46 protein-coding genes (1 of these 46 only partly in view) are annotated in these 55,469 nt (G+C 48.4%); 33 read left to right on the plus strand and 13 right to left on the minus strand.

Annotated features, from left to right (window positions below; all coding sequences use genetic code 11):
- Together lacZ and ACAN55_RS16080 are read left to right on the plus strand one after the other, a co-directional pair.
- Nucleotides 1–2,895: the 3' portion of a beta-galactosidase, LacZ type gene (lacZ, locus tag ACAN55_RS16075; RefSeq protein WP_379134797.1), read on the plus strand. Its footprint begins 162 nt before the window's first position; 2,895 of the gene's 3,057 nt are visible here — the last part of the coding sequence; its start codon lies beyond the left edge, outside the window; its stop codon occupies nt 2,893–2,895.
- 277 nt (nt 2,896–3,172) lie between these two features.
- Nucleotides 3,173–3,661 carry a DinB family protein gene (locus ACAN55_RS16080; protein WP_379134800.1) on the plus strand — a complete coding sequence of 163 codons (489 nt, stop codon included), beginning with the start codon at nt 3,173–3,175 and terminating at the stop codon, nt 3,659–3,661.
- Nucleotides 3,662–3,788: 127 nt separating this feature from the next.
- On the opposite strand, the gene ACAN55_RS16085 is transcribed toward ACAN55_RS16080, so the two are convergent.
- Complete coding sequence (locus ACAN55_RS16085; protein ID WP_379134802.1) at nt 3,789–5,474, minus strand: ABC transporter substrate-binding protein; 1,686 nt, start codon at nt 5,472–5,474, stop codon at nt 3,789–3,791.
- 119 nt (nt 5,475–5,593) lie between these two features.
- Between ACAN55_RS16085 and ACAN55_RS16090 the strand changes: the two genes are divergently transcribed.
- From ACAN55_RS16090 to ACAN55_RS16145, 12 genes are all read left to right on the plus strand, one after another.
- Nucleotides 5,594–7,093, plus strand: a complete 1,500-nt coding sequence (locus ACAN55_RS16090) for a DUF4153 domain-containing protein (RefSeq protein ID WP_379134804.1) — start codon at nt 5,594–5,596, stop codon at nt 7,091–7,093.
- A 170-nt stretch (nt 7,094–7,263) separates the two neighbouring features.
- Nucleotides 7,264–7,962, plus strand: a complete 699-nt coding sequence (locus ACAN55_RS16095) for a Crp/Fnr family transcriptional regulator (RefSeq protein ID WP_379134808.1) — start codon at nt 7,264–7,266, stop codon at nt 7,960–7,962.
- 36 nt (nt 7,963–7,998) lie between these two features.
- The gene (locus tag ACAN55_RS16100; RefSeq protein ID WP_379134810.1) at nt 7,999–8,427 is read left to right on the plus strand and encodes a DMT family transporter; all 429 of its coding nucleotides are present in this window, start codon (nt 7,999–8,001) and stop codon (nt 8,425–8,427) included.
- A 217-nt stretch (nt 8,428–8,644) separates the two neighbouring features.
- The gene (locus ACAN55_RS16105) at nt 8,645–9,196 is read left to right on the plus strand and encodes a hypothetical protein (protein ID WP_379134814.1); all 552 of its coding nucleotides are present in this window, start codon (nt 8,645–8,647) and stop codon (nt 9,194–9,196) included.
- A gap of 200 nt (nt 9,197–9,396) precedes the next feature.
- The gene (locus ACAN55_RS16110; protein WP_379134817.1) at nt 9,397–11,118 is read left to right on the plus strand and encodes a methyl-accepting chemotaxis protein; all 1,722 of its coding nucleotides are present in this window, start codon (nt 9,397–9,399) and stop codon (nt 11,116–11,118) included.
- Nucleotides 11,119–11,879: 761 nt separating this feature from the next.
- Entirely contained in the window at nt 11,880–15,734 is a 3,855-nt protein-coding gene (locus ACAN55_RS16115; RefSeq protein ID WP_379134924.1) for a discoidin domain-containing protein, read from the plus strand.
- A gap of 259 nt (nt 15,735–15,993) precedes the next feature.
- Nucleotides 15,994–16,914, plus strand: coding sequence for a cysteine synthase A (gene cysK / locus ACAN55_RS16120; RefSeq protein ID WP_379134820.1), 921 nt, complete (start codon nt 15,994–15,996; stop codon nt 16,912–16,914).
- A 23-nt stretch (nt 16,915–16,937) separates the two neighbouring features.
- Nucleotides 16,938–17,885, plus strand: a complete 948-nt coding sequence (locus tag ACAN55_RS16125; RefSeq protein ID WP_379134822.1) for a hypothetical protein — start codon at nt 16,938–16,940, stop codon at nt 17,883–17,885.
- 320 nt (nt 17,886–18,205) lie between these two features.
- A complete protein-coding gene (locus ACAN55_RS16130) occupies nt 18,206–19,441 on the plus strand; it encodes a collagen-like protein (protein WP_379134824.1) in 1,236 nt (411 codons plus the stop codon).
- A 116-nt stretch (nt 19,442–19,557) separates the two neighbouring features.
- Nucleotides 19,558–20,796, plus strand: coding sequence for a purple acid phosphatase family protein (locus tag ACAN55_RS16135; protein ID WP_379134827.1), 1,239 nt, complete (start codon nt 19,558–19,560; stop codon nt 20,794–20,796).
- Nucleotides 20,797–21,471: 675 nt separating this feature from the next.
- On the plus strand, nt 21,472–22,008 hold the full coding sequence (locus ACAN55_RS16140; RefSeq protein ID WP_379134830.1) for a hypothetical protein: 537 nt from the start codon (nt 21,472–21,474) through the stop codon (nt 22,006–22,008).
- Nucleotides 22,009–22,061: 53 nt separating this feature from the next.
- The gene (locus ACAN55_RS16145) at nt 22,062–24,260 is read left to right on the plus strand and encodes an alpha-galactosidase (protein WP_379134833.1); all 2,199 of its coding nucleotides are present in this window, start codon (nt 22,062–22,064) and stop codon (nt 24,258–24,260) included.
- Between the two features lie 84 nt (nt 24,261–24,344).
- Here ACAN55_RS16145 and ACAN55_RS16150 read toward each other — a convergent pair whose 3' ends face one another.
- Entirely contained in the window at nt 24,345–24,968 is a 624-nt protein-coding gene (locus ACAN55_RS16150; RefSeq protein WP_379134836.1) for a nitroreductase family protein, read from the minus strand.
- 218 nt (nt 24,969–25,186) lie between these two features.
- Between ACAN55_RS16150 and ACAN55_RS16155 the strand changes: the two genes are divergently transcribed.
- Nucleotides 25,187–25,816, plus strand: a complete 630-nt coding sequence (locus ACAN55_RS16155) for an SGNH/GDSL hydrolase family protein (RefSeq protein ID WP_379134839.1) — start codon at nt 25,187–25,189, stop codon at nt 25,814–25,816.
- Between the two features lie 66 nt (nt 25,817–25,882).
- On the opposite strand, the gene ACAN55_RS16160 is transcribed toward ACAN55_RS16155, so the two are convergent.
- Nucleotides 25,883–30,106, minus strand: coding sequence for a sulfite reductase subunit alpha (locus ACAN55_RS16160; protein ID WP_379134842.1), 4,224 nt, complete (start codon nt 30,104–30,106; stop codon nt 25,883–25,885).
- Between the two features lie 45 nt (nt 30,107–30,151).
- A complete protein-coding gene (locus ACAN55_RS16165) occupies nt 30,152–31,384 on the minus strand; it encodes a nitrate/nitrite transporter (protein WP_379134845.1) in 1,233 nt (410 codons plus the stop codon).
- A 515-nt stretch (nt 31,385–31,899) separates the two neighbouring features.
- Between ACAN55_RS16165 and ACAN55_RS16170 the strand changes: the two genes are divergently transcribed.
- The 11 genes from ACAN55_RS16170 (at nt 31,900) to ACAN55_RS16220 (ending at nt 40,131) form a co-directional block, all read left to right on the plus strand.
- Nucleotides 31,900–32,892 (plus strand): YhfM domain-containing protein, encoded by a 993-nt coding sequence (locus ACAN55_RS16170; RefSeq protein ID WP_379134848.1) that lies wholly within the window; start codon nt 31,900–31,902, stop codon nt 32,890–32,892.
- A 37-nt stretch (nt 32,893–32,929) separates the two neighbouring features.
- On the plus strand, nt 32,930–33,685 hold the full coding sequence (locus ACAN55_RS16175; protein ID WP_379134850.1) for a metallophosphoesterase family protein: 756 nt from the start codon (nt 32,930–32,932) through the stop codon (nt 33,683–33,685).
- Between the two features lie 41 nt (nt 33,686–33,726).
- The gene (gene map / locus ACAN55_RS16180) at nt 33,727–34,473 is read left to right on the plus strand and encodes a type I methionyl aminopeptidase (RefSeq protein WP_379134853.1); all 747 of its coding nucleotides are present in this window, start codon (nt 33,727–33,729) and stop codon (nt 34,471–34,473) included.
- 25 nt (nt 34,474–34,498) lie between these two features.
- On the plus strand, nt 34,499–35,023 hold the full coding sequence (locus ACAN55_RS16185) for a hypothetical protein (RefSeq protein WP_379134856.1): 525 nt from the start codon (nt 34,499–34,501) through the stop codon (nt 35,021–35,023).
- Nucleotides 35,014–35,829, plus strand: coding sequence for a HEAT repeat domain-containing protein (locus ACAN55_RS16190; protein ID WP_379134858.1), 816 nt, complete (start codon nt 35,014–35,016; stop codon nt 35,827–35,829). The genes ACAN55_RS16185 and ACAN55_RS16190 overlap by 10 nt, the downstream gene beginning before the upstream one ends.
- 56 nt (nt 35,830–35,885) lie before the next feature.
- Nucleotides 35,886–36,308: an Rrf2 family transcriptional regulator gene (locus tag ACAN55_RS16195; protein ID WP_379134861.1), complete on the plus strand. Its 423-nt coding sequence runs from the start codon at nt 35,886–35,888 to the stop codon at nt 36,306–36,308.
- A 148-nt stretch (nt 36,309–36,456) separates the two neighbouring features.
- Nucleotides 36,457–36,774, plus strand: a complete 318-nt coding sequence (locus ACAN55_RS16200) for a hypothetical protein (protein ID WP_379134863.1) — start codon at nt 36,457–36,459, stop codon at nt 36,772–36,774.
- A 28-nt stretch (nt 36,775–36,802) separates the two neighbouring features.
- Nucleotides 36,803–37,441 carry an NUDIX hydrolase gene (locus ACAN55_RS16205; RefSeq protein ID WP_379134865.1) on the plus strand — a complete coding sequence of 213 codons (639 nt, stop codon included), beginning with the start codon at nt 36,803–36,805 and terminating at the stop codon, nt 37,439–37,441.
- Nucleotides 37,442–37,462: 21 nt separating this feature from the next.
- Nucleotides 37,463–38,272 (plus strand): class I SAM-dependent methyltransferase, encoded by an 810-nt coding sequence (locus tag ACAN55_RS16210; RefSeq protein WP_379134868.1) that lies wholly within the window; start codon nt 37,463–37,465, stop codon nt 38,270–38,272.
- Nucleotides 38,273–38,293: 21 nt separating this feature from the next.
- Nucleotides 38,294–39,031 (plus strand): Type 1 glutamine amidotransferase-like domain-containing protein, encoded by a 738-nt coding sequence (locus tag ACAN55_RS16215; protein ID WP_379134871.1) that lies wholly within the window; start codon nt 38,294–38,296, stop codon nt 39,029–39,031.
- 236 nt (nt 39,032–39,267) lie between these two features.
- Nucleotides 39,268–40,131 (plus strand): VOC family protein, encoded by an 864-nt coding sequence (locus ACAN55_RS16220; RefSeq protein WP_379134875.1) that lies wholly within the window; start codon nt 39,268–39,270, stop codon nt 40,129–40,131.
- A 97-nt stretch (nt 40,132–40,228) separates the two neighbouring features.
- Here ACAN55_RS16220 and ACAN55_RS16225 read toward each other — a convergent pair whose 3' ends face one another.
- Nucleotides 40,229–40,984: an MBL fold metallo-hydrolase gene (locus ACAN55_RS16225; protein ID WP_379134879.1), complete on the minus strand. Its 756-nt coding sequence runs from the start codon at nt 40,982–40,984 to the stop codon at nt 40,229–40,231.
- 241 nt (nt 40,985–41,225) lie between these two features.
- Between ACAN55_RS16225 and ACAN55_RS16230 the strand changes: the two genes are divergently transcribed.
- Together ACAN55_RS16230 and ACAN55_RS16235 are read left to right on the plus strand one after the other, a co-directional pair.
- Nucleotides 41,226–41,747, plus strand: a complete 522-nt coding sequence (locus ACAN55_RS16230; protein ID WP_379134883.1) for a GNAT family N-acetyltransferase — start codon at nt 41,226–41,228, stop codon at nt 41,745–41,747.
- Between the two features lie 209 nt (nt 41,748–41,956).
- Nucleotides 41,957–42,835, plus strand: coding sequence for a DegV family protein (locus ACAN55_RS16235; RefSeq protein ID WP_379134886.1), 879 nt, complete (start codon nt 41,957–41,959; stop codon nt 42,833–42,835).
- 89 nt (nt 42,836–42,924) lie between these two features.
- Here ACAN55_RS16235 and ACAN55_RS16240 read toward each other — a convergent pair whose 3' ends face one another.
- From ACAN55_RS16240 to ACAN55_RS16265, 6 genes are all read right to left on the minus strand, one after another.
- Nucleotides 42,925–43,347 carry a threonine/serine exporter family protein gene (locus ACAN55_RS16240; RefSeq protein ID WP_379134889.1) on the minus strand — a complete coding sequence of 141 codons (423 nt, stop codon included), beginning with the start codon at nt 43,345–43,347 and terminating at the stop codon, nt 42,925–42,927.
- Nucleotides 43,348–43,375: 28 nt separating this feature from the next.
- Complete coding sequence (locus ACAN55_RS16245) at nt 43,376–44,143, minus strand: threonine/serine exporter family protein (protein WP_379134927.1); 768 nt, start codon at nt 44,141–44,143, stop codon at nt 43,376–43,378.
- Nucleotides 44,144–44,219: 76 nt separating this feature from the next.
- The gene (locus ACAN55_RS16250) at nt 44,220–45,482 is read right to left on the minus strand and encodes a DNA polymerase IV (RefSeq protein WP_379134892.1); all 1,263 of its coding nucleotides are present in this window, start codon (nt 45,480–45,482) and stop codon (nt 44,220–44,222) included.
- Between the two features lie 89 nt (nt 45,483–45,571).
- Entirely contained in the window at nt 45,572–46,153 is a 582-nt protein-coding gene (locus ACAN55_RS16255) for a YitT family protein (RefSeq protein WP_379134895.1), read from the minus strand.
- 138 nt (nt 46,154–46,291) lie between these two features.
- A complete protein-coding gene (locus ACAN55_RS16260) occupies nt 46,292–48,727 on the minus strand; it encodes a glycoside hydrolase family 94 protein (RefSeq protein ID WP_379134897.1) in 2,436 nt (811 codons plus the stop codon).
- A 174-nt stretch (nt 48,728–48,901) separates the two neighbouring features.
- Nucleotides 48,902–49,969 (minus strand): LacI family DNA-binding transcriptional regulator, encoded by a 1,068-nt coding sequence (locus ACAN55_RS16265; protein WP_379134899.1) that lies wholly within the window; start codon nt 49,967–49,969, stop codon nt 48,902–48,904.
- A 174-nt stretch (nt 49,970–50,143) separates the two neighbouring features.
- On the opposite strand from ACAN55_RS16265, the gene ACAN55_RS16270 reads away from it, so the two are divergent.
- The gene (locus tag ACAN55_RS16270) at nt 50,144–50,680 is read left to right on the plus strand and encodes a GNAT family N-acetyltransferase (RefSeq protein ID WP_379134901.1); all 537 of its coding nucleotides are present in this window, start codon (nt 50,144–50,146) and stop codon (nt 50,678–50,680) included.
- Between the two features lie 90 nt (nt 50,681–50,770).
- Complete coding sequence (locus tag ACAN55_RS16275) at nt 50,771–50,884, plus strand: YjcZ family sporulation protein (RefSeq protein ID WP_379134904.1); 114 nt, start codon at nt 50,771–50,773, stop codon at nt 50,882–50,884.
- Nucleotides 50,885–50,947: 63 nt separating this feature from the next.
- On the opposite strand, the gene ACAN55_RS16280 is transcribed toward ACAN55_RS16275, so the two are convergent.
- Nucleotides 50,948–51,172 carry a DUF6199 family natural product biosynthesis protein gene (locus tag ACAN55_RS16280; protein WP_379134907.1) on the minus strand — a complete coding sequence of 75 codons (225 nt, stop codon included), beginning with the start codon at nt 51,170–51,172 and terminating at the stop codon, nt 50,948–50,950.
- A gap of 141 nt (nt 51,173–51,313) precedes the next feature.
- Here ACAN55_RS16280 and ACAN55_RS16285 point away from each other — a divergent pair, with 141 nt between their 5' ends.
- Both ACAN55_RS16285 and ACAN55_RS16290 read left to right on the plus strand, forming a co-directional pair.
- Nucleotides 51,314–51,793 (plus strand): ferritin-like domain-containing protein, encoded by a 480-nt coding sequence (locus tag ACAN55_RS16285; protein WP_379134910.1) that lies wholly within the window; start codon nt 51,314–51,316, stop codon nt 51,791–51,793.
- Between the two features lie 185 nt (nt 51,794–51,978).
- Nucleotides 51,979–52,977, plus strand: coding sequence for a WG repeat-containing protein (locus ACAN55_RS16290; protein ID WP_379134913.1), 999 nt, complete (start codon nt 51,979–51,981; stop codon nt 52,975–52,977).
- A gap of 78 nt (nt 52,978–53,055) precedes the next feature.
- On the opposite strand, the gene ACAN55_RS16295 is transcribed toward ACAN55_RS16290, so the two are convergent.
- On the minus strand, nt 53,056–54,495 hold the full coding sequence (locus tag ACAN55_RS16295; RefSeq protein WP_379134915.1) for an MDR family MFS transporter: 1,440 nt from the start codon (nt 54,493–54,495) through the stop codon (nt 53,056–53,058).
- 160 nt (nt 54,496–54,655) lie between these two features.
- On the opposite strand from ACAN55_RS16295, the gene ACAN55_RS16300 reads away from it, so the two are divergent.
- Nucleotides 54,656–55,264, plus strand: coding sequence for a TetR/AcrR family transcriptional regulator (locus ACAN55_RS16300; RefSeq protein WP_379134918.1), 609 nt, complete (start codon nt 54,656–54,658; stop codon nt 55,262–55,264).
- The last annotated feature ends 205 nt before the right edge of the window (nt 55,265–55,469 follow it).

A 55,469-nucleotide genomic window follows, 5' to 3' on the forward strand; every position in this document is an offset into this window, starting at 1 on the left:
TTCAGCTACGCGGTGAATCCGGCTGGCCGGGCGGCTGATTTCTATAAGGAATCTTATTCGGTCGAGGGCTGGGGGCATATTCAGGTTCCTGGTCATATCCAATTGCAGGGCTACGGACAAATGCAGTATGTGAACACGATGTATCCCTGGGATGGACATGAATATCTCCGGCCGCCAGAGGTTTCGAAGGATCATAATCCGGTAGGCAGCTATGTGAAGACGTTTACCGTTCCAAGCCGGATGAAGGATCGTCCGCTGTACATTTCTTTTCAGGGTGTTGAATCAGCTTTTTATGTCTGGCTTAACGGCGAATTTGTGGGCTACAGCGAGGACAGCTTTACTCCAGCCGAGTTCGATCTGTCCCCTTATGTGAAGCCTGAGGGCGAGAACAAGCTGGCGGTGGAAGTGTATCAGCGGAGTACCGGCGGCTGGCTGGAGGATCAGGATTTCTGGAGGTTCTCCGGTATTTTCCGCGAAGTGTATCTCTACACGGTTCCTGCCCTTCATGTCAGTGACTTGTTTCTGCGTACGGAGCTGGATGATGCGTACCAGAACGGTGTGCTGGCGGTGGATATGATGCTGGAAGGCAAGGGTGCCGGACAGGTGAAGCTGGATCTGCGCAGCCCTTCTGGGCAATCCATTGCTGCAGCCGAGGCAGAAATTCATGGCGAAACGCTGGCTTTGTCCCTGTCGGTGAAGGATGCGGAGTTGTGGAGCGCAGAAATTCCTAACCTGTATACGCTGTGGATCACTGTATACGACGAGCAGGGTAATCTCATCGAAGTCATTCCTCAGCGCACGGGCTTCCGCAAGTTCGAAATGCGGGATAAGATCATGCACCTTAACGGTAAGCGTATCGTATTCAAAGGCGTTAACCGGCATGAATTCAACTGTCGTAGAGGCCGCGCGGTTACGCGGGAGGATATGCTTTGGGATATTATGACGCTGAAACAGAACAATATCAATGCTGTGCGGACCTCGCATTACCCGAACCAAAGTGAATGGTATGAACTGTGTGATGAATACGGGGTTTACGTGATTGATGAGATGAATCTGGAGACACACGGTTCCTGGCAGAAGATGGGGGCGGTTGAGCCGTCATGGGTCATTCCCGGCGACCGTGCGGAGTGGCTTGATATTGTGATGGACCGTGCCATTTCAATGGTGGAGCGCGACAAAAACCATCCATCGATTCTTATCTGGTCCTGCGGCAATGAATCACATGGCGGTGAAGTAATCTATAAGGTATCTCAATACTTCAAGGAGAAGGATCCTGGCAGACTGGTGCATTATGAAGGTGTGTTTCATGACCGCCGATTTGATGCTACAAGCGATATGGAGAGCCGGATGTATGCGAAGGTCGCGGATATTGAGGACTATTTGCGCAACGATCCGCAGAAACCGTTCATCAGCTGTGAATATATGCATGCCATGGGCAACTCTCTCGGAGGAATGAGCAAGTACAGTGAGCTGGAGCGGAAATATCCCCTCTATCAGGGAGGATTCATCTGGGATTACATTGATCAGGCCGTTATGAAAAAAGACCGCTTCGGCAAGGAATATCTTGCGTACGGCGGTGACTTTGGCGACCGGCCGACTGATTACAGCTTCTGTACGGACGGTATTGTGTATGCGGACCGGAAGCTGTCGCCGAAGATGCAGGAAGTGAAATTTCTTTATCAGGATATCAAGCTGGTGCCGCAGGAGACTGGAGTACTGATTCGGAACGAAGGTCTGTTCCAGGGAACAGATCATTGTGAACTGCATTACAGCTTGGAGAATGCTGATGGCGTGTTGTACAGTGGCAGCACGGAAGTACAAGTGACAGCGCAGTCCGAACAGCTTGCAGCGCTAGACTTCGCAGGCATCCATTCTCCTAGTGGCAGTGAATACTGGATTAATGTCTCCCTGCGCCTTAAGAAGGCTACACTTTGGGCAGAAGCGGGCCATGAGGTTGCTTTTGGACAAACGGTCTTTGCTGCTGCAGCCAAACATGAATCTGTTCCATCAATGGATGCTGTTGTTCCTGAGCGGGCACTGCGGATTATTCACGGCGATGTGAATATCGGGGTAAAAGGCGAGAATTTCAGTATTCTCTTCTCCAAAGCAGCAGGAAGCTTGGTATCGCTGAATTACTCCGGCAAAGAGCTGATCTCCTATCCGCCTGCGCCGCTCTTCTGGAGGGCCGCCACGGATAATGACAAGGGTACATCTCAAGGCTTCCACGCCGGTGCCTGGTATGCTGCCAGCCTTATGCCTAAGTGCACGGGGGTACAGACAACGGAAGAGAACGGGCTGATCAAGGTCACCTTCGATTACCGCCTCAATATCAGCCAGGATGTGAAGGTAACCGCAAGCTATAAGGTCTATCCGGACGGAAGTGTGGCGGTTGTCTCACGTTATGAAGGTGCCGCAGGACTACCTGAGCTCCCGATCTTTGCACTCACCTTTAAAATCCCTGCGGAGTACAGCCATCTGGACTGGCTTGCGCTTGGACCGGAAGAGAATTATTCGGACCGCAGTCATGGCGCAAGACTCGGCTTCTTCAGTACGGAAGCTGCTGACAGCCTGTCCGGTTATGTCGTACCGCAGGAGTCCGGTAACCGTACCGGAGTTCGCAGGGTCAGCGTAACAAATGACGAAGGTGCTGGTATTCAGATCAGTGCTCCTGCCGCTCAGCCATTGCAATGCCGGATATCCCCGTACACGGCATTTGAGCTGGAGAACGCCAATCACCACTTTGAGCTGCCATCGGTTCATTATACCGTTGTGACCGTTGCCGGCGAGCAGATGGGTGTAGGCGGAGACGACAGCTGGGGAGCCCCGGTTCTTCCGGAATACCGTATTGCTTCTGACGGTGATCTGGAGTTCAGCTTTGTAATTTCGAGAGTCTAGCGATTACTTTTTGGTAATTAGAACTATAGAATGTTACAGGGCCGGGCCTGCAAGTAAATCTTGCATCCCGGCCTTTTTTATTTACTGTACAGTTCAGGACTCATGGTGCTCGAAATAACCGGGATTCTGCCTGGAATTTATGGAGAATTCATCTCTCCACAGTCGCGAAATAGTGAACGGGCATCAATTATTTTAACCGATCCTTCACTTAACGGTAAGAGGTGCGTGTATGGTACACTATTTGAATATTACTAGAGTCATGACAGGAGGGTATTAAATGCAGACCATGTTTCGTTACAACTGGATCGTACGTGAGCAGTGGTATGAGTGGTGCGAGAACGTTAGTGAAGAGGAACTGCTGAAGACACGGACTGGCGGGGTGGGAAGCATCCTGAAGACGCTTTTTCACATTGCTGATGTGGAGTGGAGCTGGATTCAGTCGATTCAGGGCTTGCCGGATTTCCAGGAGGATTTCGCCCAATACCGCAGTCTGGCACAGGTGCGTGCATTGGATGCCCGTTTCCGTCCGGAAGTGGAACAATTTGTGCTCTCTTGGAATGAAGGATTGGAGCATCGGATTTTTGAAGATCACCGGCCGGACGGCAGCATCGTAACCGATGCCTGGGGAGAAGTGCTGCGGCATGTCATTGCCCACGAAATTCACCATATCGGCCAGTTATCGGTATGGGCAAGAGAGCTTGGATTGCAGCCTGTGTCAGCCAATCTGATAGGCAAAAACCTGGATAAAACATTACCGGGCAGATAGTTATTCCAAAGTACTCAGGCATGCACTGTAGTCCGTTATTCCCGGTGAAAGCAGCAGAGAGGACGGTACGATGGGGAGAAGTGGAAGTTGTAATCCTACTCCGAGCGGAGAGCGCCTCCTTTCGATTCTAAATAATTGGTGGAAACCACACATGACGGAGGTCTACCCAACCTTGACTGTTAAAGGTTACACCTCGGACCGATGGAAGATACGCTGTCTGTGTAGGTTTTTCGTACAAAATATACAGGTGATGGCCTTCAATCAGTCGGCTCTCGATTCGTTTGAAGCCCTCTGCCCGGGCTGCAGAGTCAGGCTCCCGGGAGATGAGATCCAGCCAGCTTTCAATATCTACGCGGATGTAAGGGTCCAGATGCTGTGACAGGGTTAGATAAAGATCGAACAAGCGGAGCTGCTCATCCTGATCACGGAACAGGGAGAATACGATCAGATCGGACTCTAGCCGAATGGGTCCCTTGAACTCTTCAGGTGAGACGCAGACGACATTACACTTATAGCCGCTGCGAACCAGCCTTTCTTCAATATAATGCGCATCGGCGGCATACTGCGGAATTGTGGCAATTTGCAGGGGTACAGAATTTCCTGTCGTTTCAGCGGTCCGTCCACCAGAAGCGGAAGCAAGTAAACAGGACATCATTTGAGCACGAAAAAGAGGATCGCTGAGCGGTCCCTTTTTTTTCGTATTGCAGGTGACGAATTTTCGGACGGAGGATTCAGACTGAATCCGGCTCCAGGATAAAGGATCTGACGGATCATCAGTGGCAGGGTTCTGAATGACATGAAAGGCAGAGCCGGTGTCGGCGGATGAGTTAGCTGTATTCCACGGGACATAGATAATCTCAACCCGGTCCAAGTGGGCACGTCCCTGAAAATAATACGGAAATACCTCCAGCTCACAGGAATCCTCATTCATTCCGGACACCTTAAAAGGGCCTGTACCAATAGGTCTCCAGCCAGTACTTCCGTCACCTGAACCCTCCAGATCACGGGGTACGATGGCAGCGCGGCTGGTGCACAGGAATGGAAGGAAGAGTTCGTTGGGCTGCTTCAGCTGGATGCGGACTACCCGGGGATTCATTGCTTTAACTTCTTGAATTCCTTTATAAATATAGCTGTAAAGCGTCCGCTGCGAGGTCTGCATGAGGCGTTGAAACGAATGCACCACGTCCTCAGCGGTTAATACTTTTCCATGATGGAAGAGAACCTCTTTGCGGAGAAAAAAAGTCCATACCGTGCGGCTCTTGTCCACTTCCCAGGCATGGGCTAGTCCTGAAACTATTTTATTGGGTTCTCCGCTGCGCCTTACTAATCCGTCAAACACATGGCTGGACACAAAGGATTCCGCGAGCAGATTCATATACAGAGGATCAAGCGTGTGAAGCTTTTGTGTAACGGGAAGCCGGAGGGTATCAATCTGCTTGTCGCTGCGGATTTCCGCATGATGCCCGAAGTAGGTCAGCAGCCATCCCTGCAGGGTATCCTGCAGCGAAGAGGACCGGGCATGCGTACGGATCCCTTCAATGGCGTGATGGACATCCTTGCGGCTGATGGCCTGCATCATGGACTCCAGCGCGACCTCTTCGGAGCGTACAAGAAATTGAAGCTGTGAACGGCGTCCCCGCCCCCGGCTTGGCGTCCAGGCGATCCATTCGAGCTTGGCCATTTTATTGATAATATGCAGCGCATTCCGGTGGGTACAGTCGAGTACCGCCGCCAGCTCGTCCAGCGTGACCGAAATTTCTTCAGCACCTCCATAATGCGAATGCAGCTTCAGAAATTGGTTATGCAGCTTCATGGATTAACGCCCTTCCTCCTGATAGAATATAGGAAATAAATAAAAATTTATTTCTCTTTTTCTTCGTATTTTATCATCTACAATAAAGGATAGAAAGTCATTATATGGAGGGATTTACCATGCCTGAGGAAACATTGCCCGCGAAGGAGCGCTCCCTTGCCGCTTTAATTACTGCATTTCTGCTGGCTGCCGTTCATCAGTATCTGTTCTTCGACAAAATCCCGGGGGTGTCATACCCGATATTTGTCTGCCTCTTCTATGGATATGCGCTCTATTTTGCCAAAGCCCGTCTGAGGCCGTTCAATTGGTTCAGCTATACGTGGCTTGGAGCAATCGCATTGCTTTCTTTAACATATGCCCTATTTTTTAATAAGTTTTTCTTCGGGTTAAATTTTATCTTGATTCCGGGGCTTGTTTTACTACATATGACTTATATGCTCAGCGTCAAGCGGCCTTCCTGGAGCAGTTTCGGACTGATTGGTAACGCCTTGGAGCATTTCTTTCCCCAAAATCTTAGACACTGGGTAACTGCACTGAGGATCGTCAAGAAAAGCGGAGGGGGCAGCATTAAAGACGAACGCAAGCAGGTGCTGGTGAAGGTGCTCATCGGGCTGGCGATTTCTTTTCCGCTGCTGCTGATTGTCATTTCGCTGCTGTCCTCGGCGGACGGTGTATTCCAGAATATGCTGTCTGAGCTGCCAAAGCTGCTGGACAAGATTTCGTTTGGAGAAGGGGTTGCACGGTTCCTCTGGATCTTTCTGCTGGGGCTTGGCTGTTTCGGTTTCATTTGGGGGTTTTTGGATACGAAGATCTATCAGCATAAAGTAGAGATTAAGGATGAATTATTGAGTCCACAGCCTGTATCCTTGAAAATAGATCCTGTTATTCTGACGACTATCCTCGTTGCGATTAACCTGGTGTATGTGCTGTTCGTTGTTGTTCAGTTCAGTTATTTGTTCGGTGCATGGGAAGGTGCCCTGCCTGAAGGTACATCTTATGCTGAATATGCCCGGAGCGGATTCTTTGAACTGATTCTGGTAACCTCGATTAATTTCGTGATTCTGCTGTTGTCTCTTCTGGGTGCTGAAAAGGGGAAGGCTGCTCTGCAAAAAATCATTAATATCCTGCTCTATGTTCTGGTTGGCTGTTCAACAGTTATGCTGTATTCCGCTTACACCAGACTGGCGCTGTACGAAGAAGTGTATGGATACACCTATATCCGTTTCCTGGTGCACGCCTTCATGATCTTTCTTGGTCTGCTGCTTATTATTGCGGCTCTGAGGATTGCAATTGAAAGGGTTCCGCTTGCGAAGTGTTATATCGTTCTCGGTCTCGTATCCTACGTTCTGATGAATTACATCGGGATGGACAGAATTATCGTGAATCAGAATTTAGATCGTTATGCCGACAGCGGCAAGCTGGACACCGCCTATATCGTCTCACTAGCCCCTGAGATCATACCTACATTAATTGATTTCAGCCGGGATGAGAAGGGGATGCTGGATGAAGAACTGCGGAATCAGTGGTGGGACAATGCACAGGAGACGTGGAAGTGGCAGTCCTTTAATGTGTCCCGACATAGGGCGCAGAAAGCCTTGGAAGACTATTTTACTCATTAGATAACATGATAGAGCAAGAGCCAAGTGACTCGGAACCGCAACCTGTGGTTTGGAACACTTGGCTTTTTGCGCTTGATATGGGAGGGTAAATATGCTCTGATAAAAAGGACATATGTCCTGTTTGATGAATATTGGTTTCGTCTACACTGGGACAAGCGGGGGGGAAGGGAATGCAGATGATATACGACCGTAAATCGGCCGGACGATTGGCGGAGAAGAACGGTCTTTACGGAATATTCAGCCCGGATGTTCTTGAAAGTATGGAGCTGCGGCGTTATGGAGACCGGGAGGCAATCTGCTCTGTAGGGGATGAACTGGACGGCTTGTTCATACTGGTGGAAGGCAAGCTCAAAATTCATACCTTGCTGCCAAACGGTAAATCCATGCTGGTCAGATTCGCGAGACCAACCTCAATTATTGGGGATGTCGAGCTGCTCCGGAAGTATCCGGTCAAGAATCAGGTGGAATCCGTAGGTCCAAGCGTGCTGCTTGTGGCAGGAAATAAGCTGCTGGAACGGGAGCTGCGGGAGAACGTGAATTTTCTGCGTTTTCTGGTCGGCGAGCTGAGTCATAAGTTATATACACTCGGGCAGACCTCTGCACTGAATTTGCTGTATCCGGTGGAGAACCGGTTCGCCAGCTATTTGCTGTCTCTTCGAGAGGATACGGGAGAGGGACAATATGCCGAGGAGATCCGTACTTCAACTTTAACGGAAACAGCGGAACTACTGGGGACCAGCTATCGCCATTTGAACCGGATTGTCCGCCAATTTATAGAGTCCGGTATTATAGAGCGGAAGCGGGGACGCCTGATTGTTCTTGACGAACACAAGCTGGCAGAGCTGGCAAGCGGTAATTTATACGAATAGAACCGGCGGAATAAGCCGTAGAAATTGGGGGATCTGATGGCTGGTATTTTTTATTCTCTGCTTGCGGGGATCGTAATTGCTATACAAGGGGCGATAAACACACGTGTTGGTGAGAAGGTTGGTTTCTGGCTGACCAATTCATTTGTGCACGGTTCCGGGTTTATTGTGTCGTTTATCATTTATCTGTTCATCCGGGATGGTCACATGGGCCAGTTCCAGGCGGTTAACAAAGGTTATCTAATCGGGGGAGGATTAGGTGTATTAATCGTCTTCTCGGTGATGCAGGGGATGGGGCGGCTCGGTACGGCTTACTCGGTAGCTTTCACGCTTGTGGCACAACTGGTATTTGCGTTGATTATCGACAGCCTGGGACTTTTTGGAGTAGAAAAGACTCCGCTGCATTGGAATAAAGTAGCTGGTATCGGAGTGATGATTGCCGGGATTCTAGTATTTAAAGGGAAATAAAGTTTCGTGGTTGGAGTGCCATTAAGAAACGCAAAATAGCAGTATTACTTCAGGAGTCGTCAAACAATGGCTCTTTTTCATGGGGAATCTACCAGAAGTCCGAATATATGGCGCAGATTTACATTATTTTAGTAACATTTGTAACTGACGCGGATGCTATTTTTTTGATAAATATAGTATGTAAGCGTTTAATATACTATGAAGCGGGGGATTATTTGTGAAAAAAGTAACAAAATTAATGCTTGTAGCTGGTATTTCGTTAGCACTGGTAGGGGTAGGAAACAGCAGTCTGCTGAATAACGTTTCTTCTGCAGCAAGCGCACCTCTTAAAGTAGGACGGGTAGAAGCTGCGGCTCATGGCACGAAATGCTTCACAGTAGCAGTTGCAGTCGTACAAAACGGCGTAATCGTTGCTGCATCGGTAGACGATTACCAATTCCTTGGTTCTGACGTGGCAAAGGGAGTACCTAACTCCGATAAAGACTTCGGACAAAACTATAAAGATCCTGCTGTAGTTCTGGCTTCGAAGAAAGCCAATGCTGCATATTACAGCGAGCATATGAAAGAAGCAGCCGGTTCTACTGTAGCTTATGACAAAAACCTGGCTCTTATCGAGAAATTTGCAACTGGAAAAACCATCAAATCTCTTGAAATGTCCCTCCAATACAAATCTAAAGAGCAAATGGTTGATGCTGTCAGCGGTGCTACTCTGGTGGATACCGAAGGCTATCTGCAAGCCATTCTTGATGCGGCTAAGGCTGCGAAATAATCAATCAAACCTCTTTAATAGAACGTATGAATGACACCTTTACAGCTTCGGCTGTGAGGGTGTTTTTTTGTGCTGAATATTAGATTCAGTCAATCTTCAGTTCGATTTCAGATCCATTTAAGCTTTGAGGAGTAGGATGAACACACATAAGAGTTTTGTAGACAATAAACATAATACATAGGGCTACGGAGGGACTTGAAATGTTTAGAAAGTTTATCTCGTTAAAAAGATTTAAGAGTATACGTTCCAAAATTCTATTGGGATTCGCAGCGGTGATTCTGGTGTTTCTTGTCGCGATCGCCGGTAACACCCTATTTCAGGGTAAAGCCAGCATGCTGACGGATCAGGTCAACCGTAATTTGGACAAGCTGGCCCAGGTTCAGTCATTGACAGATCAAATCCGTACCGCTGACGAATTGGGTGCGCGTTATATTATGAGCAACACCGATGCAGAACAAACAAATTACAAGACGCAATATGAGGCGATGCTGCCGGCTATTGAGAAGTCTATCGAAGATCTTACCAATTCCGGATTAAGTGAGGATGAATTAAAGGGTCTAACAGACTTGCAGGGAAGATGGGATGAGTATCTTGTTGTGCTGAAAGAGGCTTTTGCCTTGGCGGATGCAGGAAATTTCCCCGAAGCGCATAAGAAATTCACAAATTTGTCGCTGAATTCAATGATTGAATCACAGGTGTATTTTCAAAAAATGTTGAGCGAAGAAATCAGCACCGAACAAGCTAAAGCGAATGAACACCGGAACATCGCAATGGTTACAAGTCTGGGAGTCACGGGTTTGTCGGTTCTGCTGGCTGCATTTATTGCGCTGCTTCTTTCATCCAGAATCATTAAACCTCTGCGTGATGTGAACGAGCAGCTAAAGGAAATAACCGAAGGCGATGCCGACCTGACCCGAAAGCTGAATGTGCGCAGCAAGGACGAGATAGGCATTCTTGCCATGAATTTTAATACAATGACAGGAAATCTGGCGGAGATGATCGGACAAGTGAATCAGTCGGCCAAAGGCTTGGCGGCTTCCTCTGCCAAGCTGAAATCGGATAGTCATTTAACCGCCCAGGCGACCGAGCAAATTGCCGAAATCATGGGTGAGGTGGCTAACGGTACAGGCCAGCAAATGAACGATCTGCAGACTAATATGATGACTGTTCAGGAAATGTCGATGGGCATCGGTCAGATAGCTGCAAGTGTCCAGGATATTTCGGAGGCATCGCAGCGGAGTGCCGAATTTGCGATTAACGGTGATAAGTCGCTCCAAGCGGCTGGACAGCAGATGGCTTCCATCAACGCATCCATTCAGTCCTTATCTACACAGGTACAAGGTTTTGTGAACCGCTCGCAGGAAATTGGAAGCATTGTAGATGTCATTAAAGGAATAGCGTCACAGACGAACATGCTGGCACTGAATGCTACCATTGAGGCGGCTCGGGCTGGTGAACAAGGCAGGGGATTTGCCGTTGTCGCCGATGAGGTCCGTAAGCTGGCCGAACAATCAGCTGAGTCTGCTCATTCAATCGCTGAAATGGCCCTTGCCATCCAGAACGAAGCAGACGATGCCATGAAGGTCATGAAGAACAGTAGAAATGAAGTGCAGGAAGGTACAGAAATTCTTGAGGAAGCAGGACGCTCTTTCAATGAAATTCGCCGATCCATAGATTCACTGGCTGGGCAGGTACAGGAGGTGTCCGGTGCGGTGGAGGAGATTACTGCCGCAGCCGATGAAATGGTAGAATCCATCCGTACCGTAACACAAATCTCTGAGACTACCGCTTCTAACACCCAAAGTGTCTCTGCTGCTTCACAAGAGCAAATGGCTTCAGTTGAGCAGATTGCCTCCTCGGCGAATGCACTTAGCTCACTGGCACAAGGATTACAGGGAATGGTTGCCCGATTCAATGTCTAATTAATATATAAATTGAACATAAGATTGTGCCTTTTTGGCAAGTCTTAAGTTCAGCTTATATAGTTGGCCTGTCAGCAGTTGCTGGCAGGATTTTTCTATTATTTGGAACATGATACACTCTAGAAGTGTGCAAAAGACACTGGAGAATGGAATTAAAACTACAGGGTGGTAGTTCATGTTTCTCTTCGGGAGCAGGCTATCATAAAGGAGATGGGTAAATTGATGTTTATGGGTGGATTAGAAGTGTTCTGCGTGTAGCATTGGATTTATACATATATAGTAAAAATCGTGAAGTCCGTGAACGCTTTGAAACAGGAATGTCCAGAGATCCTGGTCAGAATAATTAGCTGAAAAATGCTCCTGAAGACATGGATGTGACTAGAGGAGCGTTTTTACTTTTTTATGGATTAAACGTAATATTTCACACATTAAGCATAGAAACCGCCATCGACTACAACTTAACTATATCTTATATTATTACCATTATTAGTTAGTTTATCGATGGTCTCCTATTGAGTTCGGTCATGGCAACTTGCGGTTGAGATGTGCATACTTACGCGAGGAGCAGATCGTTCTTTTTGCTGTGACATCTTAATAGTGAGTAAAAAGGATATAAACTTTGAACTAATAATATGGCTGGTCGGCTTGAACTGCTAGAACACTTCGACTTAGGAGGCGGTTGTCCATAAGGTGATCAATTATGAAAGCGCATACCATCAGCATAGCTCCACAACAATTTGGAGGAGGTTGTTAGTGTGTCAATAAGTAAATCAATCACGAAAAAGTCTATTCTAGTTTATCTGTTAATTACAGTACTATTTATCGGGCAGTTAACGTTGTTCCCAGCCGTCAGCTTGGCAGCGACCAATCTGGCCCAAGGTAAAGCCATTACAGCAAGTTCCGTTGGCGATGTATATGTAGCGGCAAATGCAAATGATAATAATCAGAATACGTATTGGGAGAGTTCGAGCAACGCTTTTCCACAGTGGATCAGGGTTGATCTGGGTGGAACAAGTTCGGTAAATCAGGTAGTGCTAAAGCTTCCGGCAGGATGGGGAGCCCGAACACAGACCTTATCCGTACAAGGCAGTACCAATGACTCAACCTACAGTAATTTAGCGGCATCAGCCAGCTACACCTTTGATCCTTCGAACGGCTCGAATACCGTCACTATTAATTTCACAACGCAAAGCGTCCGGTATGTGAAGCTTAACTTCACAGCCAATACAGGCTGGCCGGCCGCACAGCTTTCGGAATTTGAAGTCTATGGTACAGCATCAACTCCTACAGGAACTTATGAGGCTGAAGCTGCAGCTCTTTCAGGAGGCGCCAAAGTTAATACGGATCATTCAGGTTATACGGGTGCCGGATTCGTAGATGGATATCTTGCTTCCGGAGCGGTTACAATCTTCAGTGTTACGGCTACAGCCGCAGGCAGTTATGATGTCACTCTGAGATATGCCAATGCTTCCGGCAGTACCAAAACACTCAGCATTTACGTCAATGGAAGCAAAATCAAACAAACTTCACTTGCGAACCTGTCCAACTGGGATACATGGTCCACGAAAGCAGAAACACTGGCTCTAAACGCAGGTGTTAACACGATTGCTTACAAATATGACTCTACCGACACCGGAAATGTGAATCTAGACAATGTAAATATTACGGCCAGCACTACTCCAACACCTACTCCAACACCTACTCCAACACCTACTCCAACAGCTACGCCAACCGCGACTCCAACACCTACGCCAACCGCGACTCCAACACCTACACCAACAGCCACACCAACTCCAACAGCAACCCCAACATCCGGACCTGGCTCTAACCTGGCATTAAACAAACCGGTTAGTGCATCCTCTTCCGTATTCACTTTCGTCGCAACTAACGCGAATGACGGCGATGTCAATACCTACTGGGAAGGGGCGGGCGGAAGTTACCCGAATACACTCAGTGTGAATTTAGGCGCGAATGCGAACGTCACATCCATCGTTCTGAAGCTGAACCCGGCCTCGGCCTGGGCGACACGGACACAGACGATTCAGGTTCTGGGACATAACCAGTCGACATCTGCGTTCACCAGCCTTGTTCCAGCAACTGTCTATACATTTAATCCTGCCAGTGGCAACACCGTTACCATCCCGGTAACGACTACTGCCAGTGAGGTGCAATTGAAAATCACGACCAACTCCGGTTCAAGTGCCGGACAGATCGCTGAATTCCAAATTATCGGGACACCGGCTGCGAACCCGGATCTTACCGTAACGGGGATGTCCTGGTCACCAGCAGTTCCAGTAGAGACGGATAACATTACTTTGACTTCTACAGTCAAGAATGCCGGAACGGCTTCATCCGGAGCAACAAATGTCAGCTTCTATCTGGGAACAACACTGGTTGGAACCTCATCGGTGGGAGCACTTGCCGCAGGTACTTCAACGAATGTTTCATTAAGTATCGGTGCCAAAGATGCTGGATCCTATGCATTAAGTGCAAAAGTGGATGAAAGCGACGCCGTTATCGAGCTTAACGATGGCAACAACAGCTATACTCATCCATCTTCACTTTTGGTGGCTCCGGTATCCAGCTCTGACCTGATCGCTTCCTCTGTCAGCTGGACACCTGGCAATCCGGCTGCCGGCAATACGGTCAGCTTCTCCGTAGCGATCAAGAACCAAGGTACAACAGCATCTGCCAGCGGAGCCCATGCCATCACGCTAACCTTGACGGACGCCACGACCAATGCCGTTATTAAGACGCTCACCGGTTCCTATTCCGGTACTATTGCTAGTGGTGCAACGACAGCTCCATTAAGTCTGGGTACTTGGACGGCAGCGAACGGCAAATACAATGTCAAAACCGAAATTGCCGTTGATGCCAACGAGCTGCCTGTTAAGCGGGCGAATAATATTGTGACTCAGCCGCTCTTTGTAGGCCGCGGAGCGAATATGCCTTACGATATGTATGAAGCAGAAGAAGGCGTAACTGGTGGCGGAGCTGTTAAACTTTCGGCTAACCGCAACATTGGTGATCTGGCCGGCGAAGCTTCCGGCAGAAGAGCTGTAACACTGAATACAACTGGCAGTTATGTGGAATTCACCACCAAAGCTAACACAAATACTTTGGTTACCCGCTTCTCGATCCCGGACTCTTCTAGCGGCAGCGGAACCGACGCTACGCTGAATATTTATGTCAATGGCGTGTATACCAAAGCAATCAATCTGACTTCCAAATTCGCGTGGCTGTACGGCTCTGAGACTAGCCCGGGTAACACTCCAGGCTCCGGTTCTCCGCGTCATATCTATGATGAAGCTAATATTATGTTCGACAATACAATTCCTGCCGGAAGCACAATCCGGCTGCAGAAGGATGCCGCCAATACTTCACAATATGCGATTGACTTCATCAGCTTGGAGCAGGTAACGCCAATTGCGAACCCTGATCCGGCTAAGTATACAGTGCCTACTGGCTTCACTCATCAGGATGTGCAGAATGCACTGGATAAAGTTCGCATGGATACTACGGGCAATCTGGTAGGGGTATACCTGCCTGCGGGTAATTATCAGACCTCGAATAAATTCCAGGTCTACGGCAAAGCGGTAAAAGTGATCGGTGCGGGTCCTTGGTACACAAGGTTCTACGCGCCATCCACTCAGGAGAATACCGACGTTGGCTTCCGTGCTGAAGCCACGGCTAATGGCTCGACTTTTGCAAATTTTGCTTACTTCGGCAACTACACTTCGCGGATTGACGGTCCAGGCAAGGTGTTTGACTTCTCCAATGTGTCGAATATTACGATTGATAACATTTGGACCGAGCATCAGGTCTGTATGTATTGGGGTGCCAATACGGATTATATGAAGATTACGAATTCCCGTATCCGCAATACATTCGCTGACGGTATCAATATGACCAACGGCAGCACGAACAATCTCGTATCGAATGTGGAAGCCCGGGCTACGGGTGACGACAGCTTCGCGCTTTTCTCGGCTATTGATTCAGGCGGAGCTGATATGCGGGATAATCTGTATGAAAATCTCACCTCGATTCTGACCTGGCGCGCAGCTGGCGTAGCAGTGTACGGCGGATATGCCAACACCTTCCGCAATATCTATATTGCCGATACGCTCTGCTATTCAGGAATTACCATCAGTTCACTGGACTTTGGTTATCCGATGAATGGTTTTGGAGCAACACCAACCACCAACCTCCAGAATATAAGCATTGTACGCGCAGGCGGACACTTCTGGGGTTCGCAGACCTTCCCGGCAATCTGGGTCTTCTCGGCGTCCAAGGTGTTCCAGGGCATCCGGGTCATTGACGTGGATATCATCGATCCTACGTATCACGGAATCATGTTCCAAACTAATTATTCAGGCGGGCAGCCGCAAAATCCGGTAACCGATACGATATTCACGAATATCACGATTTCCGGCGCCCAAAAGAGCGGGGATGCATTCGACGCGAAGTCCGGGGTTGGGATTTGGGCAAATGAGATGCCTGAGCAGGGCCAAGGAGCGGCGGTAGGCTCTGTAATCTTCAATAATCTGAAGATTTCGAATACCGTAACCCCGATCAAGAACACAACATCTACTTTTACAATTACCGTAAACCCATGACCTTGTGCTCCGGCGGGTACACAGCCTGAGTGAGCTTTGGAGCTGTAAGATTCAAGTGAAAGCCGTCCCTTCCTTAAAAGGGGCGGCTTTTTGCGGTTTATCAGTATAAGTCACTAACAAGGGGTATCTACACAAGTGTTCCTTATTTCAGGTTATCTGCCCCGGCCTTTTCCAGTGTTTCTTGTGGCCGAATCGACAGTGTTCCTTTCAAAGGGTACAATGGGGGGAAACTGACCATCCTTAGATGAGGGAGGCACCTATGTCGACTAAAATAGTGAACTCTATTACAGAGCTGATCGGCAATACCCCAGTCGTCCGTTTGAAGCGCTTGACGGGACCTGGAGATGCCGAGTTGTATGTGAAACTGGAGAGCTTCAATCCCAGCGGCAGTGTTAAGGACCGCGCTGCATATAATCTGATCCTGAAAGCGGAGGAAGACGGCCTCCTGCACCCGGGGGGAACGATCATTGAACCGACCAGCGGAAATACCGGAATCGGACTTGCAATGAATGCGGCTGCGAAAGGCTACAAGGCGATTCTAGTCATGCCGGATAATATGACAAAGGAACGGATCAATATATTGAAGGCATATGGTGCGGAAGTGGTGCTGACGCCTGCAGCAGAACGAATGCCGGGTGCCATTGCAAAAGCCCTGGAGCTTGGTAAAGGTATCGCAGGCAGCTTTATTCCGCAGCAGTTCGAGAATAAGGCTAATCCTGACATCCACCGGACAACTACGGCTGTTGAAATTCTGCAGCAGATGGATGGGAAGCTGGACGTGTTCGTAGCAACATCCGGTACCGGCGGTACGATCACCGGGACCGGAGAAGTGTTGCGTAAGCAATTACCGGATATTCGTATACTGGTTGTCGAGCCGCAGGGATCACCGGTATTGTCAGGCGGTAACCCCGGACCGCATAAGCTGGTGGGTACAAGTCCCGGATTTGTACCGGCCATACTGAACACCAGTGTGTATGATGAGATAGTTCAAGTGTCTGATGAAGACGCTCTGGAGACTGTTCGGGCTATGGCCGCCCGGGAAGGAATACTGATCGGCCCTTCGGGAGGTGCCGCAGTATGGACGGCTCTTCGTGAAGCCCGGAGATTGGGAAGCGGCAGAAAAGTGCTCTGTATTGCCCCGGACACCGGCGAACGTTACCTGAGCATGGGGATATTTTAAAATCACACTGAGGAGGTACGGAAATGCGAATATGTATTGGGATCGTGCTGATTGCTCTCTTGCTTACGGGATGTGCAACCGGGAACAAGGATGCCTTTTTAAATACGACTCCGCTGCCGACTGAGAGTTCCACGACACCGCCTACCGCACAGGCTGAAGCCAGTCCCTCACCGTCACCTGAAGGAACTGCTCAGCCGGAACAGGCTGTCCCGGATATTGGGAAACTGAAGGCTAATTTCGGCTTTGCAGATGATGCTGGCAAGCATATTCTAGTCACGCGTGATAACCAGGATGAATTGGCTGAGATGAAATTAATCAACACAGCCGTTGGTGACAAAGGCAAAGTACTCGCTGTGAAATTCGAGAAATGGCAGGATGGGAACGATAACAATAACGGCAGGGAAACGGCGCAGAATTTCGCGAATCTTCCAGGATATCTTTTTACACTGGTTGATGGTGTGGCGTCAGGAGATCAGAGCTACTACCTGACAGATCGTGCCGAGTTCATTCTGGAGTCATTGGTTCCTGTAGAGTTGCCGTCAGCTGATCCGGAATCGGCTGTGGAAGAGAGCGTGCGGAGTAGCATTGGTGCCGCCAAGAAGCGTGAGATCCAACAAATATGGAAGCTCGCCGATTTGTCCGAAGACCGTCAGCTGTATATCGTGCAATTTGTTAGAGAAGATAATGATATGTTGTTCAGCATCGTGCTTAATACGGGAACCAGCCTATCTTTCATGGACTATCCTGCTGTAATTCAGGAGGATCAATCTTCGGTATGGCGTGTGGATGATGGCGGAGAAGTAATACCGGATATGTTCTCTGTGCTGTTCGCCGCGGATACAAAAGAGGGGCTGCTGGTTGGCCTCAACTGGTGGGGCGCGGAAGGGGTTAACACCTTTTTCCTGAATCAGGAGGGAGACTCTTTTAAGGAACTGGATATCCGGTACGGTCGCTACACATCGCCGATATAAGAGGCTGCTTTTGGCAAGATTTCACTCTCTCGGGCTGCGGCTCAGAAAAAGATTTTACGGCGAAATCAAGGCTAAGCTTCGTTGTTATATTAACATGTTGTTTGTGTGGCATCCTTCATGATGATTTGATCTAACAGAAGAATTTCAAATAGCAGGCTGTTCACCTTGTGCTAGATCTGGGTGAATGGCCTTTTTGCATGGGCCTGTATTTATAAGCTTAGTGATTTGCCAATAAAAAAATACTTTGATCACGGCAGCTGTCCATGCCGACAGTAGGTAAATGGAGTAATATACCAAAGGTCTAGATGGAGGTGCTGAGAATGGGCTATTCTAAACACAAGTTAAAAAGGAAAGTCAAAAAAGTCGAGTTTTGTGAGAAGAAAAAAAGAAGACATGTGAAAGGCAAATGTTCACTGGAGAAAGGTTGCTGTTGCAAGGAGATTAATGTCAAAAAACAAATTGTGCGTGTCATTATTCCACAAGGTACATTAGCAGGTGCATTAGGCGCTGCAGGCGCATTGGGCGCGGCGGGAGCGGTAGGAGCACTCGGGGCGACCGGTGCCTTGGGTGCCGCTGGGGCCGCTGGAGCATTAGGAGCCGCAGGCGCATTGGGCGCGGCAGGAGCGGTTGGAGCCTTAGGTGCAACCGGAGCTTTGGGAGCAGCGGGAGCTGCCGGTGCCTTAGGAGCAGCCGGAGCATTAGGAGCCGCAGGAGCCCTGGGAGCAACTGGGGCAGCCGGGGCAGCAGGTGCATTGGGCGCGGCAGGCGCGCTAGGTGCAGTAGGAGCCGCAGGGGCAGTTGGAGCCTTAGGAGCAGCCGGAGCAGCGGGATTAGCCGGAGCAGCGGGGTTAGCTGGAGCATTAGGAGCCATTGGTCCCACAGGGCCGGCCGGTCCTATCGGACTTCCGGGAGCCATTGGTCCGGCCGGACCAGCGGGAGCAGCAGGACCAGCAGGACCAGCCGGACCAGTAGGACCAGCAGGACCTGCGGGCTTTGCTGGAGCTGTAGGACCTGTGGGACCAGGTGGAGCTGCAGGGGCAATCGGCCCAACCGGAGCGGCGGGACCGGCAGGTGCAACCGGTGCCACTGGAACAGCGGGGCCAGCCGGGGCAACTGGTGCTACCGGAGCGACTGGAGCACCAGGCGGGATCGCGCAATTTGCATATATTTATAATGTGGGCGCACGAGTAGTTCCAATTGAAGCTGATGTTATTTTCGATACCAATGGTATTACTACACCGGGGATAACACATGCTCCAGGTACGGCATTAATCTCAATTACAACTGCGGGGATATATGAAGTGACCTTCTCGGTATCGGGTGTTGAGCCCAATCAATTTGCACTCTTTTTAAATGGAGCATTGGTGCCCGGTTCTGTCTATGGATCAGGAGCAGGAACTCAGCAAAACAATGGGCAGGTTATACTCGCGCTCGCCTCCGGCGATGCTTTGACTTTGCGGAATCATAGTTCCTCGGCTGCAGTAACACTACAGACCTTAGCTGGGGGAACGCAAACCAACGTTAATGCTTCTGTGCTTATCAAACAGTTGGCATAGGAATATCTAAATCAGAAACAGTTCAGAAAGCATTACATTCTGGACTGTTTTTTCTCCATAGCCGTTTATGTAGTTGTCCGAACAGAAATACTTGGGTGTAGAAGGAGGCGGCACGGTTGAAGGATTATAGAGAAGTCATTATTATCATCGAAATCATAATGTTGCTGGCTCTGCTAATTATGGGAGTGGAACGGCTGAAATCAAGAAAAGCCTTAAACTCTCCCGGGAGAACGCTCCCCTTCAATCTGGTTACAACTTTTAAGGGGAATCCCGGAACAAGCCGTGCTTTTACATGGCATACTCTTGGATCTGAAAAGACCGGCTGGCTGGAACTGGTGCAAGGACACAAGGCTACTTTCTCTAGTGCAGAGGTTCTCCGGCTTCAGGCTAGAAGTATCACTATTGATACCTATAAACACAACAGAACCGTCCATAAAGTTGAGGTTACGGGTCTTAAGCCCGGGACGGAGTATACTTATAGAGTCGGAAGCGGAGTTGCGGAAGAATGGAGCACGCCCTCGCAATTCAGTACGGAGGCTACAGAAGGTGATCAGGTGGTTTTTCTAAATGTGACGGATTCACAAGGGACGTCGGAGGCTGATTTTAAGTTGTGGGGAAGGACGTTGGAGCAGGCTCTTCGAACCTTTCCTCAAGCACATTTTATCGTACATAACGGAGATCTGACTGATAACCCGGAGGATGTTGCGGGGTGGGATGTTTTGTTCGGGAAGGTGAAGAGCAGGGTCTCCAAGGTTCCTTTCATGCCGGTTATAGGAAATCATGATGAGGTGAGCGGCGATGCGGATAGGTATGCTTCTCACTTCAATCTGCCGTGTAACGGGGCTAAAGGTTCCAATGCCGGAACTACTTATTCTTTTGACTATGGCCCTGTACATGTAACGGTGCTCAATACCGAGAGCAATCTGAAGAATCAGACGCAGTGGCTGAAAAAAGATCTGGCTGATACAGATAAGAAGTGGACAATCGTCGCCATGCACCGTCCTGCATACGGGAGGAGCTTCTCCAGAAAGCTTGAGGAGTGGACCAGAATATTTGATTATTATGGGGTGGATTTGGTGCTTCAGGGTCATAATCATGAATATTCCCGCTCTTACCCGCTGCGGGCCGGTGCTGTTGTTCCTGAAGAGAGGACTGTTAAAGGAGTTGTGTATGTGGTCACCAATACAGCAGGTGGCAAGTTCAACGATATGAAAGAGGATCAGTTCTACCACGAGGTTCATTTCCAGAACTATAAACCGATGTTTGCCGCAATTACTATAAAAGGAAGTGTGCTGACTTATGAAGCTTACGATGTCGACGGAGTTAAGCTGGATGAGTTGGTGCTAAGACACTAGCGCTTTTTGTTAAAAAGCACACGTAAACCCCAATTATTGATTACCTCATCAATAATTGGGGTTTACGTTGTTTCCACTATACCCATGTTCTTCTCAGACTCCTTATCCTATCCTTAACTCTCATTCGATAGAAATCGTCCGAGGTGGCAGAAATGCTGCCTATCCATCCGAATAAAAATTCTCTGTTACACCCTCTTGTAACGAGGCGGTTTGATTTTTCATCATTTGAGCTTTAAGAAGCTCTTACCAATTCGTTCAGAGCGATGAATCGAAACTTTTACCGTCAGGATAAAGAATATAGTATCAATCTAAGGATCTTCTCTACTAAAGATTACTTACCGAAGAGTCTTTACCTGCCCGCTAAGCTTTCCTTACTAGTAGACTAGTTATCCTGTAGTTGATATCTAAACTATACGCCCGGGTGCCCAAATTGTAAAAAGGCAAATACTTTAAATTTGTAGAACATTTACGCCAATCTCTTCTGAAAGCGCTTAATATCGGTCTGATTCTTTGTTTTTCATTCCTTTTGTGTCCATTATGATATCTCGCAGGCAGTGAGGAAATGTTTTTGCATTTCGGAAGAACTTTGCTTATTGTTGAGATATGCGATTCTGCAATAGGATTCATTATATACAACATTCAGAAGATTCGTTTCAAGAGGAGGAATGAACGTCGGTGAATCTGTACCAGATGAAATCAAACCCTCAGGGCAGGGAGAGAATCGCGGAGTTTTTGGAGCATAATTTTGTAAGTCCCGGGCTGGAAGAAAGTCTGGATGCAGTGAAGCTGTTCGTACATGACATGCAGGATGGGGATTATGTACTGATTGCCGAACTGGACAGGGTTCATCTTGGGGACCTCGGTGATTATTTCTATGAGGATTCCCCGGAAGCCAGAGACAAGGGCTTGTGCCACCGCAGAGGTGTGACCTGGCTGGTACAAATACCGCGGGCAGAATTGAATGCTGAGGTTCGATTGTTTCTGGAACATCCTGAAACCGTTTCGAAATTTCCGTATCCGGTGGACCAGGCGCAGTTGTACCGGTGGAGTTCTAATCTTTTAACGGGAAATCTGGGAACTGCGAGATCTGCAGTCGTTGATGAGGATACCATTGCGGAAGCACTGGAGATTCTGAAGTCTGCTCTACGGTGCAGTGATGCTGAACGGAGGGAACGCGCTGCGGCAGCTATTCTACGTTACGCCAAGTCATAAGTGCACCTTAACTAAATGAATGCCAGATTATTTCAGACAAAATGGAGGCTATCATGGGAATTCAATTTGATTCGCAACAACGTATATTCCATCTTCAAAGCAATGAAACGAGTTATGTTATTCAACTGCTTTCACAGGGAATTCCTGCACATGTCTACTGGGGACGGAAGATCCGTTCCGGCGCGCTTGCGACGATTATCCAGCGGACAGAAAGATGCTCCTTCTCTCCAAGTCCTTTCCCGGACGATATGTCCGTGTCGTACGATACGCTCCTGCAAGAGTATCCTTCATATGGCGTTGGTGACTTCAGACATCCTGCCTATCAAATTCAAGATGGACAAGGGCATACAGCTTCTGAGGCAATATATGATACACACCGGATTTACAAGGGCAAACCATCTCTAGAAGGCCTGCCGTCAACTTATATAGAGCAGGAGAGTGAAGCTGAAACACTTGAACTGGAGCTGGTTGATCAAGCGATCGGCCTGCGGATTATTCTATCCTATACGGTATTTGAACATTTGAATGCCATAACCCGCTCTGTTCGGTTCATTAATGAGGGAAGCAATACGCTTAATTTGCTACGCGGGCTAAGCATGAGTGTTGATTTCCAGGGTTCCGACTATGATCTTCTGCACCTATCCGGCTCTTGGGCGCGTGAACGTTACATGGAGCGCAGAGCGCTGGCCTCCGGTATGCAGGGCGTGGAAAGCCGCAGAGGGGCAAGCAGCCATGCACATAATCCGTTCGTTGCGCTGCTCTCTAAAGGAGCTGACGAGGATCACGGTGATGTATACGGATTCAGCCTTGTGTACAGCGGAAGCTTCTCTGCACAGGCTGAGGTTGATCCGTACCGGACCACCCGCCTATCTATAGGGATTAATCCGTTTGACTTTAACTGGCTGCTGGTCGCAGGGCAGTCCTTTCAAACTCCGGAAGCGGTACTCGTCTTCTCACCAAGCGGTATCGGCTCCATGTCCAGAACCTTTCACAAGCTGTACCGGACCCGGCTATGCCGCGGTACCTACCGTGATCAGACCCGTCCGGTACTGGTGAACAACTGGGAAGCGACATACTTTGACTTCAATGCGGATAAAATCGAGAGTATTGCCCGTGCGGGAAGCGAGCTTGGGATCGAGCTGTTCGTGCTGGATGACGGCTGGTTCGGTCACCGGGACAATGACCGCAGTTCACTGGGAGACTGGTTCATTGATCCGAAGAAGCTGCCGGAGGGACTGGATGATCTGGCACGGCGTGTGAACAGCCTGGATATGAAATTCGGGCTTTGGTTCGAGCCGGAAATGATCTCTCCGGATAGTGAGCTATACCGCGAGCATCCGGATTGGTGCCTGCATGTGCCGGACCGCCGGCGGACAGAAGCGCGGATGCAGCTTGTACTGGACTTCTCCCGCGAGGATGTATGTAAGGCGATTGGCGACCGGATTGCTGATGTGCTTAGAAGCGCACCGATTACTTATGTGAAATGGGATATGAACCGTAATATGACCGAGATTGGCTCTGCGCTGCTGCCTGCGGAAAGACAGCGGGAAACAGCTCACCGCTATATCCTGGGGTTGTACCGTGTTCTGGAACGGATCACAACGGAGTTCCCGGACATCCTGTTCGAAAGCTGCTCCGGAGGAGGAGGACGCTTCGATCCCGGCATGCTGTACTACATGCCCCAGACATGGACAAGTGATAATACGGATGCCATCAGCCGTCTGAAAATCCAATACGGAACAAGTATTGTATATCCTCCTAGCTCTATGGGCAGTCATGTATCGGCGGTGCCGAATCACCAGGTGCATCGGAATACGTCACTTGAACTTCGAGGCCATGTCGCGATGTCCGGAAATTTCGGCTATGAGCTGGATTTGACGAAATTCACCAATCAGGAGAAGGAGACCGTGCGTAGTCAGGTAGCCCTGTATAAGGAATTGCGGCATCTTGTGCAGTTTGGAGAAATGTACAGATTGCTTAGTCCCTTTGAAGGCAATGAAACTTCCTGGTTGATTGCCTCAGAGGATAAGTCGGAAGCAGTGGTTATGTACGCCCGCGTACTTGCGGAGCCGAACGATCCGCTGCATGATCTCCGGCTGAAAGGGCTTGACCCGGATGCCGATTATGAGTGGATTGAAGGTGGGGGCATCTACGGCGGAGACCAGTTGATGTATGCCGGACTCCCGCTGCCAAGTCTGCACGGAGACTTCCAAAGCGTACTGTGGAGATTCAAGAAAGTCCAAAGTAACTAAGGTTGCGCCAAATGGTCTGCTTCAAAAAAATAAGCTGTGCGCTGGCAGGGGACGTTCCCCGTGCCGACGCACAGCTTTTTTATATTAAACACCCAGAAATTCAACGAATTCGTTGACTGGCTTCCGGTAACCGCGTGGTCTGATTTTATGCATGTTATCCTTACCGATGGTAATCAGCATGACAGGTACGAGATGATCCGGCAAGTTAAGGGTGGTTTTAACCGCTTCCGGATCAAAGCCGATCATCGGGCAGGTATCCCAGCCTTTATCTTTGGCGATCAGCATGAGCTGCATGGCGGATAAGGAAGCGTTGCGGATAGCTTCTTCACGCTGGAAAGTTTCATGACCGATGTAGGCGTTATTGATGGATTCGATCATTGAATCGTACTGTTCCTCGCTCATGGCTCCAAGCATTTTCAGACCGCCGTAAATCTCAGGTGCCTGCTTGTATGCATGCATATCGCCCAGTACAACGATGACTGCAGAAGCTGTATGGATTTTATATTGGCCATATGCTGCGCTGCGTACTTCTTCTTTTAGCTTATCATCACTAATGACCTTGTATTGCGCATGCTGCAAATTGTAAGCTGAGGGTGCCAGGCGTGCCAGGGAGAACATCTCCTCAAGCTCGGTCCGGGGAATCTTGATCCCCTCGACGAAATTCATAGCTGATCTGCGGGCTTGAACTAAATCTGTAAAAGTACTCATTAATAAAACCTCCATAGAGTCTATTTAGTGGTTAGTAATAATAAACAAGTGATATAAATTTATGTACTAACTATTTGTTACTACCTCAAGATAGCACAGTATGTTTCTTCCGTCAATGATGAAATACACGAAAATGATAGGACATGCTCATCATGTCCTTATTTTGGTATACTAGCGGGAGATTCACTACATGCTCGTTTAAGGGAGGATTCTGGATCATGGCTTTTAAGCAGAATGATATCATCCTGTTTCAAGGTGACAGTATCACCGATTGCGGACGCAATTACAGGGATCCGGGATCACTTGGTGTTGGATACGCTCTGATGATTGCCGGAAGCCTGGGTCATCTGTATCCGGAGAAGAAGCTTACATTCATCAACCGTGGCATCAGCGGCAACCGTGCCGTGGATCTTCAGGACCGCTGGGATAAGGATTGTCTGTCACTGAAGCCGGACTGGGTATCTATCTATATCGGAGTTAATGATACGTGGCGTCGATTCGATTCGGGAGAAGAAACCACACCCAAGCAGTTCGAAGCCTCCTACCGCGATTTGATTGAACGCACACGCAATTCCCTGGATGCCAAGCTAATTCTGGTTGAACCGTTTGTACTTCCAGTGCCTGAAGACCGCAAAGGCTGGCGTCGTGATCTTGATCCCAAAATACATATAGTACGCGAGCTGGCACGTGAGTATGGTGCAGTGCTGGTACCGCTTGACGGTCTGTTTGCCGCTGCCTCGGTAAAGGCAGAGCCTGCGTTCTGGGCACCGGATGGCGTACATCCGACTCCAGCAGGTCATGCGCTTATAGCTGATGCGTGGCTGAGAGCTGTAGGCGCAATAAATTGATCCATGAACAAGCAGCTCCAAGAGGGTAGCTTGGAGCTGCTTGTGTGAATTAATTTCCTCTGTCCATCAATAGACATCCCGTGAATATCTCTTCGTCTGCGACATCACTCGAACATAATCCTCTGCTTCATCCGCGTCCATCCCGCCATGCTGCTGAATGACCTTCTTTAGTGCGGTATCGACTTCTTTGGCCATCGTGTTGGCATCTCCGCAAACATAGAAGTGGGCACCTTCTGCAAGCCATGACCACAGCTCATTCCCATGCTCGATCATCCGGTGCTGGACATAGATCTTCTCAGGCTGGTCTCGTGAAAAAGCGGTGTCCAGACGATGCAGGAAGCCTTCCTGCTGGATGGCTTCAAGCTCATCCCTGAAGTAGAAATCACTTTCGGCACGCTGTTCCCCGAATATTAACCAATTCTTTCCCGTGGCCCCGATGGCTTGACGCTCTTGCAAGAAACCGCGGAAAGGACCGACTCCTGTGCCTGGCCCGACCATGATCATCGGCACATCCGGATTTGCCGGCGGGTGGAAATGGGGGGACTTTTGAATGAAAATTGGAATTTGAGTATGTTGCTTCGCTTGGTCTGCAAGGAATGTGGAGCATACACCCTTACGCGTGTGTCCATTGTATTCGTAGCGTACAGTGGACACTGTTACGTGAACCTCTTCCGGATTAGCTTTCGGGCTGGATGAAATGGAATACATCCGGGGCTGCATAGGTTTGAGTGTTGTAATGAATTCTTGCGCGCTGGTGGATACAGGGAACTCCTGAAGTAAATCTATAAGCTGACGCCCCCAAAGCCATTTCTGCAGTTGATTTTTGTTCTCTTTCTTTAAAAGTCCGCTGAGCAGACTGCTGCTAGCATGGTTCTGAATGAACTGAAGCATTCCAGGCGTTATACGACTAATCTCGAAGTGCCGGAGCAAAGCTTCTGCTAATGGCAATTCTCCATGTCCGCTTACCGTAACTGGAACGGAAGGCTTTAGGTTGATCGCTGCTAAGATCTCATTGATGAGTTCGGGACAATTGGTCGGCCATACCCCTAAAGCATCACCGGCTTCAAACTTCAAAGAGGTATCTTTAAGATTAAACACATAATGACGTGTCTCTTTCTCGGAGTTCTCTTTACTAAGAAGCCGATTGGTGAGAATTTGGGCGTGAACCGGGTGATCGCGGTCGTAACCGTTTTTTTGTGAAATTTCAAATGTAGGTGTAGTTTCAAATGCAGCTTTGGTTTCAGACGCCTGGTTTTCGAATGTAGCAGCTGTGGAAGAGAGTACTAGTGCCGGATTGTTTATAGCTTTCTCCAGTGCAGTTTCAATAGCTTTTGTCCACGATTCGACCTGCTCCTGATAATCCGTATCACAATCCACACAATCTAAGATCCGCCGTGCGCCAAGCTGTTCCAGACGAGTGTCCAGATTTCGTCCAAATCCACAAAATTGATCAAAGTTGGAATCCCCGAAGGCAAGAACGGCAAATTGAAGATTAGATAAAATGAGAGTAGTTTCTTTATTCAAGGACCGCCAAAAGTATTCACCGTTATCTGGAGGATCGCCAGCTCCGAAGGTGCTCGTAACGAATAAAACAAAGCGTTCGTTAGCAAAGTCTGCTAGGGGATATTCATTCATATTGACAAGTCTGGTCTCATGACCAGCTGCCTGAAGCTTTCTGGCACAGCCCTGAGCTGCGTCTTCTGCATTGCCGGTTTGTGAGGCCCAAAGTATAGTGACGGGTGTTTTTAGTTCTTTCTCCATTTGCGCTACAGGTGTGAATATATCCGGTGACACACTATTCACTGGATCAGGCAGATACGTTCGGGAGAACAGTCCGGCCAGCAAGCCATCCAGCCAAATACGTTTGGACGGTTCAACAGGTGCGGAAGGAGGAAGAACCGGAATGCCGGGTGATTGCAGCGATTCCTTAGTGCGCAGACTGGTTATGAGTCCGGAAACATATATTTTCTCATGATCATTCAGCGTCATAGGCTGAGATGTCTCAATTCCTAATAAGCTGGCGAGGGAATCCAATTGTGCCATACGCACTTCCTCCTTCTGTTTGGCAGTAGTTTCTGCTGAACGCTCCGTGGCGCGAAGTTTATCATCGACAGGCAATGTGAGATTGGATGCAGCTTGAACCGCAGCTTTAACGATCGAGACCGAGCAGTACTTGAATTCGGGTTGAAAGGATATGGGATCGATCGCATCGCTCGTGACGTCGTTTATCGCAAGATTGTCACCAAATAGATCATTCCAATGAAAGGGTGCGAAGCAATTACCGGGACGGACTCTATCGGTAATCACTGCTGGCAGGATAGCCAGCCCTCGTCGGGATCGAACTTCAACAAGGTCCTGATCTTGTATCCCAAATGTCGCGGCATCTTCGGCATGAACTTCAATAAAGGGACCTGGGGATAGCTTATTAAGCTTTGAAATCTTCCCTGTCTTGGTCATCGTATGCCATTGATGCTGCAGGCGGCCGGTGTTCAGCACTAATGGATATTCGCTGTCCGGCATCTCATCAGGCGGCAAATAAGGGCGTGCCAGAAATATTCCTTTACCGCTATCCGTTGGAAAAACGATTCGGGGGTGATGGCCATCCGCATCCACTTTAAGCGTCTGACTGACACCATTATTTAAATAGCGAATCGGATTTCGATCCGGGCTCCCTGGAGCGCAGGGCCATTGATAAGGAGATTTGCGCAGTAGCTCGTAGGAAGCGCCCCGGATGTCATATCCGGTTTTGGGATTCCAGGCTTGTTGTATTTCTTCATAGACTTCGGCCGAGGAGGTGTAGGAAAAACCGGAGGAGAAGCCCATCTCGCAAGCGACACGGGCGATAATCTGCCAGTCCGGCAGTGCTTCTCCAGGTGGCTCGACAGCTTTCTGCGCCAAGGTTAAATTCCGTTCGGAGTTAATCATCACCCCGTCACCTTCTGACCATAATGATCCAGGTAACATAATATCCGCATACCGATTGGTTTCGGTATCAAAGAAAGAGTCCTGTGTGATCACCAGTTCAGCTTTCTGTAAGCCGGCGATAACGTTTTTGCGATTAGGTACGGTAGCCACCGGGTTTGTACAAATAATCCAGCAAGCCTTTATGTCTCCTGCCCGCATACTCTCGAACATGGATATCGTACCATTACCAACCTCCGTCCTAAGGGTGCCTTGAGGTAGGTTCCAGAGGTTTTCAATAAAAATCCGATCGCTTTCGACCAGAACGGAACGCTGCCCGGGTAAACCGGGTCCCATATAACCCATCTCCCGGCCGCCCATGGCATTGGGTTGACCGGTGAGTGAGAAGGGGCCGCTGCCTGTTCGGCATATGGCCCCGGTAGCCAAATGCAGGTTGCAGATGGCATTCGTATGCCAAGTACCATGTGTGCTTTGATTCAGACCCATCGTCCAACATGACATCCACTCTGGCGACTCGCCGATCCAAAGTGCTGCCTGGCGAATATCTGCTTCGGGGATCCCGGTTATTTCGGCTACCTTATCTGGAGAATAGTCCTCCAGAAAGGCAACCATGTTCTCCCAACCCGAGGTGAACTCAGCGATGAATTCCGGGTCTGTATGTCCGTTTTTGAGTAACAAATACAAAATACCATTAAGTAAGGCGAGATCGGTACCAGGCTTAATCTGCAAATATAAAGTAGCTTTATCTGCGGTCGTAGTGCGGCGCGGGTCTACAACGATTAATTTGGCTCCAGCTTTGACGCGATCCATCACTCGAAGAAACAATATGGGATGGCAGTCAGCCATATTAGAACCGATGACAAAAAACAGGTTCGAATGTTCAATATCCTGATAAGAACCTGGAGGACTGTCAGAACCAAGCGAAAGCTTGTAGCCGCTGCCGGCACTAGCCATACATAAGCGTGAATTGGATTCGATTTGGTTCGTACGGACGAAGCCCTTGGCCAGCTTGTTGATCAAATACTGGGCCTCCAGTGACATTTGACCTGATACATAAAAGGACAGTGCATCAGGACCGTGTTTATCCAGGATCGTGCGAAGTCTTCGGGCTGTCTCAGAGATGGCTTCATCTATGTCAGCCTTGTACGGTTGTTCCTTTCGGGTGTTGCGGCTATACGCATATTCCATTCGCCCGGATTCTGTGATGGCTTCTGCGCAAGTGTTCCCTTTGGTGCACAATCTGCCGAAGTTGGCAGGGTGATCTTTATCCCCTGTGACTTTGACCACACGGTTACCGGACACCTCAAGCACAATTCCGCAGCCAACACCACAATAAGGACAGACACTTTTCACTTTTTTAGTTGTCATGTTGATTCACCGCCTTGGAAGTGCTTAAGTACAGTATCGTCTCTCTTAGTAGTTGATTCCGGAATCCGCTGAAGCCCATGACTTCTTCCAGGAGCGGGTGACTGCGTAGAACATAAGTGTTGTTATTAATACGATGCTTGCTACAACCAGAAACCCGGTTACGTGAGAGCCCGTCGATTCTTTTAAAGGACCCAGTATATATTTAGGCAGTAAATATCCTCCCAAACCGCCGGCTGCCCCGACAATTCCGGTTACAACACCAATCTCTTTAGAGAAACGTTGAGGAACAATTTGGAATACGGATCCGTTACCCATACCGAGGCAAGCCATCATCACACTTGTATAGAGAAGCATAACCAGGAATGAGCTTGGCATTGTAGCAATCGCGAACGCACAAACTGTAATTACGGTGTACAAAATACCCAAGAACCGCATTCCGCCAATCTTATCCGCGATCCAGCCACCTACAGGCCTAAAGAAGCTTCCGGCGATGACCGTAATCGTAACCAGGTATCCTACCTGTACTTTGCTAATACCTCCAGGATTAACAGCATCACCGTATACATCATAGAAGAAAATGCTGAAGTAGCTGGCAAATCCAACAAAACCACCAAAGGTAATGGCGTAGAACATCGAGAACCACCAGGTTTCCGCAAATTTGAATACGCCGAGATAATCTTTCAGGGTTTTAGGTGCAGGTGCATTAGGAGCGTCCTTGGCAAGGATGGCAAACACGATAAGTACAACGACCAAAGGGATGATGGCGAGGCCAAATACATTATGCCATCCATAAGTCTCTGCTAATTGAGGTCCGAAAAAGGTAGCAAGTGCAGTGCCGCTGTTCCCTGCTCCGGCGATGCCCATCGCCAGGCCTTGATATTGAGGAGGGTACCAGCGGCTGGCCAAGGAAAGTGAGACCGCGAAGCTTGCACCGGCAAAACCGAGCAAGAATCCGATGGATTGAACTTGGAGTAAGCTCGTTCCGCCGAGCCAACCCCAGAGCAGAGGGACCATCGTAAGGGTCATCCCGATAAGTCCTGCTTTTTTAGCACCGATCCGGTCAGCTAAGATGCCCATAGGTATTCGGAATACAGATCCGCCCAGAATAGGAATGGCAACCATCGTAGCTTTCTGAGTGTCTGACAACCCAAAATCCTTTGTGATAAAGAGGGATAAGGACCCACAAAGCACCCAAATCATGAAGCTAACATCAAAATAGAGAAATGCTGACAATAAACTTGGAGAGTGCCCTGATTTACGAAAACCTTTTGCTTCCATCACAAATTCCCCCTCTAATTGTTCGGACGAAAAAAGGCCGACTGACAGAATCCGCATACATGCGAATTAAGTGAATCGGCCCCATTGCCCATGTGCAGCCACGCCATCGTGACTGACTTTATTAAGTTTAGTGAAAAAAGAATCGAAAAGCTTACCTGTCTACTATGAATCACTTGGCTAGGGAAGACACATCATTGTGTTGCTCCAGCTAATGAATCTTAAGTGATACTATAAATACCTTTTACAAATGTGTCAATAAACATAACGTAAAAATTTTAAATATACGTTTTTTATGTGGATTTCATCTCTTTTGTGGGCATCTATGTTAAATAACATTACATGAATATTGAATTATTGGTGTGTATCCCGAATATAGTCGTGATAATGGACAGTGACTTTTATGAGGAAATAATGAATAATATTAATGGTAATAAATCACAGTATCTGCGGCCGGATATCAAAATTTTCAGCTGTAGAGTTGAATAGATGGGGTGGTTGTTATTAGGAGAAAATCATTGTTGATCGTACCAATTCTTCTAGTGATTATACTCAACGGATGCCAGAACGGATTCGGATTTATTAATTCCAATTGGCTGTCTGAGGTTTCTCTGACGTATCGCCAGATTAGCAGTGTGGAGAAGCAGGGAGAGCCTTTTGAGAGCAAAAGTTTTACGGATAAGGCTTTCCTTGATTTGATCTCGGATGCAATGAACCAGAGCAAAAAGTTAATGGGAGAATATGATTATGATGCGGATTACGAACTGCAGCTGGGATATAAGGATGGATATACTGAGAAGTATTTTCTGGCTCTAGGCAATGAGAATGGTTATAACGGCCTTCTGGGTACTTATGGTAAACGCAGTCAGACCTATAGAATTAAAGCGGAATACGCTGACAAGTTAAGAGATTACATCTACGGCAGAACGGGTGCGGCAGGAACAGACAAGGCAGAAACTTCCGTCACGGTTCACGGACAGATAACTCTTTCTCATAATGAATTGTTCCCGCTTACGGGTGATTCGCTTGATTTGGATCTCCGGCTTGTGAAGGGTGAGTACAGCGAGGATTGGATTACACCAGGCCCGCTTGCGGGCAGAAGCTGGAGCGGAGAGTTTCAACTGGTGGTAACTGATGATCGAGGGAAGCTTCTGAGCTCGTTCCCGCTGAGTGAGCATTTTACGGAGTCGCTATTGTTCCAGGATTTCTTTCAAATTCAATTTGATGATTATAACGGGGATGGCGATTTCGATTTCACGATTGGGCAATACGGAACGGGTAATGGATCGTTTGTCAGGCTATTCACACTTGGGAAGAATAATGTAATTCAGGAACTGAAAGTTGGAACGGGAGAGGAACTTTTTATCAGCAGTCCTGAACGATATTCCATGAAGCTTGAGAAAGTGGACGGCTACAGCTTTAAGAAAAGTTATTATGATAATGCATCGGGTGCGCAGGTAGAGCAGGTATACAGGTGGAACGGCACTGAATTTGAAAATACCAGCAAGTAAGTTAAAATTCATAACATGCCTAATTAGGGGGACTCCATTGTATAATAGAATAGCTGTTATTTCGGATATACATAGCAACAGCTTTGCTCTGGAGGCAGTGCTGAAGGATGCGTATTATAGAAATGCGGATCTTATTGTGAATCTGGGCGACGATCTCTTCGGACCGGTGGATCCTCTTGGTACGGCTAGAATTTTAATGCAGCAGCCTGAAATCATTAATATTTTGGGTAACTGTGACGAGCTTTTGCTACAAGAGAGTAGTGAATCCCTGTCTTACCTTTATGTTAAACCGCTGCTTGGAATTGTTGAGACGGGCTGGATCCGAAGTCATCTGAAGCTATGGAGTTATGACAATCTTTTGTTTTGCCATGGTACCCCATGGGACAATTCGCGGTATATGCTGGAGCAGATAAGTCCGGAAGGTGCTGTTTCTCTCAAGAATGCAGAACAATTGGCTTGGGAATTGCACACAATACAAGAACAGATCGTTTTTTGCGGTCACAGCCATGTTCCGGGAACTGCGGTTCTGCCTGACGGCAGGTCTGTTGTTAACCCGGGAAGTGTCGGACTTCCTGCGTATGCTGAGGAAATGCCGTATCCTCATATCATGGAATCCGGGACACCTTGTGCCAGCTATTGCATTTGTCGCAGAGCCGGAGAACTGAATGAGTGGAAAGTAGAACATATTTTGGTTGAGTACGGCTGGAATCAGGCGGCTGACCTTGCCGCAAGCCATGGCCGTCAGGATTACGCGGATGCGATCCGTACCGGTCGGGTTGCACCTGCATACTAACATCAATGAGAGATCAATCGAAGTGAAAGGGTTGTGAGACGATGATCAGCGCTACACCTAAAGATTTGGAAGGACTGAAGGCTGCCGGCAAAGTAGTGGGTTACACCATTGCTGAGATGAGGAAGGCTGTAAAGCCTGGTATGACAACGGGAGAGTTGGATAAGGTGGGGGAAGAGATTCTGAAACGCTTTGGTGCAAGCTCGGCTCCTAATAAAACGTATGAATTCCCGGGCTGGACCTGTATCAGTGTGAATGAAGAGGCAGCCCATGGGATTCCCGGTTCAAGGGTGATCCAAGCGGGGGATTTAATCAATATTGACGTGTCCGCTGAGCTTAACGGTTATTACGGCGATGCCGGGGTTTCTTTTCAACTGCCGCCTTATACCGAGAAAATTCAGCATTTGTGCCGCAGTACAGAAGAGACCATGATGAGTGTTATCAACCACCTGAGAGCGGGAATGAAGGTGAATGAGATCGGCAGAGTGATGGAGCTGGAAGCCCGCAAACGCGGGTATAAGGTGGTCCGTAATCTGTGCAGCCATGGAATCGGAAAGTCACTGCATGAGAAGCCGTTTGAGATTCTACCATTCTATAACCCCCGCGTACAAACAGTGCTGAAAGAGGGGCAGGTCATCACGGTTGAACCTTTCCTGTCTACTGGAGCAGAGTACGTAGAGCAGCAGAGTGATGGTTGGACGCTTAGTGTGGCAGATGAAAGCCGCGTCGCTCAGTGCGAGCATACAATTATCGTTACAAAAGGCAAGCCGATTATATTGACGAGCGCTTAAGCAGGGACTGCTTCAGCCGGAAGAGATGGGGACCTTTATGAAGATTGTCCTGACCCGTAAAGAATTTGAACATCTGGACCATGATACGCTTGCTTGGAGCTGCATAGCACATATTGCTCAAGCGCTGCGCGGCAAGGATCCCGAGACTAAGAATGAAGTATACCGCTGGCTCAGTCCTGGGCAGCAAGCGGCATTTCTCTTCTATGCCTTTCACAATCATATCCACTCCCCGGCTGAAATCTATGGGTTCACCGTTTATTTCATCGCTGATCTTCAGTCCTGGCCGGCATTGAAGGGCCATGTTGCCGGGCTGGAAGATCCCCGGATGACAGAAATTTATAGCAGACTGGAATTGCTCGCCGAAAGCAGCAATCGCCTGCCTGATGGGTCTTGGAAGGATGCTGATCTGAGCGATTTGGAACGGAACGGAGAGCTTGCTTCGACGGCGGCGGAGCTTTATGAGAAATATACGGCAGCAGCTCCTCATACGATTGCTTTAATAAATGCTTATGTGCAGTGTAACCCGGAGGAATTTGTAAGATGGGAATGAGAGACGTGGCCAATACTGCGGATTTGGAGCAGAGAGTCAATAAGATTGAATGTTGGGGCCAGCTTGAAGATGAACTGATGAAGGCAAGCCACCTGCCCGGACCGAGGGCTAATCTGGCGCTTGCAGGCAACTTTGCGGATCTTTACGCCCGTGTTGAGGTAAGTGATACCGCTTGGAAGCTGCTGGTTACCTGGGCGGCCATCAAGGATTGTGAAGCGCAGACGGGTGATCCCCGCGAATTCTTGCCCTTTTGTGCGGTGTGTGCCTGCGGCACCTATTATGGATTTGCAGCGGAGGACCATAGAGACGAGATTCGGCAGATTCTCCGCTCCGCCATGAATGATTCCAGGTGGCGGATGCGCGAGGCGGCGGCTATGACATTGCAAAGCATTGGGGAACGTGATTTCACACTCCTGAAAGCGCTGCTGGATCACTGGCGGCAGCAAGCCAATCCCTTGGAGCAGCGTGCCTTTATTGCAGCACTGGCCCATCCGCCGCTTCTGAAGGACAATGAAGTCTGCTTGTACAGTTTGATTCTCGCGGATGAGATTATGGAGGGCCTACGCTCCTCTGAAGAACCTGGGGATGCAGAACATACTAAAGTATTAATTAAAGGGCTGGAATACGGCCTTAGCGTCCTCGCTGCAGATGCGCCGGAGGAAGGTTTTGCGCTGCTGCGGAAATATGCGGAGAGCGGCGATGTCAGATACATTAAGATCGTGAAGAGCAATCTAGGCAAAACCCGGCTGAGTAAAAAATATGCTTCTGAGGTCTCTGCCATTCTCACAGGATTGACAAATGTGTAGAATGTAACTAGTATAGTTGCAACTACTAACGGCAGAAGATTAAAGGAGAGGTTCACATGAACATCAGCACTCGGTTCGCGGTAGCTATTCATATACTTACATTGATTAATAGCAATAAAGAGGGCAAGAGCACCTCGGAATGGATAGCCGGAAGTGTCAACACAAATCCGGTGGTCATCCGCAGGATTACAGGTATGCTTCACAAAGCGGGACTGGTCGAAGTCCGTCCAGGGGTTGCAGGTGCGAAGCTAAGCCGCAGTGCCTCAGAGATTACGCTGCTGCAAATCTATAAGGCGGTTAATGCGGTAGAAGCAGATTCGCTATTCTCTGTGCATGAGCACCCGAATCCATCGTGTCCGGTGGGGAAGAACATCGCCGGAGCTATCGTTCCGGTCTTCTCGCTTGCCCAGCAGGCGATGGAGAATGTTCTGCAAGGGGTAACGCTGGAGCAGATCGCCAATCAAGTACCAGCGCTGTAACCGCTTGTGCCGGCATATCATCTAAGACTGGAACGTGAATCAAGCGTTCCGGTCTTTTTTGGATAGAGCAGGGATTGGAGGATGAATATTGAATTTGTAGTGAATTGAAAATGTGCATGCGTCATTATAGGGGAGGTGGACTATATTTATGAGCCGAAGAACAACGGGAGTCTTTTTCATTGGTATTGCCGCTTTTTTGTACGGAATCCGATATCTTAGTGCAGCTGTATATGGTTCAGGTTCTATGGGTTGGAATGAAACCATGTTTCAGAATCTGCTGGATTATGTCGGGAGGGCGCCGTTAGTATTAAGCGTGCTATCTTTAATTGTCGGTGTTATTTATTTGATGGCAGCGGAATTCGGAGAGTCCTTGAAGGCGGGAATGCAGAAGGCGAAGGATAACTGGAACGCGGTGGAACCGGGGTTTGAGAAGAACCAGGAAGCAGATGCGGACAGCAGCAAGTAATCACACACAGGACGCGGAGGATAAATACATGACACCTATAGAAATGCTGGATGTTTTTGATGAACAAATGGGTTGGACCGGAACGGACAGCCGTGACAATGTACATAGAAAAGGCTTGTGGCATCAGACCTTTCACTGCTGGGTAATTCACCCTTGGGAAGGGGAGGGCGGGAGTCTGCTGTTTCAGCTTCGTCATCCCGATAAGGAGACTTATCCCGGGCTTCTGGATATCTCTTGTGCCGGCCATTTGCAGGCGGGGGAAGCTGTGCGGGACGGGGTACGCGAGCTGAAGGAAGAGCTGGGACTGGATGTTCCTTTTGAGGAGCTGATTTTTTGCGGCATGAACGCGGAAGAAGTAGTCCTCTCCGATACCTACATTGACCGGGAATTCAACCATGTCTTTATTTATAAGACGGATAAGCCGCTAAGCGAGTACCATTTTCAAAGAACCGAGATTTCGGGGTTGTACCTGGTAAAGATCAAGGACTACCGTGACCTGCTGAACGGCGATATCGAATCCGTATGGGTTGAAGGCATTGCTTCAGATGAAAGCGGACAGGTGGTTCGGCCCGACCAAAGGCGGATTCAAAGAGATGATTTCACTCCAAATTCCGATGATTATTACCGGATTCTGTTCGATTTTCTGGAAAAAGAGCAGCTCTTGTAAAAACACATAAGGAGGTCTCCTATGGAAGACGTAATTACTTACTACAACCAGTATGATGAAGCATCCAGAATTACTACGGACAATGCCCGAAAGCTTGAATTCATTACAACTATCCATACGCTGGATGCGTCTCTTCCGGCTGATGCTGAAATCCTTGACTTGGGCGCGGGGACGGGAGTCTATTCTTTCTATTACGCGGAGAAAGGGCATGCAGTAGTGTCCACGGATATTACTCCGAAACATGTAGAAATCATCCAGTCCAGAATTGAAGCAAGCGGACTCGCTAATATCAGCGCCGAAATTGCCGATGCCACAGATCTTTCCCGCTACGAGTCGGCTAGCTTTGATGCTGTATTCTGCCTGGGCCCGATGTATCATCTGAAAGCTGCAGTGGACCAGAACAAATGCATCAGTGAATGTATGCGGGTTCTGAAACCGGGCGGTATTCTGGCTGTTGCTTATGTGAATAAGCTTTTTCTGCTTCCGCATCTGGTTAGAGGCAACCCGGCATTCATGAATGAAGCTTGGGTAACGCGGATTCTGGATGAAGGCATGATCCATGCATCGGATGAGGACTGCTTCTGGACGGATGCCTGCTTCCATACCCCAGAGGAAATGGAGGCACTTATGGACGAATTTCAAGAAGTGGTCAAGATGACACATGTCGCTACGGACGGAGTAGGGGTGCTTATGCACGACACGATCAACGCTCTGGATGAGGAAAAGTACAAAGCCTGGGTGAATTACCATCTGAGAACCTGTGCCGAGCCCTCCATACTGGGAATCAGCAATCACGGCATGGTTCTCTACAGGAAGAACAGCGGTTTATAAGCGGAGAGGGGAGGAATTCCTTTGAGAACGATAGCGGTCATCGGCGGCGGAGAGATGAAGGATCTGGAGACCCTTGAGATTGACCGTGAAATTGTAGCCCTGACCGGAAAGGAAACGCCGAGGGCTTTGTTTATTCCCACTGCCAGTCATGATGCTGAAGGCTATTGCGATACTTTTAATAAAGTCTATGGGGAACTGCTGGGCTGCCGGACCGAGCATTTATTGCTTGCAACCCGCAGTTATACTCTTGAAGAGCTTAGGGAAACCATTATGTCCGCAGATCTCATCTATGTAGGCGGGGGCAACACCCGAATGATGCTGGAGATCTGGCAGAATACTGGTGTAGACACCCTTCTAAAAGCTGCGTATGAATCAGGAGCTGTATGCTCAGGTATCAGTGCGGGATCAATCTGCTGGTTCGAATATGGTCAAAGTGACATCGAAATGTACGAATCCGGCGACTCACGAAATTATATGATGCTGGAAGGGCTGGGTCTGCTGAAAGGGGTTCACTGCCCGCATTACAATGAGGATACTCGGGCACTGAATTTCATCCGAATGATGCTGGATCGGGATCAGACAGGGATTGCGGTAGATAATCATTGCGCCGTTGTCATCAGGGAGAATGAATACAGGGTAATCTCTGTGCAGGATGGGGCTAAGGTCTACCGGATCAGCAACACTCCAGTAGGGGTGAACACGACTGAAATTCTGCCACATAATGACTTTAGACCGATCAAGGAATTGTACATAGGTTAAGACAAAGAACGATATATTAAAAGGATAAATCATGCTGACGGCTAACTGGTCCGGCATGATTTATTTATTTTTGCTGCGTACTGCAAGATATATCCCAATTGGTAATTGACAAACTTCTAGTGTGTTACTATACTAAATATAGTTAAAGTGTAACTAACGTTGTTACAAATATTGAATGTTTTGAAATATGAAGCGAAGAATAACGCTTAACTGATTATAATACGGGAGGGAATTATATGAGTGCTGCTGTTACATTACATCAGGATGTTGAATTGGGTTTAGTTCAGATCCGGGTGAGCAATCTGGAACGTTCGCTCGCTTTTTATCAAAATGTCATTGGGCTGCAAATTCTGCGGCAAAGTGAGCGTGAGGCAGAGATGACCGCGGACGGGCACAGTGTGCTGCTGATTCTGCGTGAAATCGAAAATGCCAAGGTGCTGCGGCGGAATTCTGTGGCCGGATTGTACCACTTCGCCATTCTGGTGCCGGACCGTCCGAGCCTGGGGCTCGTGCTCCGCAATCTGATTGACTCAGGTATACACGTCGGTCAGGGGGATCATCTGGTCAGCGAGGCACTGTACATTCAGGATCCTGACGACAATGGAATTGAGCTGTACCGTGATCGTCCGAAGGATACTTGGAAGAAGGATGGGGAAGGGCATGTCGTGATGACAACCGATCCTGTTGATGTTGACGGACTCTTGGCTGCTTCCGAAGGTCTGCCATGGAATGGACTTCCTGCGGGCACCGTTATCGGCCATGTGCATTTCCATGTAGGTGATTTAGGTAAGGCTAAGGCATTCTACGTAGATCTGCTTGGCTTTGAGCTTATGGCCCATTATGGGGACGCGGCGATGTTCATCGCGGCTGGGGGGTATCATCACCATATCGGCCTGAATGTATGGGCGGGTCAAGGGGCTCCGGCAGCCCCCGCAGATGCCCCTGGAATTGATTATTTCACCCTGCTGCTGCCGAACGAAGAAGAGCGTACTGCTCTTGTGGCGCGTGTGCGTCAGGCGGGATATTCTGTAGAGGATGTGGATGGTGAGCCTGCCCTTAAGGATCCGTGGAACATCGGCATTCGGCTCGTTATTAAATAAATCATTAGTTCACTATCTATAGGTAATAGTTCAGCAAGTCCCCGGTCATAGCCGGAGACTTGCTTTTTTTGCTTATATAAGTTACTCCGGCGAAGTCCTAAGGTCTCTCCAGTGCTAACTCAGCTATCCTGCGGTTAGCATCGCCTCTGTACAATCCGCCGTGATAGCAAATGACAGTCTCGATGTCATAATCCGCAAGCGCGGCTAATGAGCGGAGTGCGGTGTCCGGGTCCGGTGTTGCCCTTGGGTCAGGGCCGTGCAGCTTGCCGTCCTGAACCGTTAACGCATCGGCTGCGATAAGCGTCTTGCTGCCGGGATGATAGAGGCTCAAGTGGCCCGGACTATGCCCGGGTGTATGAATAATCCGGGCTCCGCCGGCGAGCGGAAGTTCGTCCCCTCCTGCGATCAGGCGGTCGACTCTTCCTTTTGGAGGGTGTGACAGTACGTACATGAACTTGCGCCGCCATTCCTCCGGCACATGAGGTGGCAGCATGGCTTCCGCAGCAGCTAGGGCCTCAGGCGTATGCTTTAGCAGCATAAGCCCCCCTTGAATATACGGCTTTTCTTTTTCATGCGCCAGAACGGTTACCGGCTCTGTGCAATCCTCCAGAATAGCGTTCAGACTTCCGATATGATCCAGATCCTGATGAGTGATTAGAACCGAATTCAATCTGGACCAGGGTACCTGAGCAGCCTGAAAGGCAGATTTGAATGATTCCAGCAGCCCGGGGTAACCGGTATCTACCAGCAGGGCGCTGTGTTCATCATAAAGCAGCGTAGGATATAGGGTATCTGTTCCCCCCATGACCTGTACCGAAATCTCTAACATTTCGATTCCTTTGGCAATATGCATCGTGTTCCCTCCAGTGGTTATTGTGAAAGAAGCTAATGCACATCATACCGGAATCGAAAATGCAGATCAATAGTAAAATATTATATTATACCATAAAAATAATTGTTTGTCAATAAACAGATTGCCGATATCTCAGTGAATATTTTGTTTCATTTCGCTGTTATTTAGGTAGCGCTTTGCCGCAATCCGTCAATCTACGTTATACTTGTGCCAATACATAGAGATGCTGGGAGGAATATTCATGACGAAGATAACTGCGGCGGGACTATCTTTTGCCGAGATTAAGGAAGAGCAATTGCCTGAAGTGCTGGAGATTTATAATTATTATGTATTGAACACTACGATCTCATTTCATACCGAACCTTTGACCTTAAGCGAAATGCGGCAATCCGTTCTCAGCGGTGATTCAAGGTTTAAGTCCTACGCTATCATGCAGGATGATCAGATGCAGGGCTATGTGCTGATTGCCAGACATAAGAACAAGCAGGCCTATGATACTTCAGGGGAGATTAGCATCTATCTGAAGCCGGATTGTACAGGTAAAGGAACGGGGGAGCAGGCACTGCGTTTTATTGAGCAGAAGGCTGCTGAACTGCAGTTCCATGTGCTGGTGGCCACCGTATGTTCGGAGAATGAGCGCAGCCGTCAGCTTTTTACAAGGAACGGATATGAGCAAAGTGCTTATTTCAAGGAAATCGGTTATAAGTTTGGGAGAAGACTGGACATCGCCAGCTACCAGAAAATCATCGGAAATGCTCATTAGGCGGGATGGTCATATCATAAAATACCCAACATTTCATAGGTATATTTATCATGTGTAATGTGAAGAAATGTTGAAAAAATGTAAAGAAATTTCGGGATTAGGGGTTGCTTTTCCTGTATTGACCTTCACTTTCATGTATAATTTAAGGTGATAAGGCACTTGTTAAGTGTCAATAATATAATACATCCGTCAATACAGGATATCTCCTCATGAAAGAGAGAAGTGACTCTATGAAATCAATCGCTTGGGTTACCGACAGCACCAGTACCCTTGATCCCGAGTTTGCCAAAAATAATCATGTATACATTGTTCCGCTGCGGCTTATCGTGGGCAATGACTGCTATAAAGAGAACATTGAAATTACACCCGATGAATTTTATGAAAAAATGCGCCATAATGAGCATGTAGGCAGCTCCCAGCCGCCGATCGGTGAATTTATTGAATTGTATGAATCACTTAAGGACAAGTACGATGAGATTATCGCCGTGCATTGTTCGTCAGAGCTCAGCGGAACGTATAACACGTCTCTGCAGGCTGCGGATATCGCCGAGGTTCCAGTGGTGGGGATCGATTCCAAGGTAGGCGCTTATCCGATCCGGGAGATGATTATGCGCGGTATTCACTGGCAGAACATGGGCCTCTCCGTCCGCGAGATCAAAGAACGCATTGAGAATATTATTCAAAATATGTCCTTTTACCTGCTTCCTACGAGTCTGTCGCAGCTTCACCGCAGCGGACGGGTATCGGGCTCCCAGCTTGTTCTGAGCCAACTGCTGCGAATTCATCTCCTGCTTAAGTTTGACCAAGGCAAGGTTATTGTGGATGAGAAGATTCGTACCTTCAAGAAATCCAAGCAAAGACTGTTGGATATTCTGAAAAAGGATGTTGAGCTCGTTAAAGAGGTATGTATCATGCACGCGAACAACATGGAAGAAGCGCTGATTATGGAGAAGGAGATCAAGGATATGGCGCCTGCTCTGCGCACGGAGATCATGACCTTTGTTCCTGTCGCGGGTATTCATGCTGGAGAAGGTACACTTGCTTTGGCCTGGATCAAGAATAATAGCATGAACAGCGTATTCGCATAATACAATGAAACGTCCGCCCGTCAAGGTAACCAACCTTTGACGAAGCGGACGTTTTTTTTGTAGCAGGTCCTTCCTGAGTGAAGGGGGCTTTATGCATTTTTCCGGCGGAACATCTGGCCCAGCACCTCGCTGAGGACAAGTCCTGCGGCGATAGCACCCGACAGCAGGAGAGCCTGTGTGCCGATTTGCACAGCCTGCGGATAGTCATTCTCCACGAACTTCCGCATGGCATCGTAAGCCATTCCACCCGGAACAAGCGGAATAATTCCGCCGACACTGAAGATAATAACCGGCATCTTGAAGGAGCGGGCGAAGATCTGGCTGATGATACCTACCACGACTGTAGCCCCGAAAGTAGCGGTAACGATCTCCCATTCCCGGTCAAGCTGCAGATATACAATCCAGCCGATCATGCCGGCAAGTCCGCACTGCAGCAGTGCCTGCCTCGGGGCATTGAACAAAATGCAGAAAGTTGAAGCGGCTATAAAGCTGGTAATGAGTTGTAACATCATGAACGGCAAACCTCTTTCACGTAGGTGATTAAAATAGCGACAGCACAAGCCCGATGCCGGTACCTATCGCAAAGGCGGTCAGAAAAGCATCAGCACCTTTGGATAACCCGGAGACGAGATGTCCGGCCATCAGGTCACGGACCGCATTGGTGATCAGCAGTCCCGGTACCAGCGGCATGACAGAGCCGATAATAATTTTGTCCATTTCCTGGCCGATCAAATATTTGACGGAGAAGAAGGCGAGCAGCCCAATCAGGAACGATGCGGTGAACTCTGCGAAGAACCGGATCTGAACGACGCGGTGCAGGTAGGTTACCGCCGTATATCCAAGTCCGGATATAAACAGGGCCGGAAGGGCGTCCCATAAGCTTCCCTGGAACATTATTGTGAAGCATGCACCTGTCAGGGCAGCCGCAGCAATCTGCAGCCATACCGGGTAGGCATGCGCAGCATCATCCACCTCGCTAAGGCGTTCCCGGGCTTCTGCCGCGGTTATCTGGCGATCGCTCAGGCGGCGGGAAATATCATTTACCTCCGAAACCTTCTGCAGATCTGTTGTTCGCTCCGCAATCCGGTACAGCTTCACCGGCTCCGTTCTGCTGGTAGTGAACATGATTACCGTCGGCGTTACATAGCTGTGTGCTCCCGGGAATCCGAGCGAGGCCGCCATGCGTGACATGGTATCCTCGACGCGGTAGGTTTCCGCGCCGCTTTGCAGCATGATTTTGCCGGCTAGCAGGCACAGGTCAATGATTTCATAAGTTGAGGTGTTGCCATTATTGCTGTTCGTGCCGATACTATCCAACTTCTGTTGATCCTCCCCTGGAGTGTTATATAACCGATTGTCGCCTGAGTGGAGGAAAATATCAAGCTTATTTATAATGTCCGCCGATTTTACCGGATCTGTCCTTGAGCTGCCCGGAGTCGGTGAAGGAGGCGGCGCGTCCGATAATCGTATCCCCGTATTTATCCTTCAGCACGTCCGTAGCCCGTTCAAGCTCCCGGTAGCGGGGGCGCGATTCGAATAACGTCAGCTGGTATTGGTTCTCGTCGCTGAGACTGGAGAGGCTGAGATGAACCCGCCGCACAGGCTGGCCGTCCCAATGCTGCTTGAATAAAGCCACAGCCGCCTCGTAGATGAGGTTGGTGGCATTCGCCGGGTCGCCCATCGTGGTCTGCCGGGAGAAGCCTGTCGGGGTTTCGAAGCTGGCTCCCTGACAGCCGACGGAGACGACGGCCCCTTGCACCTTCAGCCTGCGGCAGCGTCTGCACACAAGCTCTGAAAGCTCCAGCAGTATGGTTTTAATCTCCGCCAGCGTCCGGTAATCCCGGGGGAGCGTCATCTGATGGCCGACGCTTTTGGGTGCTGCTTCATACGTGGCCGGATTTACCGGACTGTTGTCCATACCGTTCGCAATCCGCCAGTAGAATTCCGCGTCTATATCACAGTTCTTGCGGAATTTCTCCCGCATGCGCCACTTTAACTCGGCCAGAGGCAGCCGCGCCAGATGTCCTATCGTTGTGAGGCCCATATGATGAAAGTGGGCAGACATGCGGCGGCCTACCATGAACAGCTCACCAATGGGCAGCGGCCACAGCAGGGAAGGGAGCTGTTCCCGGGACAGGGTGAACAAACCGTTTTGGTTCTTCTTGGCCCACAGATCGCAGGCCATCTTCGCCGTAACCTTGGAATAGCTGATGCCGACGCGGGTGTATACCCCTGTAGCTCTGCGTATGCGGTCCTGAAGGTCAGCGGCGATCTGCGTTGGGCTGCCGAACAGAGAGAGGCTGCCAGTGACATCAATAAACTGCTCGTCTATGGAATAAGGTTCTACAAGATCGCTGTAGGAACGTAAAATATTTGTGATTTGGGCGGAGACGTCAATGTAATGCTGCATCCGCGGTCTGGCCACAATTAGATCCGGACATTTGGCCAAGGCCTCTTTCAGTGTCTCGGCGGTAGTGATCCCGAATTTCTTGGCTTCAGGGCAGGCTGCGAGGACGATTCCGCTCCGCCGGGCCGGATCTCCTGCGACGACAAGCGGTCTATTGCCGTACTCCGGATTCGAGGCCTTCTCGACGGAGGCGTAGAAGCTCTGGCAATCGGATAGCATAATGATGCGTTCTTTATTCATGAGATATACACTCTCCAGGTGGGGCTTATATGTTCTTTATTATAATACGAACATACGATCGTGTATATGCATGAGATTTTCCATATTTGTCAGTTCTCGAGGGTGCAGAGACCCGTGGCTACACCACCGGCGGCAATGGTCAGGATGGAGTGAAGAAAGGTCTCCTTGGAGATAAGCAGTCCCCCCGCACTGATGATCAGTGCATCGGTCGCAAAGATAATAACTCCGACATTCACCCGAATATACCCGGTTATAAATTTGGCGAGCAGATCCGTTCCCCCTGTACTGGCTTTGTAGCGCAGCATGATGCCGAGGCCACTCCCCAGCAGGAAGCCGCCGATAATGGCGCTTGAGATGGGACTCAGCTCAAAGTAATACAGGAAATGATACTGCAGAGGTCCAAGGAGCTCAATCAGGAAAGATGAAGTTATGAGGCCGAGTATACTGTTGTAGATGATGTTACGGTCTTTCCACCAGGCCAAGAGAAATACAGGGAGACTGCAAAAGACAATGGCAAGGCTGATTTTGGCACCGGACAGATAATTGATAATCAGGGCTATGCCGATAATCCCTCCGTCCAGAATTTTATAGGGAACGAGAAAGAAATCGGTACCGGTGGCAATCAGCAGGCTGCCTGCAAAAATAACAAGGTATTTAGGCCAAGACCGCATAGTTAAACATCTCCATCATTTGGCATGTCCTTATAGATATGCTCGTCAGTCTTAAAAAATAGCGAAACGGCAAAAAAAGCTGGACCACCTCCGGGAGATTCCCGGGAAGCGGTCCAGCTTAATGATTTAACTTATAAATTAACCGAGTTCCACAACCACTTGATGTATAGCGCCATCGCCTACAGGAGCGATTACATTGCCTTCTACAGCTACGCCATCCAGCGTCAGACTTGCCACGCCTTTGGATACATGGTTCGGGTTCTTGATGGTAATGACATAGGTGTCACCACGGAATACACGGGTGATTTCGAAACCATCCCATGCGGCAGGAATACATGGATCCACTTTCAGGCCGTTAAAGTCGGCTTGAATACCGAGAATGGCTTGTGTAATTGCTACATAGTTCCAAGCAGCTGTACCAGTCAGCCAGGAGTTCTTCGCTTCCCCGTGACGCACAGCATCTTTACCGGCGATCATTTGCGAATACACGTATGGCTCCATACGGTGAACTTCACTGATGTCCTCCAGGTATGCAGGAGCGATTTTTTTATAGATATCGAATGCTCTGTCGCCATGTCCCAGTACGGTTTCAGCAATCATGATCCACGGGTTGTTGTGGCAGAAGATACCTGCATTTTCTTTGTAGCCCGGAGGATACGTCGAAATTTCACCCAGGTTCAGATAATACTTGGAGTATGGAGGCTGTTGTAAAACGATACCGTAGTCAGTATCCAGACGTTCTTGCACAGAAGTCAGCGCTTTGGCAGCTTGACCGTCTTCAACACCGATACCCGCCATTACGCACATACCTTGCGGCTCGATGAAGATTTGGCCTTCTTCATTTTCTTTACTGCCGATCTTGTCGCCATAGTGGTCGTAAGCGCGCAGGAACCAGTCGCCGTCGAAACCGTGGGTCAGGGTAATTCCGCGCATGTTCTCGATCTTGGCTTCTGCATCTGCAGCAACGTCGGTAAGTCCGCGCATGCGGCAGATTTCTGCATAGTCCGGTCCAACGAAGACGAACAGACCCGCGATAAATACAGATTCCGCTACGCGGCCTTCAATGTTGGCAGTCGTCTGGAACGATTCGCCCGGCTCGGTGGAGAAGCAGTTCAGGTTCAGACAGTCATTCCAGTCCGCACGCCCGATCAGCGGCAGGCCATGAGGTCCCAGGTTATTGGTAACATGTTCAAAAGAGCGTTTCAGATGCTCGAACAGGGTAGCGGTGTTGTCCGGATTGCTGTCGAAAGGAACTTGCTCGTCCAGAATCGATGTATCGCCGGTTTCCTTGATGTAAGCAGCTGTTCCGAGGATCAGCCAGAGCGGGTCATCGTTAAAGCCGGTTCCGACTTCATTGTTGCCTTTCTTGGTAAGCGGCTGGTATTGGTGATACGCGCTGCCGTCTTCAAACTGGGTAGCGGCGATATCCAGAATACGCTCTTTGGCACGCTCAGGAATCTGATGCACGAAGCCGAGCAAATCCTGGTTGGAGTCGCGGAAGCCCATGCCGCGGCCAATGCCGGATTCGAAATAGGAAGCGGAACGGGACATGTTGAAGGTAACCATACATTGGTACGGGTTCCAGATGTTAACCATGCGGTCGAGCTTATCGTCACCGCTTTGGATTTGATATTTGGACAGCAGGTTGTCCCAGTGTGCAGCCAGAACAGCCAGGGCAGCGTCCACTTGAGCATCGGTAGCGAATTGTTCGATAACAGCCAGCGCCGGTTTTTTGTTGATGACATTCAGTGCTTCCCATTTCTCATCTTCCGGGTTCTCGATATAGCCAAGTACGAAGATGAAGCTTTGCTCTTCGCCTGGTTCCAGCGTGATGTTCAGTGCATGGGATCCGATTGGGGACCAGCCGCTTGCTACTGAATTGGTAGCTTCACCGGCAGCTACAGCCTGTGGAGCGTCCAGGCCATTGTACATTCCTACGAAGGATTCGCGGTCTGTATCAAAGCCGGCGATTTCTTTATTTACAGAGTAGAACGCGTAGTGGTTTCTGCGCTCACGGTATTCGGTTTTGTGGTAGATGACGGATTCCTTCACTTCAACCTCGCCGCAGCTCAGGTTGCGCTGGAAGTTGGTCATGTCGTCTTGTGCATTCCATAAGCAGAATTCAGCAAAAGAGAACAGCTTCACGGATTTCTTCTCTGTGCCGGTATTCTTCACTACAAGGCGGTGTACTTCAGCATTGTGACCCATTGGTACAAAAGCAAGCTGATTTACGGAAATGCCATTGCGTTCGCCAGTAATGGAGGTGTAGCCCAGACCGTGGCGGCACTCGTAGAAATCGAGATCGCGTTTAACCGGCATCCAGCCCGGTGTCCAGAAATCACCGTCATCATACAGATAGTAGTAACGTCCGCCTGTATCCAGCGGAATATTGTTATAACGGTAACGGGTAAGTCTTCTCATCCGGGCATCCCGGTAGAAGGTATAACCCCCGGCAGTATTGGAGATAAGACCGAAAAATTGCTCGTTACCAAGGTAATTGATCCATGGGTAAGGTGTTTTTGGAGTGTTAATGACATACTCTTTGTTAATGTCGTCAAAGGTTCCGAATTTCATAAGAGAAAAGTCTCCTTTCGATTGTGAACGCGCGTTTATAAATCTGTTAAAAAAGTTCCCCGGGGACAGGGAGTGCTAATCGGAATCCACCATGAGAGGATGTTCTTATCCTTCAGCGGGATTCCGGGAAGATGCCAGGCTTGTTCGCTTCGGAAGCAAGCCCGCATACTTCGATTATTCTTTTGCAAAACTCTTGGGAGCCTGGCAGGAATCCCGCTCCACGAGCCGTGCCGGGAAGCTGATGGTACTGAAGGTCGGCTGCTCTGCATCGCACAGCTCGATAACCTTCTCCACCGCAGCCTTGGACATTTCGTAGATCGGCAGCCGCACTGTAGTCAGCTTAGGCTGAATACGGGAGGCCATCTGCACATCGTCGAAGCCGGCGACGGAGATCTCCTCGGGAATCGATATTCCATGCTCCGAGAACGCTTCCATAGCCGAAATGGCCATGTCGTCATTGGATGAGAAGAATGCGGTTGGAAGAGCTTCACCGGAGGACAGCAATTGCTGTATCTCCTGATAAGCCTGCTCCTTCAGGAAGTCACCTTTCAGGATGAACCTTTCGTTCAGGGGCAATCCGTGTTTCTTGAGCGTGTCCTCATAGGCCGTATAACGTTCCCGTCCGGAGTACGTATTCATTTGTCCGCAGATAATGCCGATCTCACGATGTCCAAGGCTGATCAGATATTCTATGGCTTCCACAGTACCCTCATAATCCTTGGAATTCACAATGGCCAGATGATTGCGGTCCAGATGCTCCGACATGATCTCCGAAATGTCGTAATCAATAAGCACGAGCGGGGAGTGTAGTCCTACCATTTCCCGGACGATATCAATGTCCTTCTGCGTGCCGACGATGATGCCGCCGTCAATCCGCTTTTGCAGGAAAGCCTGCTTGACCTTGAGAAAATCGTCGGGAGAGTAAACCGTATGAATCAGAACATAACAGCCGCGTACGTTCGCCGTATCAACAACGGCATCCACGAAGGGGGCGAAGTAATTGTTCTGATAGATCCGGGTCGTATTCTCCTTCTCGTTCATGCTGATGGCGAACAATCCGATGGTATCCGTCTTCTTTCCGGCCAGTGCCCGGGCGAAGCTATTCGGTTCATACTGGTGCTGCTCAATGACCTTGAGCACCTTGGCTCGGGTTTCTTCAGGGACATTCGAGTAGTTGTTGATCACACGGGATACCGTACTGCGGGATACCCCGGCGAGCTTAGCTATATCTTCGCTGCGCATATTGTCCCCTCTTTCATAAACGCGCGTTTATGAACCTATTGTAAGATAAAGCGGCTAAGAAATCAATCGCTGAATTAGAATAAATTGCATTGCCTGAATGCTGAGAATAAGTTACAAATAAATACAGATAGAAACTGATACAAGCCGGTAGATGAGTGAGAGGAGACAGTACCTGTGATTCTTGAAACGGAAAGGCTAATCATCAGGGAGTTTGTTCGAGAGGATGTTCATGCAGTACATACCTATGCCTCAGATCCGGCTGTCGCTGTGCACATGATCTGGGGACCTAATACTCTGGAAGAAACCGAAGGATTTATAAATTGGGTAATGGACATACAGCAATCGGCGCCCCGCAAGGCTTTCGAATTCGCTGTAGTCCTTAAAGAAGGCAATCAATTGATTGGCGGTTGCGGAATTCACACCGGTGAACCCCGGGAAGGCGAAATCGGTTACTGCTTCAATCAGCAATACTGGCGCCAAGGTTATGGTAATGAGGCTGCCAGAACCTTGCTGGAGTTCGGGTTCTGCGAGCTTGGGCTACACCGGATATATGCCACTTGCCGGCCGGACAACATAGGATCTGCCAAAGTTATGCAATCCATCGGTATGACTTACGAAGGACACTTAAGAGAGCATAAGTGGCATAAAGGGAGATGGAACGACTCCTATCTGTATGCCATTCTGGAACAGGATTACAAACCGCTTGCCTAAATGGGCAGGCGGTTTTGTGGTTTCACCCAAGCAAGCGGGGGTGAAAGTGCATATCTTAACTTTGTGTTTAATCATAAAGGAGGAATCAACATGAGTTGTGGTTGTGAAAATAACAATCCAGTTGTCAGTCCCTTTACTTCTACTGGCGCAATCCTGGTACTGTTCATCTTGCTGGTCATTATCTCGAGAGCGTTCGTGATCTAATCTTTAGCCCCGCTTAGCCATACACATCCGCCAGTTCCCTTGCTGGCGGATGTGTTTTTAAATTTATAAAAGAAGGGCAAAACCAGCAACAGCAAAAAACGCGCCAACCCAAATGGCTGCCGCTCCCGAAAAAGTTACTGCTTCGATATAGGCTTCGCTGGGTTCACCATCACCTTTTACCTTCCAGCCTTCATTCATCCGCCAGCCAAAAGTAGGGTTCCTGCGAATAAACAAGCCGTAAGCAATGACAGAGAGGCCAAGAATCATGACAAAAATACCGGCAAACATGTGATCAGCTCCTTTGTATAATTCTACGTCAATGATTGTGAAACGTTGCAGTGCTTGCTCCGATTGAATTCATTCACAATAACGGGCTAATGTGCATATGCTTGCTGGTAGAACACTTAGAAACTACTGGAGGGTTTAGCTATGTATAGGGTATATCCGTATTGGTTCCGATCACAATTTGTTCCCGTGTGGGCCACTTCTACTCAAGATGCAATTGAATTAATGAAGAGTTCAGTCCAAGGGGAGCGCAATGACGAACTTTTTTATGATCAACTCATTCAACTTGCTCCGAACCACGAACAAGCTGAAGTGATCACATCCATTCGAAATGATGAACGAGGACATAATCGAATGTTCCGGCAAATGTACAGGGAATTAACTGGACATGAGGTGACAGGAGTCAGTAATGAAGTCCCCGAACAGGTTAATTCTTATATCGACGGGTTACAAAAAGCCTTCCAGGGTGAATTGTCTGCAGTTGAAAAGTATCGGAAGATATGGTTTGGCCTTCCGTACGGCATTTATAAAGATACCTTGTATGGCATAATTCTCGATGAACAAAAACATGCAGCGAAGTATAACAATTTATTGCTACAGAATTCTGTTGCAATTCAGAGGTAATTTCACAATAGTATACCTCCAATAAAAACACACCCGCCTTGTCGGCGGATGTGTTTTATTTGAGATTGCATAATTCTGCTTCAATGATTGTGAAACGTTGCTGTGCGTGGTATAACGAAAGCATTACATAGAATATTTTTACAAACTCAATCGGTCGACTTATAACTTACAGGAGTGATTGTATTATGCATGGTTACATAGGACTCGATGGCAATCAGGTGATCCCGCCTATATACGAGTTTGGTACTTTTTTTAGAGATGGTATAGCTGCGGTTAAGCTGAACAATAAGATGAGGTTCATTTCAACATCCGGAGAAACTGTACTGGAAACAGATTATTTTTCAGCAGGGAATTTTTCTTGTGGCCGTGCGTTGTTTCTAAGTAAAAACGGCAAGTTTGGTTATCTGGATATGCAAGGAGAGATTGTTATTCCTCCGACGTTTGATTACGCCTACGATTTTTCAGATGGATACGCAACTATTCACGTACGTAAAGGCACTTCAACGGGGAGAGCATTCATTGATGTTAATGGGAACTTTATTCATGATCAGATACATACGAACTCGATGCACTTCAGAGATGGTATCGCATCCGTAGAGCACTCTTCTGGTAAGCATGGATGCATTAATGCAGCCGGAGAGTATGTAATAGAGCCTATATCTGACAGCTATATTTTCTTCTCCGAAGGGCTCGCACCAATAAGTATAAAAGGAAAGATCGGTTATATGGACCGCAAGGGTGAGATCGTCATTCCACCACGGTTTGGTTATGCCGGTAATTTTCACGATGGGATTGCAATAATTATCAAGCGAAATAAATGCGGATACATTAACAAATTAGGTGAAATTATTATCGAGCCTAAATTCAATGACGCGGAGGATTTTTATGAGCAGCTGGCCCCGGTAAAGGTTGGAAGAAGTTGGGGATATATAAATCCAGAAGGAGAATTTGAGATTGAACCCAAATATACGGGCGCGTCATGTTTTATTGAGGGCATAGCGAGTGTACATGAGAAGAAAAATATTAAGCTGATGAAACGTAACATGGAAATGATAGACCTGGGGGAACAGTACGAGAGGCTGGATTATTTTTCAGAAGGTCTTAGCTGTGTGACGCTACGGGAAAAAAGAAAACCGTATCCGATCACAAGTCATACTTCAGTGGTAAGGTTCTACGCACCTTAAACACCATAATTATAGCAAAAATGGCGTACGGTCCTCTTACTGAGATCGTGCGCCATTTCCCTTTTACAAGAGTAAAGATTAGTCAACTTTCAGGCTCGAAGCAACCTTTGAAGCGATCTTATTAGTTAAGAATAACGATGGAATGATTAGCACAACCATGAGAATACTCGCTGTTAAGAAGCCGGATTGATAGGCGGATGCCAAATGGGCAGCATCCATCTTCGCGAGATCCAACTGACTGGCGACAATGGTCGCCAATACGGCTGAGCCGAAGGCACCGCCGATATTTTGCACAATCCGGGTGGCGATACTGGCTTGTGGAATTTCAGTTTTGGAGAGGCCTGTATAGGCATCACTCATTAATGGAAGCGTGACTCCGCCAACGCCGATGCCGCGAATGAAGAGTATAATCGCTATGATCCAATACCCCGTGTTTTGATCGATCCAGACGAAAGGAAGGGTTCCGGCTAAAGATATGACAATCGAGATGAGGACAACAATCTTGGCGCCAATTCGGTCAATCATTATCCCGATTAAAGGTCTTGCAAGCAACATGCCTATTCCCTGAGGAATTAAAGATAATGCAGCTACAATGATGGAATCGTTGCGAACATTTTGAAATAAAAGTGGCAACAGAAGCATTGGACCATTCGCAGCAATTCCCGCAAGAAATAAGCCACAGAAGGATGCGCTGAAGCTACGAAACCTAAATAAATTCAAAGGCATGATTACTTTTTCCTCATTTTTAAGTGCGTAAATTACATAGACGATGGTTAATAAGGCCCCCACAATGACGAGCGTTATGGTCTTCGTATTATTAAAACCGGCCATCCGCGCTGCTGCAGTAATACCATAGATAAAACTAACTGAAATACCACCGAGCACTAAGATCCCGAACCAATCAAGCTTTGCTTGTTGATTTGAAGGGGGGAAGCTTGGCAGCTTCGTAAAGACAAAGTAGAGGGTGATGAATACCACCGGAACATTGACGAAGAAGATCCAATGCCATGAGAGATAATCGACAAGAACCCCGCCAATTACGGGCCCGAGAATGGGTCCAAGAACGATGGGGAGACCTACAATGGACATTAACCGGCCGAGTTTATCCTGGCCAGCTGCTTGAGCTGCTTGCATTAAAAGTGTTGTTAACAATGGCAGAATCAAACCGGCGCTAAAGCCTTGAACCAGACGGAATACAATCATACTGGCTAAATTCCATGAAAGTCCTGAGGTAACCGAACCCACGAGAAAAATGATTTGTGCGGCGATATAAACCTTTTTTCCATCAAAGCGCTGAATGAGCCATCCGGAAAAGGGGACGGCTATTCCTGTAGCTAATACATATCCCGTTACGATCCATTGGATATGGTCGAGTGATGCATGAAAAGATTTAGCAAACTCATTTAGCGCTATATTCACCATGGTTCCATCTAACATGGGGGCAATAACTCCAAGGACAAGCACGATTGCAATGGTTAATAAAGACTTCGGGATTTTTTCATCTACTTTTGTGGCCATGACAAAAGCTCCTCTCTAATTAAGGTACAAATTGAACCTTATTTCCATAACGAACTATACATCTAAACGAAACAAGTTGCAATACTTGTTATTGAAGATGTCATTTGTATTTTGAATTCATGCTATATTGGACTATATAGAATCTGTGAGGAGCTTTGAAATGCCAAGTATAAGAAGACGAGGGAAAGAGCTTGAAAGCGCAATAATGGAAGCGGCTTTTGAGATTTTTCAAACTTTCGGATATCAAGAGATGACATTCCAAAATGTTGCGAAAAAAGCGAAGACTAGCCGGACGGTATTGTACCGCCAGTATGAAAGCCAAATGAACTTACTACATGAAATGGCTCATTATCGCTTATCACAAGTGTTTGGAGAGCCTAATTTATTAGACCTCATAGAAGATCACGGAAGCTTGCGAGCAGATCTGCTCTCAGCGTTAACGATTTATCAGCGCTTTTTGGATGCGATTGGACCAGAATTGTTTAGTGCTGTCTTGTTAGAGTTAAGCCGGAAGCAGGATAACTGGAATGAGATCTTCATTCATGCGAGAGAAAAAAATGGACTGGTTATACAAAAGATTCATGGGTTTGCCAAAGAGCGTGGAGAAATCAATTATGATTTCACGGATATGCAATTGCAGCTGCCTTTTAACTTGATGAGATACGAATATATGGTTCAAGGTGGAACACTTGCCGAGTCCTATTTGAGCTTATTAGTTGACGAAGTGTTACTGCCTGTTTACTTAAACGACAAAGAGAAGTCCCGTTAGGACGGTCCACAAACTTCTTGTTATACAGCGCGCGTGACAAACCGTTGATCTTATATAAAATGGGGCAGATGCATTCTAAACTTGTCCTTTACCTTAATGAAAAAAGGAGCAGCTGCTTTTGTGGTCAAGACCCCATTTAGTAGACATTGAAAAAAGACCTAGGCTACAAGCTGATTCCTGTACTCAACAGGAGTCAGCTTGTTTA

It is taken from the genome of Paenibacillus oryziterrae, from assembly GCF_042610485.1.
In the GTDB taxonomy this organism is placed as follows: Bacteria; Bacillota; Bacilli; order Paenibacillales; family Paenibacillaceae; genus Paenibacillus_AQ.

Bases quoted from the DNA above. Each gene is read 5' to 3' on its own strand.
- ACAN55_RS16080 (WP_379134800.1), top strand. From the start codon at position 3,173: ATGCAGACCATGTTTCGTTACAACTGGATCGTACGTGAGCAGTGGTAT.
- ACAN55_RS16085 (WP_379134802.1), bottom strand. From the start codon at position 5,474: ATGAAGCTGCATAACCAATTTCTGAAGCTGCATTCGCATTATGGAGGT.
- ACAN55_RS16090 (WP_379134804.1), top strand. From the start codon at position 5,594: ATGCCTGAGGAAACATTGCCCGCGAAGGAGCGCTCCCTTGCCGCTTTA.
- ACAN55_RS16095 (WP_379134808.1), top strand. From the start codon at position 7,264: ATGCAGATGATATACGACCGTAAATCGGCCGGACGATTGGCGGAGAAG.
- ACAN55_RS16100 (WP_379134810.1), top strand. From the start codon at position 7,999: ATGGCTGGTATTTTTTATTCTCTGCTTGCGGGGATCGTAATTGCTATA.
- ACAN55_RS16110 (WP_379134817.1), top strand. From the start codon at position 9,397: ATGTTTAGAAAGTTTATCTCGTTAAAAAGATTTAAGAGTATACGTTCC.
- cysK (WP_379134820.1), top strand. From the start codon at position 15,994: ATGTCGACTAAAATAGTGAACTCTATTACAGAGCTGATCGGCAATACC.
- ACAN55_RS16125 (WP_379134822.1), top strand. From the start codon at position 16,938: ATGCGAATATGTATTGGGATCGTGCTGATTGCTCTCTTGCTTACGGGA.
- ACAN55_RS16130 (WP_379134824.1), top strand. From the start codon at position 18,206: ATGGGCTATTCTAAACACAAGTTAAAAAGGAAAGTCAAAAAAGTCGAG.
- ACAN55_RS16145 (WP_379134833.1), top strand. From the start codon at position 22,062: ATGGGAATTCAATTTGATTCGCAACAACGTATATTCCATCTTCAAAGC.
- ACAN55_RS16150 (WP_379134836.1), bottom strand. From the start codon at position 24,968: ATGAGTACTTTTACAGATTTAGTTCAAGCCCGCAGATCAGCTATGAAT.
- ACAN55_RS16155 (WP_379134839.1), top strand. From the start codon at position 25,187: ATGGCTTTTAAGCAGAATGATATCATCCTGTTTCAAGGTGACAGTATC.
- ACAN55_RS16160 (WP_379134842.1), bottom strand. From the start codon at position 30,106: ATGACAACTAAAAAAGTGAAAAGTGTCTGTCCTTATTGTGGTGTTGGC.
- ACAN55_RS16165 (WP_379134845.1), bottom strand. From the start codon at position 31,384: ATGGAAGCAAAAGGTTTTCGTAAATCAGGGCACTCTCCAAGTTTATTG.
- map (WP_379134853.1), top strand. From the start codon at position 33,727: ATGATCAGCGCTACACCTAAAGATTTGGAAGGACTGAAGGCTGCCGGC.
- ACAN55_RS16185 (WP_379134856.1), top strand. From the start codon at position 34,499: ATGGGGACCTTTATGAAGATTGTCCTGACCCGTAAAGAATTTGAACAT.
- ACAN55_RS16190 (WP_379134858.1), top strand. From the start codon at position 35,014: ATGGGAATGAGAGACGTGGCCAATACTGCGGATTTGGAGCAGAGAGTC.
- ACAN55_RS16195 (WP_379134861.1), top strand. From the start codon at position 35,886: ATGAACATCAGCACTCGGTTCGCGGTAGCTATTCATATACTTACATTG.
- ACAN55_RS16200 (WP_379134863.1), top strand. From the start codon at position 36,457: ATGAGCCGAAGAACAACGGGAGTCTTTTTCATTGGTATTGCCGCTTTT.
- ACAN55_RS16205 (WP_379134865.1), top strand. From the start codon at position 36,803: ATGACACCTATAGAAATGCTGGATGTTTTTGATGAACAAATGGGTTGG.
- ACAN55_RS16210 (WP_379134868.1), top strand. From the start codon at position 37,463: ATGGAAGACGTAATTACTTACTACAACCAGTATGATGAAGCATCCAGA.
- ACAN55_RS16220 (WP_379134875.1), top strand. From the start codon at position 39,268: ATGAGTGCTGCTGTTACATTACATCAGGATGTTGAATTGGGTTTAGTT.
- ACAN55_RS16225 (WP_379134879.1), bottom strand. From the start codon at position 40,984: ATGCATATTGCCAAAGGAATCGAAATGTTAGAGATTTCGGTACAGGTC.
- ACAN55_RS16230 (WP_379134883.1), top strand. From the start codon at position 41,226: ATGACGAAGATAACTGCGGCGGGACTATCTTTTGCCGAGATTAAGGAA.
- ACAN55_RS16235 (WP_379134886.1), top strand. From the start codon at position 41,957: ATGAAAGAGAGAAGTGACTCTATGAAATCAATCGCTTGGGTTACCGAC.
- ACAN55_RS16240 (WP_379134889.1), bottom strand. From the start codon at position 43,347: ATGATGTTACAACTCATTACCAGCTTTATAGCCGCTTCAACTTTCTGC.
- ACAN55_RS16250 (WP_379134892.1), bottom strand. From the start codon at position 45,482: ATGAATAAAGAACGCATCATTATGCTATCCGATTGCCAGAGCTTCTAC.
- ACAN55_RS16255 (WP_379134895.1), bottom strand. From the start codon at position 46,153: ATGCGGTCTTGGCCTAAATACCTTGTTATTTTTGCAGGCAGCCTGCTG.
- ACAN55_RS16260 (WP_379134897.1), bottom strand. From the start codon at position 48,727: ATGAAATTCGGAACCTTTGACGACATTAACAAAGAGTATGTCATTAAC.
- ACAN55_RS16265 (WP_379134899.1), bottom strand. From the start codon at position 49,969: ATGCGCAGCGAAGATATAGCTAAGCTCGCCGGGGTATCCCGCAGTACG.
- ACAN55_RS16275 (WP_379134904.1), top strand. From the start codon at position 50,771: ATGAGTTGTGGTTGTGAAAATAACAATCCAGTTGTCAGTCCCTTTACT.
- ACAN55_RS16280 (WP_379134907.1), bottom strand. From the start codon at position 51,172: ATGTTTGCCGGTATTTTTGTCATGATTCTTGGCCTCTCTGTCATTGCT.
- ACAN55_RS16285 (WP_379134910.1), top strand. From the start codon at position 51,314: ATGTATAGGGTATATCCGTATTGGTTCCGATCACAATTTGTTCCCGTG.
- ACAN55_RS16290 (WP_379134913.1), top strand. From the start codon at position 51,979: ATGCATGGTTACATAGGACTCGATGGCAATCAGGTGATCCCGCCTATA.
- ACAN55_RS16295 (WP_379134915.1), bottom strand. From the start codon at position 54,495: ATGGCCACAAAAGTAGATGAAAAAATCCCGAAGTCTTTATTAACCATT.
- ACAN55_RS16300 (WP_379134918.1), top strand. From the start codon at position 54,656: ATGCCAAGTATAAGAAGACGAGGGAAAGAGCTTGAAAGCGCAATAATG.